The sequence below is a fragment of the Candidatus Delongbacteria bacterium genome, assembly GCA_041675285.1.
In the GTDB taxonomy this organism is placed as follows: Bacteria; CAIWAD01; CAIWAD01; order CAIWAD01; family CAIWAD01; genus CAIWAD01.
In genome coordinates this window covers 1-57,671 of sequence record JBAYTZ010000017.1, presented here as the reverse complement: position 1 = coordinate 57,671, position 57,671 = coordinate 1, and the positions used below count along the sequence as shown (strand labels likewise).

40 protein-coding genes and 1 tRNA gene (1 of these 41 running past the window's edge) are annotated in these 57,671 nt (G+C 67.3%); 24 read left to right on the top strand and 17 right to left on the bottom strand.

Annotated elements, in window-relative coordinates:
* The 3 genes from WC326_14100 to WC326_14090 form a co-directional block, all read left to right on the top strand.
* Window positions 1-101, top strand: partial view of a hypothetical protein gene (locus WC326_14100; GenBank protein MFA7332197.1) — the end only. The gene continues 349 nt to the left of window position 1, outside the view; 101 of the gene's 450 nt are visible here — the last part of the coding sequence; the start codon falls outside the window, past its left edge; it ends in the stop codon at window positions 99-101.
* 396 nt (window positions 102-497) lie between these two features.
* Window positions 498-1,451: a cysteine synthase A gene (gene cysK / locus WC326_14095; protein ID MFA7332196.1), complete on the top strand. Its 954-nt coding sequence runs from the start codon at window positions 498-500 to the stop codon at window positions 1,449-1,451.
* Window positions 1,441-2,364 (top strand): DapH/DapD/GlmU-related protein, encoded by a 924-nt coding sequence (locus WC326_14090; GenBank protein MFA7332195.1) that lies wholly within the window; start codon window positions 1,441-1,443, stop codon window positions 2,362-2,364. The genes cysK and WC326_14090 overlap by 11 nt, the downstream gene beginning before the upstream one ends.
* Before the next feature lie 30 nt (window positions 2,365-2,394).
* On the opposite strand, the gene WC326_14085 is transcribed toward WC326_14090, so the two are convergent.
* From WC326_14085 to WC326_14015, 15 genes are all read right to left on the bottom strand, one after another.
* The gene (locus tag WC326_14085) at window positions 2,395-3,675 is read right to left on the bottom strand and encodes a 4Fe-4S dicluster domain-containing protein (protein ID MFA7332194.1); all 1,281 of its coding nucleotides are present in this window, start codon (window positions 3,673-3,675) and stop codon (window positions 2,395-2,397) included.
* An 18-nt stretch (window positions 3,676-3,693) separates the two neighbouring features.
* On the bottom strand, window positions 3,694-4,332 hold the full coding sequence (locus tag WC326_14080) for a DNA-3-methyladenine glycosylase 2 family protein (GenBank protein MFA7332193.1): 639 nt from the start codon (window positions 4,330-4,332) through the stop codon (window positions 3,694-3,696).
* 33 nt (window positions 4,333-4,365) lie between these two features.
* Window positions 4,366-5,478 carry an ABC transporter permease gene (locus WC326_14075; GenBank protein ID MFA7332192.1) on the bottom strand — a complete coding sequence of 371 codons (1,113 nt, stop codon included), beginning with the start codon at window positions 5,476-5,478 and terminating at the stop codon, window positions 4,366-4,368.
* An 8-nt stretch (window positions 5,479-5,486) separates the two neighbouring features.
* Complete coding sequence (locus WC326_14070; GenBank protein MFA7332191.1) at window positions 5,487-6,596, bottom strand: ABC transporter permease; 1,110 nt, start codon at window positions 6,594-6,596, stop codon at window positions 5,487-5,489.
* 466 nt (window positions 6,597-7,062) lie between these two features.
* Complete coding sequence (locus tag WC326_14065) at window positions 7,063-7,803, bottom strand: ATP-binding cassette domain-containing protein (protein ID MFA7332190.1); 741 nt, start codon at window positions 7,801-7,803, stop codon at window positions 7,063-7,065.
* The gene (locus tag WC326_14060) at window positions 7,800-8,714 is read right to left on the bottom strand and encodes an ABC transporter ATP-binding protein (GenBank protein ID MFA7332189.1); all 915 of its coding nucleotides are present in this window, start codon (window positions 8,712-8,714) and stop codon (window positions 7,800-7,802) included. The genes WC326_14065 and WC326_14060 overlap by 4 nt, the downstream gene beginning before the upstream one ends.
* The gene (locus WC326_14055; protein MFA7332188.1) at window positions 8,711-9,646 is read right to left on the bottom strand and encodes an efflux RND transporter periplasmic adaptor subunit; all 936 of its coding nucleotides are present in this window, start codon (window positions 9,644-9,646) and stop codon (window positions 8,711-8,713) included. Before WC326_14055 ends, WC326_14060 begins: the two co-directional genes overlap by 4 nt.
* Window positions 9,647-9,667: 21 nt before the next feature.
* Window positions 9,668-10,951, bottom strand: coding sequence for a TolC family protein (locus tag WC326_14050; protein MFA7332187.1), 1,284 nt, complete (start codon window positions 10,949-10,951; stop codon window positions 9,668-9,670).
* A complete protein-coding gene (locus tag WC326_14045) occupies window positions 10,948-11,649 on the bottom strand; it encodes a TetR/AcrR family transcriptional regulator (GenBank protein MFA7332186.1) in 702 nt (233 codons plus the stop codon). Before WC326_14045 ends, WC326_14050 begins: the two co-directional genes overlap by 4 nt.
* Before the next feature lie 180 nt (window positions 11,650-11,829).
* Window positions 11,830-12,522, bottom strand: a complete 693-nt coding sequence (locus WC326_14040; GenBank protein ID MFA7332185.1) for a cohesin domain-containing protein — start codon at window positions 12,520-12,522, stop codon at window positions 11,830-11,832.
* Between the two features lie 80 nt (window positions 12,523-12,602).
* Complete coding sequence (locus WC326_14035) at window positions 12,603-19,097, bottom strand: right-handed parallel beta-helix repeat-containing protein (protein MFA7332184.1); 6,495 nt, start codon at window positions 19,095-19,097, stop codon at window positions 12,603-12,605.
* 97 nt (window positions 19,098-19,194) lie between these two features.
* Window positions 19,195-22,860 (bottom strand): T9SS type A sorting domain-containing protein, encoded by a 3,666-nt coding sequence (locus WC326_14030; protein ID MFA7332183.1) that lies wholly within the window; start codon window positions 22,858-22,860, stop codon window positions 19,195-19,197.
* Window positions 22,861-22,963: 103 nt separating this feature from the next.
* Window positions 22,964-26,104, bottom strand: a complete 3,141-nt coding sequence (locus tag WC326_14025; GenBank protein ID MFA7332182.1) for a T9SS type A sorting domain-containing protein — start codon at window positions 26,102-26,104, stop codon at window positions 22,964-22,966.
* Window positions 26,105-26,199: 95 nt separating this feature from the next.
* On the bottom strand, window positions 26,200-28,266 hold the full coding sequence (locus tag WC326_14020; protein ID MFA7332181.1) for a T9SS type A sorting domain-containing protein: 2,067 nt from the start codon (window positions 28,264-28,266) through the stop codon (window positions 26,200-26,202).
* Between the two features lie 32 nt (window positions 28,267-28,298).
* Complete coding sequence (locus tag WC326_14015) at window positions 28,299-29,003, bottom strand: hypothetical protein (protein ID MFA7332180.1); 705 nt, start codon at window positions 29,001-29,003, stop codon at window positions 28,299-28,301.
* A gap of 490 nt (window positions 29,004-29,493) precedes the next feature.
* On the opposite strand from WC326_14015, the gene WC326_14010 reads away from it, so the two are divergent.
* The 5 genes from WC326_14010 to WC326_13990 all read left to right on the top strand — a co-directional run bounded on the left by WC326_14010 (window position 29,494) and on the right by WC326_13990 (window position 36,551).
* Window positions 29,494-30,834, top strand: coding sequence for a right-handed parallel beta-helix repeat-containing protein (locus WC326_14010; GenBank protein ID MFA7332179.1), 1,341 nt, complete (start codon window positions 29,494-29,496; stop codon window positions 30,832-30,834).
* A gap of 184 nt (window positions 30,835-31,018) precedes the next feature.
* A complete protein-coding gene (locus WC326_14005; protein MFA7332178.1) occupies window positions 31,019-31,900 on the top strand; it encodes a T9SS type A sorting domain-containing protein in 882 nt (293 codons plus the stop codon).
* Window positions 31,901-32,134: 234 nt separating this feature from the next.
* Window positions 32,135-33,007 carry a T9SS type A sorting domain-containing protein gene (locus tag WC326_14000; GenBank protein MFA7332177.1) on the top strand — a complete coding sequence of 291 codons (873 nt, stop codon included), beginning with the start codon at window positions 32,135-32,137 and terminating at the stop codon, window positions 33,005-33,007.
* A 238-nt stretch (window positions 33,008-33,245) separates the two neighbouring features.
* On the top strand, window positions 33,246-34,727 hold the full coding sequence (locus tag WC326_13995) for a T9SS type A sorting domain-containing protein (GenBank protein ID MFA7332176.1): 1,482 nt from the start codon (window positions 33,246-33,248) through the stop codon (window positions 34,725-34,727).
* Window positions 34,728-35,078: 351 nt separating this feature from the next.
* Window positions 35,079-36,551: a T9SS type A sorting domain-containing protein gene (locus WC326_13990; protein MFA7332175.1), complete on the top strand. Its 1,473-nt coding sequence runs from the start codon at window positions 35,079-35,081 to the stop codon at window positions 36,549-36,551.
* A 68-nt stretch (window positions 36,552-36,619) separates the two neighbouring features.
* Here WC326_13990 and WC326_13985 read toward each other — a convergent pair whose 3' ends face one another.
* Complete coding sequence (locus tag WC326_13985; protein MFA7332174.1) at window positions 36,620-37,594, bottom strand: hypothetical protein; 975 nt, start codon at window positions 37,592-37,594, stop codon at window positions 36,620-36,622.
* Window positions 37,595-37,807: 213 nt separating this feature from the next.
* Here WC326_13985 and dnaB point away from each other — a divergent pair, with 213 nt between their 5' ends.
* From dnaB to WC326_13955, 6 genes are all read left to right on the top strand, one after another.
* Window positions 37,808-39,259: a replicative DNA helicase gene (gene dnaB / locus WC326_13980; GenBank protein ID MFA7332173.1), complete on the top strand. Its 1,452-nt coding sequence runs from the start codon at window positions 37,808-37,810 to the stop codon at window positions 39,257-39,259.
* A complete protein-coding gene (locus WC326_13975; protein ID MFA7332172.1) occupies window positions 39,259-41,472 on the top strand; it encodes a bifunctional (p)ppGpp synthetase/guanosine-3',5'-bis(diphosphate) 3'-pyrophosphohydrolase in 2,214 nt (737 codons plus the stop codon). The genes dnaB and WC326_13975 overlap by 1 nt, the downstream gene beginning before the upstream one ends.
* A 644-nt stretch (window positions 41,473-42,116) precedes the next feature.
* The gene (locus WC326_13970; protein MFA7332171.1) at window positions 42,117-42,728 is read left to right on the top strand and encodes a CoA pyrophosphatase; all 612 of its coding nucleotides are present in this window, start codon (window positions 42,117-42,119) and stop codon (window positions 42,726-42,728) included.
* Between the two features lie 65 nt (window positions 42,729-42,793).
* Complete coding sequence (locus WC326_13965; protein ID MFA7332170.1) at window positions 42,794-42,934, top strand: hypothetical protein; 141 nt, start codon at window positions 42,794-42,796, stop codon at window positions 42,932-42,934.
* 42 nt (window positions 42,935-42,976) lie between these two features.
* Window positions 42,977-44,353, top strand: coding sequence for a multiheme c-type cytochrome (locus WC326_13960; GenBank protein MFA7332169.1), 1,377 nt, complete (start codon window positions 42,977-42,979; stop codon window positions 44,351-44,353).
* A 139-nt stretch (window positions 44,354-44,492) separates the two neighbouring features.
* Window positions 44,493-45,815 (top strand): multiheme c-type cytochrome, encoded by a 1,323-nt coding sequence (locus WC326_13955; GenBank protein ID MFA7332168.1) that lies wholly within the window; start codon window positions 44,493-44,495, stop codon window positions 45,813-45,815.
* A gap of 84 nt (window positions 45,816-45,899) precedes the next feature.
* Here the strand turns inward: WC326_13955 and WC326_13950 are convergent, their stop codons facing one another.
* Entirely contained in the window at window positions 45,900-47,243 is a 1,344-nt protein-coding gene (locus WC326_13950; protein ID MFA7332167.1) for a phosphomannomutase/phosphoglucomutase, read from the bottom strand.
* A 403-nt stretch (window positions 47,244-47,646) separates the two neighbouring features.
* Between WC326_13950 and WC326_13945 the strand changes: the two genes are divergently transcribed.
* From WC326_13945 to clpX, 10 genes are all read left to right on the top strand, one after another.
* The gene (locus tag WC326_13945; GenBank protein MFA7332166.1) at window positions 47,647-48,018 is read left to right on the top strand and encodes a helix-turn-helix transcriptional regulator; all 372 of its coding nucleotides are present in this window, start codon (window positions 47,647-47,649) and stop codon (window positions 48,016-48,018) included.
* Window positions 48,019-48,247: 229 nt separating this feature from the next.
* Window positions 48,248-49,849: a PQQ-binding-like beta-propeller repeat protein gene (locus WC326_13940; GenBank protein ID MFA7332165.1), complete on the top strand. Its 1,602-nt coding sequence runs from the start codon at window positions 48,248-48,250 to the stop codon at window positions 49,847-49,849.
* 152 nt (window positions 49,850-50,001) lie between these two features.
* A complete protein-coding gene (locus WC326_13935; GenBank protein MFA7332164.1) occupies window positions 50,002-50,337 on the top strand; it encodes a EutN/CcmL family microcompartment protein in 336 nt (111 codons plus the stop codon).
* On the top strand, window positions 50,324-50,779 hold the full coding sequence (locus WC326_13930) for an ACT domain-containing protein (GenBank protein MFA7332163.1): 456 nt from the start codon (window positions 50,324-50,326) through the stop codon (window positions 50,777-50,779). The genes WC326_13935 and WC326_13930 overlap by 14 nt, the downstream gene beginning before the upstream one ends.
* A gap of 3 nt (window positions 50,780-50,782) precedes the next feature.
* Window positions 50,783-52,147, top strand: a complete 1,365-nt coding sequence (locus WC326_13925; protein MFA7332162.1) for a PFL family protein — start codon at window positions 50,783-50,785, stop codon at window positions 52,145-52,147.
* A 244-nt stretch (window positions 52,148-52,391) separates the two neighbouring features.
* On the top strand, window positions 52,392-53,264 hold the full coding sequence (locus WC326_13920; GenBank protein MFA7332161.1) for a nitrilase-related carbon-nitrogen hydrolase: 873 nt from the start codon (window positions 52,392-52,394) through the stop codon (window positions 53,262-53,264).
* A gap of 385 nt (window positions 53,265-53,649) precedes the next feature.
* Window positions 53,650-53,732 (top strand) — tRNA-Leu (locus WC326_13915).
* Between the two features lie 74 nt (window positions 53,733-53,806).
* A complete protein-coding gene (gene tig, locus WC326_13910) occupies window positions 53,807-55,102 on the top strand; it encodes a trigger factor (protein ID MFA7332160.1) in 1,296 nt (431 codons plus the stop codon).
* Window positions 55,103-55,129: 27 nt separating this feature from the next.
* Window positions 55,130-55,735: an ATP-dependent Clp endopeptidase proteolytic subunit ClpP gene (clpP, locus tag WC326_13905; GenBank protein MFA7332159.1), complete on the top strand. Its 606-nt coding sequence runs from the start codon at window positions 55,130-55,132 to the stop codon at window positions 55,733-55,735.
* 2 nt (window positions 55,736-55,737) lie between these two features.
* A complete protein-coding gene (gene clpX, locus WC326_13900) occupies window positions 55,738-57,045 on the top strand; it encodes an ATP-dependent Clp protease ATP-binding subunit ClpX (protein MFA7332158.1) in 1,308 nt (435 codons plus the stop codon).
* Window positions 57,046-57,671 lie beyond the last annotated feature (626 nt).

Here is a 57,671-nt window from a genome sequence, read left to right as displayed (position 1 = left end):
ACGAGGTGAGCCTGAATCAGACCGTGGAGCGTCTCTACGGCAAGGGCAAGGATTTTGCCTGGTTCGTGGCCAACTATGACGCCATCAAGGGCGGCAAATAGCGCCTTCGTCCCAGCAGACCGCCGCGGCCGGGGTTCCCCGAATCCCGGCCGTTTCATGTTCGGCCCGTGCGGCGCCCCATCCCAAGGATTCTGCCGCGCCGGCGAATTCGAACTTGACCAGTCCGAGATAAGAACCTAGGTTGGCCTGAGTCTCAAGGGCCGGCCACGTGCCGGGCCCATGTCTCCCGTGCGCCCAATTCATCAACTGGAACAGCAGTCATGTATCGGCAACCCACCATCAACCGAATGACCAGCAGCACGCCCTGTTGTTGTCCGTTCTGTGGGAGTCGCGCAGCGGGTTGAGGCGTCCGGCTTGTCAGGTTGATCCCACCCGCCCACCGGCGGGTTTTTTGCTTTTTGCGCCCCACCGGGGCGCCCAACTGAAAGGACCGAGGAATGGAACGCATCGCCGAGTCGATCACGGAGCTCATCGGCAACACGCCGCTGCTGCGCCTGAAGCGCCTGACCGCCGGTCTGCGCGCGGACGTGCTGGTCAAGCTGGAATCGCAGAACCCGTTGGCCAGCGTCAAGGACCGGCTGGGCCTGGGCCTGATCCGCGACGCCGAGGAGCGCGGGCTGATCCACGCCGACACCGTGCTCATCGAGCCCACCAGCGGCAACACGGGCATCGCCATGGCCTTCATCGCGGCCGCCCGCGGTTACAAACTGATCCTGGTGATGCCGGACACCATGAGCCTGGAACGCCGCAAGCTGCTGAAGATCTTCGGCGCCACCCTGGTGCTGACCCCGGGCAAGGAGGGCATGAAGGGCGCCATCGCCAAGGCGCAGGAACTGGCGGAGTCGCATCCGCACTTCCTGCTGCTGCAGCAGTTCGCCAATCCCGCCAATCCGGCCATCCACTACCAGACCACCGGTCCGGAACTGTGGCGGGACACGGCGGGCCGGGTGGACATCCTCGTCGCCGGCGTGGGCACCGGCGGCACGCTGACCGGCGTGGCCCAGTACTGCAAGGAGCGCAAGCCGGCCTTCCGGGCGGTGGGCGTCGAGCCCGTGGATTCCCCCGTGCTCTCAGGCGGCGCGCCGGGTCCGCACAAGATCCAGGGCATCGGCGCGGGCTTTGTGCCCTCCATCCTGCGCACGGAGCTCATCGACGAGCTGATCCAGGTGGACCACGCGGAAGCCGGGCGCATGGCCCGCGAGGCCGCCCTGCAGGAAGGCCTGCTGATGGGCATCTCCTCGGGCGCCGCGCTCTGGGCGGCCCTGCAGGTGGCGGGCCGGGAGGAGAATGCGGGCAAGCAGATCGTGGCCATCATCCCCGATTCGGGCGAGCGCTACCTCAGCACCTGGCTCTTCGACGACCTGTCGGTGGAGGGTGACCATGTCGCATGACGCCCTGTCCGCCGGCCAGTTCCAGGAGATCGTGCAGACCCTGACCGGCCGCGCGCCGGGGCAGGAGAAGTTCCACCTGCACGGGCGCCTGCTGCGCCTGCCCTCCCGCGGCGAAGTCCACGAACTGGTGGAAACGCTGCGCGCCCTGCTCTTTCCGGGCTACTACGGTTCCCAGCCGGCCAGCCGGCTGACCCTGCTCTACCACTCGGGCTCCCTCCTGGAGGAATTCGCCGGCCAGCTGCAGACCCTGATCGAACTCTGCCTGGCCTTCCAGCAGCACGAACCGCCGGAGGACAATGACGTCGGCGAGCGGGCCGGCGCGGTGGTGGCCGGGGTGATCCGGCTCTTGCCGCAGATCCAGCGCCAGCTCTACGAGGACGTCCAGGCCGCGGTGGACGGGGATCCCGCCTGCACGGGGGCCGACGAGGTGATCTGCTCCTACCCCGGCCTGCTGGCGCTGACCCACCACCGGCTGGCCCACGCGCTGCACGGGCTGGCCGTTCCGCTGCTGCCGCGGATGATCAGCGAGCTGGCCCACGCCGGCACGGGCATCGACATCCATCCGGGCGCCCGGGTGGAGAGCGCCCTGTTCATCGACCACGGCACGGGCGTGGTCATCGGCGAGACCTGCGTCATCGGGCGGCGCGTCAAGCTCTACCAGGGCGTCACCCTGGGGGCGCGCTCCTTCCCGCTGGACGAGCGGGGCCGGCCCATCAAGGGCATTCCACGCCACCCCATCGTGGAGGACGACGTGGTCATCTACTCCGGCGCGACCATCCTGGGACGGATCACGCTGGGCCAGGGCGCGGTGGTGGGGGGCAACGTCTGGCTCACGCGCAGCGTGCCGGCGGGCGGGCGGGTCTTTCTCAAGCCGGCCTTTGAAGATTCCTTCCAGGCGGGCGGCGGCATCTGAGAGGCTCCAATCCGCCGCCCGGACAGCGCCTCAGGAGGTCTGGCGACGGATCAGAGCCTCCAGGTAGCGGGACTTGAGCTGCTCGCTGGCCAGCGCCTGTTTGAGGGGCGGGAGCTTGAGGATCACGCCCAGCACGGCGGCCAGAGCGCGGTGGCTCCAGAGCACGCGCTGGTCGAAGATCAGGTGCTGGAGCGTGCCGCGCTCGATGGCCATCCGCACCACGCGGTGGGTGCCGTTGAGCGGCGTGATCACCCGCCGCTCCCGGGAGCGCAGCCGCAGGGCGCCTTGCGGGCAGGCCCGCACGCAGACGCCACAGCCCAGGCAGGTCTCCTCGTCGAGCTTCGCCCGGCGCCGCTTGGGCTGGTGCGGATCGTTGGCGGAGACCAGCGCCAGCGACTCCACCGGACAGGCCTGGACGCACTTGCCGCAGCCCGTGCAGTCCGCGCCGGGCTGCTCGGGGATGAAGTTCGTGGTGTGGACCGGGTGGAGGATGGCGAAGCGGCGGGCGGCGATCAGGGCCTCGCAGCAGCAGCCGCAGCAGTTGCAGATAAAGGCCACGCCCTCCCGGGCGTTCTCGCCGAACTGCACCAATCCCTGCTCGCGGGCCTGCTGGAGAAGGTCCAGCCCCTCGCCCACCTCCATCGTCCGGGCGTGGCCGTGGCGGATCAGTGACTCCGCCGCCGAGTTGAAGGTCATGCAGATGTCCAGGGGCGCGGCGCAGGCGCGGCCCAGGTGCTGCATCTTGTGCCGGCAGTAGCAGAGTCCCACTCCGCGGTGGCGGGCCGTCCGCATCACCTCGCTGGCCCGCTCGTAGTCCAGCACGTGCAGGGCGTTCTCCTCCGAGAGCGCGGGTTCGCTGACGAACACGCGCCCCAGCTGGGTCTCGCCGCGGGTGAACAACTCACGGACGAAATCCTCCTCCACGTTCAAGTATTGGTGGAAGAGTTCGCTCAGCGCCGCCTGGTCCAGATCCCCGCGCACGCGCATCAGCGAGAACTCGAAGAAGCCCGCCATGGGCGGCGGCAGGGCGTAGCGCGTGCCGCCTTCCTGCTCGAAGTCCACCAGGATCGCCCGCCCGGCCAGCTCGTCCAGCACCTTGCGGGCCTCGGCCAGCGGGAGTCTCCAGCAGCGGGCGGCCTGGGCCGCGCGGAAGGGTTTGATGGGGAGCTGCGCCATCAGCCCGGCCTCGCGCTCGCTGACCAGCAGGCGCAGGATCTGGAAGAGCCGAGCCGTGGGCGGCGCGCCCTGGGGAAAGCGATTGAGCCGCTCGGCCAGGCTGTAGTAGCCGGATTTCAGCGTGTGGTGGGCCACGGGAATCTCCTCCCTGCCTCATTCCTTCCAGTGCGCCACGCGCCAGAGCAGCAGGCTGGCCACGCTGCGCCAGGGCCGCCAAGCCGCGGCGCGGGCGGCGCACTCGGCGGGTGAGGGGTCGTCGAGCGCGTGCAGGCGCGCCACCCCCTTGCGCAGGCCCAGATCACCCGGAGAAAAGACGTCGGGGCGGCGCAGGCCGAAGATCAGGAACATCTCCGCCGTCCAGCGGCCGATGCCCTTGACCGCCGTCAGCGCCGCGATGATCTCCTCGTCGCCCCGCTTGGCGAAGGGCAGGGTCTCCAGCGGTCCGCCGCTGAATGCGTGGGCCAGGGCGTCCAGATAGCCCAGCTTCTGGGGCGACACGCCCGCGCCCCGCAGGGTCAGGCGGCCCGCCTCCGTGTCACACAGGCGGCGGATGTCCGCGGCTGCGGGGTGGACCGGATCGGCGCAGAGCGCGAAGGTGCGCCGGCAGATGGTCTCCGCGGCGGCGCCAGAGACCTGCTGGCTGAGCACGGCCTCCGCCAGACACTGGAAGGGTGGTCGGCGTGGCGGCAACACGGGGGCCTCCACCCGGGCCAGCCAGGGTTCAAAGGCCGGATCCAGGCGCGGCAGCTCGCGCAGGGCGGTGGCCAGGGTGTCGCGGGTCAGGGCTTGCATCGGCGCTCCTGTCTTGGGAACCGCCAACTTCGCTCAGGCGATTCGCTTGCGGAAGCGCCAGAGCGCCAGCCCGAACATTCCGCCGCCGTGGAGGCCCAGCATCAGCAGCTGGGTCCAGAGGTCCGCCAGGCCCGAACCCTTGAGGAAGATGCCGCGCACGATCTCGATCACGAAGCGCATGGGGTTGAGCCAGGTGAGCCAGCGCAGGGCCTGCGGCATGTTGGCCACGGGGAAGAAGAAGCCCGAGAGCAGGATGCCGAAGACCAGGAAGAACCAGACCGTGAAGATGGCCTGCTGCTGCGTGGAGGAAACGGTGGAGGCCAGCAGTCCGCCGCCCAGCGTGACCAGCAGGTAGAGGAAGACGGCCGCCGCCAGCAGCACGACGGAGCCCTCCAGCGGCAGCTTGTACCACAGGACGGCCACGGTGGCGGCCAGCAGCAGTTCTCCGAAGGCGAGCACGGCCAGAGGGATGGTCTTGCCAAGCACGAGCTGCCGGGGCGTGAGCGGACTCACCAGCAGCTGCTCCAGCGTCCCCAGCTCCTTCTCGCGCACCACCGTCATGCCAGTCAGCATGGCGGAGATCACGGTGATCAGCACCACCACGATGGCCGGGACCATTTGGTGCTTGCTGACCAGCTCCGGGTTGTAGAGGAAGAGCGTGGATACCTGGACGCCCGCGCGGGCGGGATCCGCGCCGCGGCGCTCCGCCCGGATGCGCGACTCCTCCTGGCGCAGGATGGCCTGGACCTGGGCCAGCGCCTGCCCGGCCTGGGCGGAGTTGCGGCCGTCCAGGATCACGCCCAGGCTGGCCCGCCCCCGCTCGAGATCCTGCTCCAGTCCACGCGGGAAGCGTAGCACCAGGTCTGTACGGCCCTGGACCAGCAGTTCCTCGGCCTGCCCGGGACTGCCCACGGCCGGACCGGGGCGGAAGGTCTCCGTCTCCCAGACCACGCGCGCCAGCCGCCGGGTGAGCGGACCGGGCTCCGGATCCAGCACGCTCATCCGCACGCCCTTCAGGTCCAGGCTGACGGCGTAGCCCAGCACGAAGAGCTGGATGATCGGCATGATGAGAATCAGGCGCAGCATCATGGGATCCCGGAAGATCTGCCGGAACTCCTTCTGCACCAGTCGGCCCGTGGGTCCCATGCCCTCTCCTATTCGTCCAGCCGTGAGCGGAAGCGTCGCAGGGCCAGCCCGGTCACCAGGAGGCCCATCCCGGCCAGCACGCCGGCCTCCAGGGGCCAGCTGTTCACGCCGGCCAGCATCACGCCGCGGATGATCCGCAGGTACCAAGTGGCCGGAATCAGGTGCCCCACCACCTGCAGGGGCAGGGGCATGCTGGCGTGGGAGAAGATGAAGCCCGAGAGCAGCATGGTGGGCAGCAGCGTGACCACCAGGGCCACCATCATGGCCGTCTGCTGGGTCCGGGTCACCGCGGAGATCAGCAGGCCCAGTCCCAGGGCCACCCAGAGGTAGAGCAGCGTGTAGCCGGCCAGCGCCAGCCAGGAGCCCTCCATGGGCACATGGAAGACCAGCCGGCCCACGGCGAAAATCATGACGGTGTCCAGCACGCCGATGAGCAGGTAGGGCTGGAGCTTGCCCAGGATCACCTGCAGCGGCCGCACGGGGGCTGTGAGCATCTGCTCCAGCGTGCCGGTCTCGCGCTCGCGGACGATGGAGATGCTGGTCAGCAGCGCGCAGATCATGATCAGCACGATGGCGGCCAGCCCCGGGACGATGAAGTGCGCGCTCACCCGCTGGGGGTTGAACCAGGTGCGGGGCACCACGGCCAGCGCGGCGACGGTTGGCCGGCCGCGGCTCTGGCCCGCGCGCTGGTTGTGGAGCTGGACGGCCTGTTCCAGATAGGCGGCCACGGTGGCGGCCGTCGAACCGTCCGCGCCGTCCACCACCAGCTGGACGGGAGCGGGACGGGACTGGCCCAGCTGGCGCGCGTGGCCGGCGGGAATGACCAACGCGGCCAGGAAGCGCCCCTGGCGGAAACCCGGCTCGATCTCCGCCCGCGACTCCAACTGATGTGTCACGCGGATGAAGCCGCTGGAGGTCACGTCCTCCAGCAGGGCCCGCGAAGCGGCGCCGCGGTCCTGGTCCAGCACCGCGATGGGCAGATCGCGCAGTTCCATGTCGATGGCGTAGCCGTAGAGCAGGATCATGATCAGCGGCATGGCCAGGGCCACGGCCAGGCTGCGCGGGTCGCGCAGGATGTGGAGGAACTCCTTGACGGCGACGGCCAGCACGCGCTTCATCGGTCGCCTCCGGCCCGGGGTCGCCTGGTGGGTGTGGGCGTAGCGCCCAGGTCCGCACCCGCTTCGAGCTGGAATGCTCGAAATGCGCCGGACCGGTTCCCAAGGCTGGGCTGCGCGGCCTGCCAACAACCGGGGTCGATCGGGGTGCGGGTTTCAGCGGAAATCCAGGTTCCAGCGTCGGCTGGCGGTGGTCCGGCGACCAGCGAACCAGGAGCGAACTTTGTACTGATCCAACGGTTGGACGGCGGGCCCTCCCACCACCCCCCACCCACCCGGGGCACTGCGGAAACCGGAAATAGATCCCCGTACCCCCCCCCGAACTGGGGGGTACCGGAGACGAGCGTGGCCGCAGCCTGACAAAGGGGACGGGCCGCCGTCGCACGAGCGGGCGCCGTGTCCAGCCCGGCCGTCAGCGACGGAGTTTTCCGGCGCGCCACCTCGGCGAGCGCTTGACCTGCGTGAACCCTCATGCCGACACCACCCGCAGGAAAACCTCCTGCATGTCCTTGGCGCCCCACTGGGCCTTGAGCGCCGCCGGCCGGTCCAGCGCCGCGATGCGTCCGGCCGTCATGATGGAGACCCGGCCGCAGTACTCCGCCTCGTCCATGTAGTGCGTGGTGACGAAGACCGTGGTGCCCTCGGCCGCCACGTCGTAGATCAGGTCCCAGAACGCGCGCCGGGCCACCGGATCCACGCCGCCCGTGGGCTCGTCCAGGAACAGGATCCGCGGACGGTGCAGGATGGCCACGCCCAGGGCCAGGCGCTGTTTGTAGCCCAGCGGCAGCGAGCCCGTGCGCCGATCGCGCCACTCCGCCAGATCCAGCCGCGCCAGCAGGGCCTCGCCCCGGGAACGGATCTCGGCCTGTCCGAGCCCGTAGATGCCGCCGTAGAATTCCAGGTTCTCCCGGACGCCCAGATCGTCGTAGAGGCCGAAGCGCTGGCTCATGTAGCCGATGCGCCGCTTGATCTCCTCGGACTGGGTGCGGATGGACAGCCCGTCCACCCAGGCTTCGCCGGAACTGGGGGCCAGCAGACCGCAGAACATGCGGATGGCCGTGGTCTTGCCCGCGCCATTGGCGCCCAGGAAGCCGAAGATCTCCCCCTGCTCCACGGTCAGCGAGAGGCCGTCCACGGCGGTGAAGTCGCCGAAGCGGCGGCCGAGCTGCTCCGCCTGGACGGCCCAGCCGGTGTGGGTGGACGGACTCATGCGGCCTGCTCCGCATTGGACACCAGTTCGAAGAAGGCGTCTTCCAGGCTCGGCTCCTCACGTTCCACCTCCAGGCCGGCGGAGCGGGCCCGTTCCCGCAGGGCATCCTCCTGCGCCGTGTCACACACAACGTGCAGGTCGTGGCCGAAGCGGTGCACGGTCACTCCGTCCAGGCCGGCCAGCAGCGGGCTGAGCGCCGCCGGCGCCAGGCCGGGAAAGCGCAGGATGCGGCGCGGGAAGGCGCGGGCGATCTCGGCGGGCGGCCCCTGGGCGATGACGCGGCCCAGCTGGAGGAGTTGCACCTCGTCGCAGCGCAGGGCCTCGTCCATGTAGGGCGTGCTGATCCAGAGCGCCATGCCGCCCCGGGCAAGTTCCCCCAGCAGGGCCCAGAATTCTTGCCGGCTGACCGGATCGACGCCCGTGGTGGGCTCGTCCAGGATGAGCAGGCGCGGCTCGTGGATCAGCGTGCAGGCCAGGGCCAGCTTCTGCTTCATGCCGCCGGAAAGGTGCCCGGCCCGGCGCTTGACGAAGGGCTCGAGCCGGCTGAAGGCCAGCAGCTTCTCGCGGCGTGTCCGGCGCTCAACGGCCGTGATGCCGTGCAACTCGGCGAAGAAGCGCAGGTTCTCGTCCACCGTCAGGTCGGGATAGAGGCTGAAGCGCTGGGGCATGTAGCCCAGCAGGGCGCGCATGGCCCGGGCCTGTGTGAGACAATCCAGCCCCGCCACCCGGGCCGTGCCCTCGTCGGGGGAGAGCAGGCCGCAGGCGATGCGCATGGCCGTGGTCTTGCCGGCCCCGTCGGGACCGATCAACCCCAGCGTACGGCCGGCCTCCAGCGTGAGACTGAGCTCGCGCAGGGCGGGACGGCCCTCATAGGAGCGGGCCAGGCCGGCCAGTTCGAGCAGGGGGCTCACCGGTCGCCGTCCTCCAGCAGGACCTCCGCCGGCATGCCCACCAGCAGCCGGCTGGCGGGGTTGTCCAGCGCCAGCCGGGCCGCGTAGACCAGTTGGGCGCGCGCCTCGCGGGTCTGGGTGTTCTTGGGCGTGAACTCGGCCTCGGAGGCGATCCAGACCACGCGGCCGCGGAAGGTCTCGTCCGGCCAGGCGTCCACCCGCACCTGCAGCTCCTGGCCCAGCTGGACGCGAGACAGCCCCGTCTCCGCCAGGTAGAAGCGCAGGTCCAGCTGGCGCAGGTCCGCCAGCAGCAGGGCCGGCTGGCCGGGATTGAGCCACTCGCCGGGCATGGTGTAGCGCTCCAGCACGCGGCCGGGGGAGGGCGCCAGCAGGACCGTGTCGCGCAGCAGGCGATCCTGCACGGCCAGGGCCGCCTCCAGGGACTGCCGTTCCGCCAGCAGGGCCTCGCGCTCGTGCCCCAGGCCGCCCAGCCGCGCCCGGGCCTGCTCCTGCTGGCTGCGGGACTCGTCAAGCTGCTGCTCGCTGGCGCTGCCCGCCTGGCGCAGGGCCTGCACGCGCGACAGCGTGCTCTCGCTCAGACGCAGCGCCGCCCGGCTTTCCGCGATCTGCGCCTCCACCCGTTGCCGGCGCGCTTCCAGCGTCACCAGGCCGGCGGCGCTCTGGGCGCGCTGCAGGCGCGGCAGCGAGGCGTCCAGCACCAGCAGGGTATCTCCCGCCCGCACGCTGTCGCCCTCCGTCACGCGCAGCTCCAGCACGCGTCCGGCGAGGGCCGTGGAGAGGCGGACCTCATCCGCCTCCAGCGTGCCCGAGGGATTGGCGGGCGCCCGGCGCAGCCCGCAGCCCGCAGCCGCCAGCGAGAGCACCAGCCCCAGTCCCAGCAGGATTCCGGGCCCTCCACCCAGCCGCGCTTGCGGCGTGACGGTCCTGTCCATCCGACACCTCATTTGTTTCACTCAGCGTCCCATGGCCTGCAGCAGGCGGTTCTCGGCCAGCCGCAGCCGCGCCGCGCCCAGGGCGCGATCCAGTTGGGCCTGGCGCAGGTCGTCCTGGGCGTCCAGCCAGTCCCGTTCCGTGGCCATGCCCAGGCGCCAGCGGGCCTCCACCAGCCCCTGTCGGCGCGTCTCCAGCGCTTCGCGGGCCACGGCCTCATCCCAGGCGGTCAAGGCGGCGCCCACCCACTCGCGGCAGCGCTCGAGCAGACTGCCGGTCTCGCGCTCAGCCTCGCGCAGGCGGTGCTCCAGGGCCTTCCGCTGGCTGCGCGCCTCCGCCTGGCGCAGCTGCCCCAGCCGGTTGTCCCACAGACTCCACTTCACGCGCAGGTTGGCGCTGGCGTAGCCCATCCAGTCGTTGCGGATGGGATCCACGCCGGGCCGGGCCAGATGCCAGCCGGCCCCCGCCTCAACCCGCGGCCGGCGCCAGGCGCCCAGCTGGCCCACCAGGGCCTCGCCGGCCCGCAGCCGGGCGTCCAGCGCGGCGAGCGTCGCCAGCCGGCGGGCCCCCGCCTCGACACCCTCCAGCGGCGTCTCCAGCTCTCCTTTGGGGATCACGGCGGCCCCCGGCTTGCCGATGAGCGCGCCCAGCTCCAGCCGCGCGGCGCGCGCGTCGCCGTCGCGCAGCGCGAATTCCTGGCGGGCCTGGGCCAGGCGACTTTCCACCAGCAGCATGGCCTCCTCGCCGGTGGTGCCCTCGGCCAGGCGCGTGTTCACCTCGCTCTGCAGGCGCTCCAGGCGTGACACACCCAGTTCCGCCGCCGCCCGGATGGATTCGGCGGCCAGGGCGGAGAGGAAGGCGGCCCGCAGCTCGGCGGAGAGGCGCAGGCTGTCCGCGATCTGCTCTTCACGCCGGGCCAGGGCTTCGCTGGCGGCGCGGCGCTCGCCGGCCTCCAGCGCCCCGCCGGCGTACAAGGTCCAGCCGGCCTGCAGCGCGGCGTCGACGGTGCTGCCGTCGCCGAACTCGATGCTCCGGCCGGGCATCTCCAGGGATTGGGTCCGGCTGACCCAGCCCCCCGTCACTTCCAGTCCGAGGGTTGGGCCGCGCAGGGCCCGCGCCTGGGCCTGGGCGGCCAGGGCGGCTTCCAGCTCGCTGCGCGCCGCGGCCGGCCGCTGGTTGGTTGTCCAGGCCAGTTGCAGGAAGCTGGGCAGGCTCAGGTCGTTGGGCGGCCTGTCAGCCCGGGCGTCGCCGGCGGTCGCGAGTGCCAGCGCCAGCAGGAGTCCGGCCAGGCGGATGGGGGTTCTCATGCGCTCTCCTTGGGAATCAGGCCGTGGCGCAGCAGGTGCTCCAGGCTGGCCTGCAGGCCCTTCCACTGGTTGTCGTGGCTCAGATCCAGCCTGGTGACCGTCTCCAGCAGCGGGGCGATGAGGATCATGCCGTAGCTGAGGGAGAGGATGCAGGCCAGCACGTGGTCCACCGGCAGGTCCAGGGCGCCGGCGGGCGTGTGGGCGCGCTGCATGGCGTTGGCCTGGCGCCGGATGCCCAGCGGGCCGTGGACGCCCAGTTCCTGGATGATCTCCTGCAGACCCCGGCCGCCCGCGCCGATCTCGCTGCGCAGCAGGTTGGCGACCTCCGGATGCTGGCGAAACCAGCCCACCAGGCGGCCCGGAAAGCCCACCAGCAGTTCATTCAGGGGCATGACCCCCAGCCGGCCCTCGGTCTGGTGCCGCAGGATCTGCCGGATCTCCACGCCCAGCACGCGCCGATAGAGCGCGGCTTTGCTGCCGAAGTAGTAGTGGACCAGAGCCTGGTTCACGCCTGCGGCCTCGGCGATGCCCCGGGTGGTGGCGCCCTTGAAGCCCTGCTTGGCGAAGCAGAGCCGGGCTGCCAGGTAGATGCGCCCCGCCGGACTTTCCGGGTCCGGCTGGCTCAGGTGTTCGGGCGGGGCGGGCGCCGCGGAGGGTCTGACCGGTGGTTCGGTCTTCGCGGCCGGAACGCAACTCATGTGGGCATCCGATTTAATCAACTGACTAATGCGGGTGAATAATAATGCGTGACGGGTGGAGGAGCAAGGCCGGCGGCAAAAAAGAGCCCCCGGCCGTTGCGTGCGGTCGGGGGCGGTCCTGCGGCAGTCGCCTGGACGATCCGCGCGGGCGGATCCATCCCTACGCAGCGACAGGGAGGATCAATGGTGCAGAAGGGTCAAGCGGTAGAGGCGCATTTGCGGTCCCGGCGTGCCCGGATCCACCCAGAACGTGTCCGTGGTGGTGGCCAGGTACAGCCAGGGCTGGTACCAGCGCTCGCGCGTCCAGAGGTGGTATTCGTCGACGTTGAGCCCACGATCCCAGGTCAGGCGCATGCGTCCGTCGGTCAGACGCGTGATCTGCAGCGGCGGCACCTGGCAGACCTGATGCTCCACGCCGCCGCCCAGCCCGACGGCCAGGGGTGCGTTCTCCATGTCGCGGAACAGGGCGTTGTCCACCCAGACCGTCTCGATGCCGCAGTCCTCGGCGCGCAGCACCACCGTGCAGAGCACACCGGGTCCGCTGGCACCCACGGTGCCGCCCAGGATGGCGTGGTCGATGTGGATCACGCTGTTGCCGTTGGCGCCCGAATCCTCCCAGTAGAAGAAGGTGGGCGTGTGGGCCAGCATCAGACCGCCTTCGTAGATCGAGAACACCGAAACCCGGTCGCGGTCGTAATGCAGGTCCAGCGTGTAGCCCCGCAGGTCCGCCACGGCGGTGTCCACTCTCAGCTCCAGGGTGATCAGTTCGTCAGGTTCGACCACCTGGGGCTCCACCGTCAGTTCCAGCGTCTGGGCCAGGCCGGGGCGGAGTCCCAGCAGGAGAGCCGTCAAGGAAAACAGCAGGGCGCGCATACCGGGTCTCCTTGTGCAATTCGCAGTTCATGTGAGACAAAGGGGACGGGGGCGGCGCTCCGCCCCCGTCCGCAACCACTCTACTTGACCAAGACCAGCTTCTTCTGCTCACTGAAGCGGCCGGCCTCCAGGCGATAGATGTACATGCCGCTGGCCAGGTTGCTGCCGTCCAGCCGCACCTCGTGGTAACCGGCCTCGCGGGCGCCCTGCGCCAGCACCGCCACTTCCTGTCCCAGCGCGTTGTAGACGGCCAGCTTCACGGAAGCGGCCTCGGGCAGCGCGAAGCGGATGGTCGTGGTGGGGTTGAAGGGGTTGGGGTAGTTCTGCTCGAGCGTGTACGCCGTCGGCAGCGGGCTGCCGTTGACGGCCAGCACATCCACGAACTGGTTGGAGAAGTCGCGACCCAGCACGCTGGTCAGCTCGGGCTGGGCGCCCTGGCCGAAGCGCAGGCCCACCCGGCTTCCGTCGGCCAGCTGGCCGCTCAGGGACACGGCGTCGATGACCCACTCCATGCCGTCGCGATAGAAGAAGACGGGGAAGTCCGCGCTCGCTTCCAGCAGGGAGGCCTCGCAGCTCAAACGGGCGCTGAAACCCTTCAGCGTGCCGGTCAGGACCAGCTCCTGCAGGCCTTCACCCGGCTGCAGACGCAGTTCGGGAGAGGGGCCGGCGGGGGTGGACAGGTTCGGCAGTTCGGGACCGTTGTACCCGTAGTTCATGGAGAAGATCATCAGGTCTTCGAAGTTGATCCAGTTGTCCGGACCGGGCAGACCATAGCTCGACCAGTCGTGGGTCGGCGCGATGTCCAGGTCGCGCACGGCAGCCGTGGGATGCGTGCCATAGACGCCGGCCAGGCGGGTCATGTCGGCGGACTTGACCTTGCCGTCGTAGTCGTCGGGAATGACCGGATCGGGCAGCCCCTGCTTGGCCCAGTCACCCAGATAGTAGTTGGTCGCCGAGGCCACGGCCGTGGCGGCACTGGGGTTCACGCAGTCCGAAGCCACCACCACGTAGTCGTAGATGCCACGGGTGGCCAGCATGTCATAGGTGAATTGATCCACGTATGTGACAGCGCCCGCCGCCAGCGTGGCGATGGGCGTGCCGGGGAACTGGGAGGGCCACAGGCGGGCCGACGGACGACCGCCCACGAAGGGATAGGTGCCGCGCAGCGCGCGGTAGATCTTGATCTCCGTGTTGCCCGCGGGGGTGTTCCAGTCCAGTCGCACCTGGTGATAGCCGGGATCGGCATCCAGGCCCGCGACGGCCGGAGCCACCGTGTCAATGAAGAAGTCGTCGCTGTTGTAGATCGTGCCGGCGTTGCCCACCGCGTCCACCGTGCGGAAGTAGATGGTGCGGGCGCCCTGGCCCAGGCTGGAGATGTTCAACAGCCAGGTGCCGTCATAGGAGGCGGCAGCGATGCCCGTGACGGCATCCGTCCACAGGCCGCCCGTGCCGCCGATCTGGTACTGGATCTTGCCCAGCCCGTAGCTGTCGGAGGCCGACAGGTCGTAGAGGATGTTGCCGTTCACGCAATCCTGCGCCGGCGTGGTGCCGTCGATGCCCACCGCGCTGGGCAGCGTGCCGTCCACCTGCAGGGCCAAAGCGGCGCCCGTGGTGCAGGGAAGCGGCGTGTTGAGCAGACCGCGCACCAGGGCCGAGGCCAACTCGAGCTGCGCGGTGAATTCCGTGATGGTCGGCGGGGTCTGGGGCAGACCGTTGAACTCGAGGGAGAACAGGTTCGTGGTGCTGGTCATGCCCACGGTGGCACCCATGATGGACAGGCTGAGGTGCAGCTCGCCCGGCGTGTTCTCGTAGAAGTTGAAGTAGACCATCTGCGGAATCGGGTCAGGGGATGCGGTCAGGATTTGAACGGGCGCCGCGTGGCTGAGCTGGGTGGGATCATAGGTCACCACCACGTCCATGCCGCGCACCGGAACTCCCGGGATGGGCGTGACGCTGTAGGTCACCACCGCCTTGTCCGGATAGGGCGTGCCGTTGTCGTCGAGCGAAATGCGGCTGACGTTGATCGCCTGCGCGATGAGCGCCTGGGCCTGCATCCACGGCTGGAAGGTGATGTAGTCCGTGACGGCGTTACCCGTGCCCGTCGGGTTGTTGACGGCATGATAGGGGCCGCTGATGTCACCCCACCAGTTGTTGCTGGCCTGCAGGCTGAATCCATTGCTGGGAACGCCGGCCACGGAGGCGCCCACGCCATTGCTGGCAAGAGTGTTTCCCGAGGCATTCAGGGCAGACGTGCGTCCCAGAACCGGGAGAGCCGTGCCGCCATAGTAGGCCTCGTTCAGGTCCACCGTCACGCCGCTGAGGCCATTCCCGGTGATCACGTTGCCATCCATCAGGTGGCCGCTGTTGATGGGTCCCAGATAGATGCCGTGCTTCTCGTTCCCCTGGATCTCGTTGCCCGTGATCGTCAGGTTTGCCGCGCCCATGGCGGTGGCCGATGCCTTGTCCGCGCCCATGCGAATGACCACGATGCCGCTGCCGTACTTCAGATTGGCGTCGCTGGGCCCGCCGTTGGTGCTGCTGCAGTTGGTGATCCGGTTGTCGCGGATGGTCAGGTTGCTGATACCGCCGGCCAACTCGATGCCGGCACGGTGGGAGCCGCTGATCTCATTGTTCTCGATGTACGTGCCCGTGAAGTCGGCGTTCTGGGTGGAGGCATAGGACTCGGCCGCACCCCAGATGAACACCGTGTCCCCGTTGCCGCGGGTATCGAAGATCTTGTTGCCGGCGAAGCGGCTGTTGGTGATGCCCTGCCGGTTGGCGGGATAACTGGGCGCCGCCAGGTACAGACCCATGCGGCCCTTGCTGCCGTCCTGGCTGGTCACGTTGGTGACCGGACCCAGCACGTTGTTTTCCACCACCACGTTGTTCAGGGTCGTGCCGGTGCCGCCCGGGATCTGGGCGTTGACTCGCAGCAGATGGTCGCTGTTCGTCCGCGCATTGAGAATCTGGACCACGAAGCCCCGGAAGGTCACGTCATCGCTGGCGATGTCCACCGGATAGGCGTCCACGGGGAGGCCCGTCGGATCCGGATAGTCGATGATGGACTCCACCGCAGGATTCCAAGCGTAACCGGCCGGAACGGCGTAGCCCATTTTGGTGATGGCTTCCGTCGCACCCAGCAGGGTCAGCGGTTTGGCTACCACGATGCGCTCGGAATACAAACCGGCCTGCACATCCACTTGATCGCCCGCGTCCGCCGCGTCGATGCCGCGCTGGATCGAGCCTGTGGAGGTCACGAAGACTTCGCCGGCCTTGACGCGCGCCAGGCCCAGGGCCGTGTTGTCCAGCTTGTGGGTCAGCTTGTGCTCGATGGCGTAGTTCTGGGCCAGGCTGGCCGTGGCGCCCGTCAGGCCGCCGAAGCTCACGCCCGTGGCGTCCAGATTGCCCGCGTTGTTCACCAGGGCCAGATAGTCGCCGCTCTGGCCGCTGAGGGCCAGGTTGCCCAGGCTGGTCACCGAGGCGGTGGCGTTTTCGATGGAGAGGCCCGTGGTGCCGCCCGTCACCGAGACGCCGGCACCGATGGCCAGTTGCACGGCGGCGTGGGTGGTGCTGCTGGGACTGTCCAACACGCGGATGCCCGTGGTCGCACCCGTGATGGCCGTGCCGTCCAGCGTGGCGTGCGCGCCGTCGTCGGCGTTGGAGGAATAGCCTTCGAAGTTGTTGAGGAAGATGCCCGCGGCCACGTTGGCCACGCTGCCGCCGCTGATGGTGGCCGGGCTGATGCTCTTGACGTTCCAGACCTGGATGCCAGACGAATTGGCGGGCGCACCCGTGCCGTCCACGACGTTGTTGAGAGTCGTGCTGGGAACACTCAGAGATCCCAGCGTGATGCCGCTCCACTTGGTCTCGTTGGCGTCGGTGATCGCCGTGATGGTGTTCCCCGAGAGCGTATAGGGGGACGTGGGACCATAGTGCAGGTTGTGGAAAATGCCCGTGCGACGCGTGGACATGGTGTTGGCACCGATGACCTGATAGGCAGCGGCTCCCGGATTCGCCCGGCTGAAGTTGCCGGTCTGGATGCCCGTGCGCACGTTGCTCATCACGTTGTTGGTGACAGCGGCGTATTGGCTGTTGTAAAGCAGCACACCACCGCCCCAGAAGTTGTAATCGTTGTCGGCATCATAGGTGCCCAGGTCCCGGAACAGGTTGTCCTCCACCACATGACCGCTGGTGGCAGGGGCGCTGTAACTGCCGCCGAAAATCGTCACGGCGAAGTAGACCAGATTCTGGAAGAGGTTGTGCCGAATCTGCAGGCCGTCGATGTTGTCCTCATAGGTGGTCACGCCCTCGACGGCATGCATGTCGGCGCCGCTCCAGCCCAAGCCGTTGGCGGGCAGGGAGGGGTTGTCGCCGTCAATGGTGAAGCCGTCGATGGAGACATTGTCCACGCCGGCCAGCACGTGAACCACTTCGCCCCCGCTCGTTCCGCCGCCCTCGGGGGCATTGGTGAAGGGCACGATGATGGCCTCAGCGACCCGCAAGCCCGTGTTCGGCGAAATGCCGTAATTGGGGCCGCGCAGGTCCACAGTCTTGGTGACACGAAGGTCCTCGGCGTAGGTGCCGGCGGCCACATTGATCACGTCGCCGGGCGTCGCTGCATCGATGGCGGCCTGGATGCTCATCCCCGGCAGCACCTCAAAGGCCCAATCCGAGGTGCGCTGGAAAGAGGTGTGGACCTCATGTCCAGCGAACACCACGGCGGCAAAGGCCTGGGCCGTGGCCAGGTCCGGCTGGATATGGATGAAGCTTGTCGCACCTGCGCGATAGGAGCTGTTACGCAGCCAGTACTGGTAGCCGGCGACGTTGATGTTCGTGCTCGTCAGGCCGTACTGGTTCTCGATGAAGACGTTGTCCTCGACGAAGGTGCAAGTAGAGCCGTCCACGAACACGTCGTCACAGGCCCGATCAGGATTGAGCGGCTGGGAACAGTAGATGGACAGACTGCCCCAGGTGTTGTTCGTAGTAGTGGTGTTGTCCACGGCCACATGGTGGCAGCCAGTGATTTGGATGCCATTGCCATAAGTGGCGTCGCGCGAAGTAATGTGGGACAGGACCACGTTGTCGTAGCCGTGGACATCGATGCCGGCCCGGTGCAGGGCGATGGCGCCGGACCCTTGCACGGTCACGTGGCGGATGGCCAGGCCATCCAACACGTTGGGTGTGCCACTGGCATGGATCATGTAGCCCGAGCGGGTGGTCGGGGCTGCGGTGGCCCGCTGGATGGTGAAGTTCTCCAGTGCGGCGCCACCGGCGGACACCAAAACGCAATAACCGTCCGAGCCGGTGTTCGACAGCAGAACGGTTCCTGCCTCGGACTCACCGCTGAGCGTAAGCGCCTTGTTAATGTAAAGTGTGGAACTGACGGGATAGCTTCCGTCGGCCACGGAGACCGTGCCGTCTGCAGTGGCGGCGTCGATGCCTTCCTGGATGCGGTGGACAGCGCCCGTCTGCGGACTGTCGTCATCCACCCACAGGCTGCTGAAGTCACCCTGGAAACCCAGGAGACCGGGATTCACATCCGTGCCCGTCGCCAGCCAGGGAGTGAAGTCGACTTGGCCGGCGCCAACTCCGGTGATGGACTCGCCGGTTCCGCCGGGATGTCCGGTCACGGTCGGCCCGGTGTCGCTTCCCCACCAATTGCCGCTGCAATTCAGCGGGGCCTCTAGGAGGTGGCTGAAGTCATTGGTATTGCCTTGGAAGTGGTTCCCCTCGAACAAGAACGTGCTGGGCCACCCATTGTAAATGATGACGCTCTCGGCCAGACTGTTGGTGATCCAGTTGTTGCGGACAGTCACGTCCTGCGGTCCACGTGGGCCGTTCAAGGTGTACCAGGACTCAGCCAAACAGGTGAACTCAATTCCCCACAGGTTGTGGTCCAGGATGTTGTTCTCAATGGTCAGGTTGCGGGCAGTCTCCACCCAGATGCCGTCATTGGTCACGTTGTCGTGGATGTTGTTGTTGCGGACCAGCAAATCGCTGCCGCTGGACGTGACGGACTGGATCACCAGCGCGGAGCTGGCTGTGTTGTAGATCTCGTTGTTCTCAATCACCAGGCCCACGTAATCCAGGTGGGTGGTCAGCTTGGGAATCGGGTAGTTGAATCCCTCGGATTCATAGCCCACGTAGATGCCGAAGCCCCAGTGTCCGGGCTGGATGTTGGAGACGGCGCAGTTCGTGATGTGGACGTTGGACAGGCTGCCAGGAATGCTCGCCTCATAGCCGACGATGATGCCGTCCTGGGTGTAGTTGGTCACGTCGAGATTGTTGAACGTGACGTTGCCCGATTTGATCTTCACGCCGGTGGTCCATTGGTCCGGTAGTCCGGTGCCGCTCAGGACGGCACCGTCTTGCCCATTCAAGGTCAGGGCCTTGTTGACCACAACCTGCTCCATGTAGGTGCCGGCGGCAATCTCGATGATGTCCCCGGCACTAGCGGCATTGACGGCCGCCTGAATCGTCGTGTAATCTGTCGGCACGAAGAGCGTCGCTGCCCACGCCTCGCTGGCGATCAAGGGCAGGGCCGCCCAGAGCAGACACGATAACGGTCGTTTCATGGTGTTCTCCCTGTGTCACGACGGTCGCGGGCTCCGTCGCAGATGAAGCCGGCCGACCGGCACCCATCGCGGAGCGCCGGCCGGCCGCATTCGTGTGTTACTTGACCAGAACCAGCTTCTTCTGGTCCGCGAAGCGTCCCGCCTCCAGGCGGTAGATGTAGACGCCCGAGGCCAGTTGGCTGCCGTCCAGGCGCAGCTCGTGGAAGCCGGCCTCGCGCGAACCCTGATTCAGCGTCAGCACTTCCTGTCCCAGCGCGTTGTAGAGGACCAGGCTTACCTGGGCGGCCTCGGGCAGCGCGTAGCGGATGGTGGTGGTGGGGTTGAAGGGGTTCGGGTAGTTCTGCTCGAGGGCGAACTGCGTGGGCAGCGAGCTCTGCAGGTCGTTGGCCGTCACCGCCACGGCCTGGTTGCGGTTGTCGCGGCCGTCCACCGCGGCCAGCACGGGGCTGGCCTTGCCGGCGAAGTGCAGCGTGACACAGCTGCCGTCCACCAGGTTGCCGCCGAAGGACGCGGCGTCCACGATCCAGGCGCCGCCGTCACGATAGAAGAAGACCGGGAAGTCCGCCGAGGCGCTCAGCAGGGCCGCCTCGCACTCCAAGCGGGCGCTGAAGCCCTTCAGCTGGCCGTCCAGGGTCAGGCTGTAGTCTTCGCCCGTTCGGGCCAGGGTCAGGGCCGGGGTGCCGGTGGAGAACTGGTCCACCGGGAGCTGCGGTCCCGTGGGGCCGTAGTTCATGGCGAAGATGATCAGGTCCTCGAAGTTCACCAGGGCGTTGGTCACGCCGTAAGCCGGCAGACCGTAGCTGCTGGAATTGTGCGTCGGGCCGACGTTCATCTCGCGCCCGATGCTGGTGGTGGGGATGGAGCCGTAGACCGCGGCGATCACTGTCAGGTCGTAGGATTCCACGAAGCCGTCATAGGTGCTGGGACCGGTCACGTCGCCCAGGAAGTAGTTGGTGGCCGAGAACACCGCGCTGCGCGTGCTATTGCCCGCGCAGTCCGTGGCCTTCAATACGAAGTCGTAGACACCGCGTGCGGCGTAGGTGTTGTCGGTGGAGAACCATTTGCCCAGAGAGTCAACATGCACAGCCACGCTACCGTTGTAGGAATCATCGGTGCCGTTCCAAGCGGTGGGCAAGCCCGTCGCGTAGGGATATCCCGTCCGCTTCTTCCACAAGAGCGTGTAGCCCGTCTGGTCGCCCGGGGCGATCCAGCTCAAGTTGCAGGCGTGGAAGGCCGGATCGGCGTCCAGGGTGCCGGGGGCCACAGGGGCCACGCGGTCCAGGGTGAACTGGTCGCTCACCACGGAGGAGACCTGGGCCACTCCGTCGTAGCAGCGGAAGGACACGGTAATCGTTCCGTCCAGATAGCCGGCGGGCAGGAAGGTCCAGGTGCCGTCCCAATCCGTGTCACGGATGGGGGTGGAGAGGTTGCTGACGATGGTCGTCCAGGCGTGCGCGCCGCCGACGTCCGTCACCTGGACCTGGATTTCATGCAGGCCCACGTTGTCCGTGGCGGACAGGGCATAGACCAGACTGGTCGGATTGAGGCACTCCACCAATCCGCCCGTGGGGTTGGTATCGATGAACATGACCGGCAGGCTGCCGTCTACGGTGAGAATCTCGTCGGCATCCAACCCTACTGGCGTGATGGGCTGGTTGCTCAGGTTGCGCACCAGGGCCGAGGCCAGGTGCAGGGGTGTGTCGCCCGCGGCAATGCCGTCGAAGGTGAGGCGGAAGAGATCCTCCGGCAAGGTCTGACCGGCGGTCAGTCCGGGGATGGTGATGCTGGCGTCGATGACACCCGGGGAGGATTCGGTCCAGTACATCAGCGGGCCGTCATCGTGGGTGAAAAGGAATTCGAAGGTGGTGAGGTCCAGCGCGTCGGCGTCGTAGGTCAGCGTGACATTGACGCCGCGCCAGGCAGTGCCCGTGGGCACGCAGGCCACGGTCAGCTGAGTGGTGGTCGGAGTGCCCGTCGGGTTCAGGGCAATCCAGTCGGTGCTGAGGCTCTGGGTGATGTTGTAGATGGAGGTCAGGAAATTGGCGAAGTGGACATGGTCGGTGACCGGGTCACCCGTTCCGCCGGGATTGCTGGCGTGGGTCGGGCCGCTGCTGTCTCCCCACCAATTGCCCATGGCCTGCAGGGTTTGGGTGCCGTTGTTCTCCACGGCCAGCGTGTTGCCGTCGAACATGTTGCCAGTCACGTTGACGTCCGTGATGTCGGGAAGGGGGGAACCGATCACGCGCACACGCACGCCGGCGCTCGCACAGCGGTTGAAGGCATTGCCCGTGACGGACAGGGTGCCATCAAAGCCGTCGTAAATGTTGACGGCATGGGCGCCCAGATCGGTGAAGGTGTTGTTGGAAACGACCAGGTCGTTGTTGTTTCCAGCAATGATGAAGCCGGATTGGTCGATCCACCACTCCGATCTGTCCAGGTCCGTGTCGCGCACGGTGTTGCCGCTGATGGTGCCGTGGACGTGGTTGAGATTCAGAGCCCAGCTCTGGTTGTTCTCCCAGGTGTTGTCACGAATGTCCACGTGGTTCGTGCCCGTTCCCCACAGCGAGATTCCGTTGGAGGAGGCACTGCCTGCGAAATAGTTGTCCAGCAAGTTGAAGTACAGGTCGCCCATGGTGCCCGTCAAGTACCAGTTGCCATTGATGCACTCCGGTGCATTGACAAACGCATTGTGCTCGAAGGTCCACGTGTTGTTGAGCTGGTTGATCACGTTGACGAAGCGATAATCAACGTTCGCTCCTGCCTGATTGAAGGTCAGGCCTTTCACGGTGACCGTGATGCCGGCTGCAGTGCCCTGGATGGCGTGCGTGTTACCCACCGGCGCAAGCACGGCTTCGGCAACTCGGGCGCCCATGTTGGGGCTGATGGCCGCGTTGGGACCCTGCAGCGTGAGGCTCTTGTCGATGACCAGCCCTTCGGGGTAGGTGCCAGCGGCGATGTCGATGACATCGCCCGGTGCAGCCGCGCTGATGGCTGCCTGGATGGTCGTGTAGTAGAGGCCCTGGGTCAGGTTGGCCACGGGCATTACGTCGACCGTGTAGTTGTCCACCACGAAACCTTCGCCACCGTAGATCACATAGTTGCTGGCCGTGTCGCCAAAGATCCAATTGAAGCCCCAAGCCTGATTGGTGCCCAGCACATCGGGAGCGCCGCCGCCCACGCCATTGGCCGGGTTGAGGATGTAGGCAACCGGCGGGGCCTCGATGATCAATTCGCCCACGTCTTCGAAGGTGAGCGGATGGTTGCCCACCAAGTTGTGCACCCAACTGGTGTAGGTGGAGGCGCCGGGGGTTTCGTAGACCTTGCAGACTTTGGTTTTGAGGAAGTCCCAGTTGGGCACATCCCAGCGGCTGTCCGCCCACTCCGCATCGGATGGCTCGTTGGCGATCACCGCATAGTGACCCAGGCCGTCCGTGATCCAGACATTCATGTAGGGACCGTAGAGCGATCCGGAGTTGGCCACATTGTCCAATCGGTCGATGTGCAGGGTTTGAATGCGGCTGACCGGTTGGCCACTAATCTGATCCGTGCCCAGGCCGGCCTTCTGGCCGCCCTCAAAAGGCACGAACTCCACGGCGTTCGGCACGTGGGCATTGTTGTTTTGGATGATGGGGGGTGCATTGGTGGTCGAGCCCAGTCGGATGACGAAGGCCTCCCAGCCTGCGTCCACCACAGTGGCAGACACTCCAGCCCGCAGCAGCGGCAAGGCCAGCAGCGCCAAGCCCAAGGATTGATAACGCTTCATCACATGCTCCTGTTGTCGCGCGGCCCGGCGGGGAAATGCGGCGCCGCGTGGTGACCCGGCCGGCCGGAGTCGTGACGGACTCCGGCCGGCCACCCTTCTCGGACTATTTCACCAGCATCATTTTCTGCTGCGCAGTGAAGCCCTGGGCTTCCAGGCGACAGATGTAGAGGCCGCTGGCCAGGGCCGAGCCGTCGAAGCTCAGCTCGTGGGCGCCAGCGCTCTGGGGGCCGTCCTGCAACAGGGCCACCTGCTGGCCCAGGCCGTTGAAGACGCGGATCCGCACCGGGCCGTCCGTGGCCAGGCTGTAGCGGATGGTCGTCACCGGGTTGAAGGGGTTGGGATGGTTGGGGGAGAGGGCGAACACCGCGGGCTGCGCGGGCGCCTCGTCCGTCGAACCGGTCAGCGCCAGCACGCCGTTGGACTCATTGCGGCCTTCGGCGGAAACCAGGCTGACCGCGGCGTCGCGGTCGAAGACCAGCTGGATCACGCTGTCGGAGCCCAGCAGCTCGTTCAGGCCCACCACGTCCACCGTCCAGCCCGTGGCCGTGCGGTAGAAGAGGACCGTGCCCTGGGTGCTGGTGGCGGAGAGCAACTCGGCTTCCGTCTGCAGTTGCGCGCTCAGGCCCAGCAGGCTGCCGTCGGGCAGCAGCTGGCGCAGGGCGCCCGTTCCCGCCAGGCGCAGGCCGGCGGCGTCGGCCAGGCGGCCGGCTTCCTCGCCGCGGCGGATCTGCAGCAGCGGGCTGGTGCCGCACAGGCGGTAGTTCATGGCCAGGATGATCAGGTCTTCGAAGTTCAGCCGGCCGTCGGGGCCGGGCAGGCCAAAGCGCCCCATGTTGTGGGTGGGGGCCACGTCCATCTCTTCATTGGCCGCGCTGGAGAGGTTGCCGTACTGGTTGCCCAGGACCTGCAGGTCCGGGAAGCAGACGAAGCCGTCGTAGCTGCCGTACACCGGGCTGGGGCTCCCGTCGATGGCCCAGTCGCCCAGGAAATAGTTGGTGGCGCTGGCGGGGGTGCTGGCGGCGTCCGCGTTGACGCAGTCGGTGGAGACCAGCACGTAGTCGTAGATGCCGCGGCTGGCATAGGTGTCCGTGGGGAAGTCGTCGTCGTCATAGACGGTGACGCCGGCGCCCAGCACGTCGATCTGCGTGTAGTCGGCGGGCCAGGCGGACAGGCCGGGGCGTCCGGCGGGATAGGGATAAGCGGCGGCGCGCTTGGCGCGGAACAGCTTGTAGCCGTCCAGCTCGCTGCCCGCCGTCCAGGTCAGACGGACGGAGTGGTCGCGCGGCATGGCCGTCAGGCCCGTGGCCGCCGAGGGCGCGCTGTGGTCGATGTGGAATTCAATCGGGTCGGTGGGATCGGACACGTAGCCCACCGCGTCCCAGCTCCGGAAGATGATCGAATAGTCGCCGTCGCCCATCGAGGAAACCGGCACGGTGTAGCTGGGCGTGGCCGCGGGGCCGCTCAAGCCGAGAACCGCCGGCAGCCAACTGGCGCCGCCGTTCAGCGAGTACTCGATGTAGTCCAGCGCCACGTTGTCGCCGGCGCTGAAGTCCACGTCGAAATCGTCGTTGACGCATTCCAGGGCCGCCGTGGTGGCGTCCAGCGTGGGCACGCTGTCGTCCACGTCGATCTCCACGTCCGCGCCATGGCCGCAGAAGATGTCCTGGTTCAACGGGTCGCGCATCACCACCTGGGCGATGTGCACGGCCGTGCCGGGATTGACGTCCTCGCTCAGGCCGTCCCAGGTGATGGTGAACAGGCTGGGCACCGCGCCGCTCACGCCGGGCGTCGGGCCCAGGATGGCGATGGTGATTTCCAGGTGTCCGTTGGGACTGAAGGCCAGGTTGTGCTGGAAAGTGTCGTTGCCCGGATCCGGGGACCAGACCGGGGTGATGGCCACGGGGGCCAGCACGGCGGGATCGTAGTCCACGAAGACCGTCAGCGCGCGATAGGCCAGACTGCCTGCGCCCAGACGATAGTTGGTGGTGACCTGATCGGTGTGCGGCGCGCCGTTGTCCACGGCCAGGTGGTCGTAGAGCGGCTCCTGGTGAACCATGTAGACGCTGCTCTGGGCCATGCCCGCCACGCACTGCGCCACCACGCTGGGGTAGTGGCTGTTGTCGCTGTAGAGGAAGGCCCCGCTGGCGTCCTGCTGGGAGGCCAACCAATGCGCCGCATCGGCGATCTGGTCGCCCATGCCGCTCAGCCGGGTGCCCAGGGTGGTCAGCGCGTAGCCCGTGGTCTGCCAGTCACGGTCGTCGGCCAGCGGCGTGGCGCCGTAGCAGAAGCTGAAGGCACCATCCGGGTAGATGCACTCGAGGAGGATCATCTGCAGGGTGGGCAGCATCTCCGTGTGGGTCCCGGTGGCGGCGAAGGCATCGATCAATCCCGTGATGCCCAGGGTATACCACCAGGTGCGCACTTCGGCGTAGCCGTCGTAATCCCTCCAGGTGGCGTTGGCGGGCTGGAAGAGGCCGGGGTTCAGGTTGAAGGAGTCCTGCCACATCACTTCGGCGATGGCGTCGGCGTCCGCCGCATAGCCACCCAACGCCTCGTGCAGCTTCTGCACGGCCACGGCCCAGCCCCCCAGGTCCCAACCGATGATGCCGTTGGGATAGCCTTGGGTGATGCCTCGCTCGTCGCGCAGAGCTTCGGCAAAGACTGTGGCGCTGCCGTGCGTGGTCAAGTGGTGTTGCCAAATGGCCTGGGCCGCGCTGCGGCAGGCCGCCGGATTGGCGGCGTGCGGCGCGTAATCCAGCAGGAAGATGACGTCGCTGGCGGAACGCACCACGGCCGGTCCCACGGCGATCATGTAGTCGGCCACGTCCGCCAGCGCGGTGGCGTAGGTGGGTTGCGGATCGATCTCCCAGGCCTTCAGCAAGCCCTGGGCAGTCTCGCCCATGGTGTTCTTGGGGCTGGTGGCCGCGCTGTGCTGGAACACGGGCGCCACGCCGAACCAATCCCAGCCCGCGTCGTCCGGATCGCTGTCCAGGCTGCCGTTGCCCGCGTTGTCTTCCGTGACGTCCGCCTGGGCGCGAACCAGGTAGTCGGCGCCCGCTGCCAGTGCGGCACCGAAGTCATTGGGATCGCCGAAGGCGTCGCTGGCCAGGCCGCCGCCCTTGAGCACCACGGGGGCCGGCAGCTCGTCGCCGAAGCGCGAAGCGGGTTGGGGGGCCGCCCAGCTGGTCGCACTGGCGCCCAGGCCGAGCAGGATTCCCAGAGTCAAGAGGCTACGTGTGTGCATGGGGTCCTCTCTGCGTTTGGATCCGGTTCCGTCGGGGGGAAACGGGGCCGGGTCGTGTTGGATCTGTGTCTCGTTGTGTCACGTCTCAGGCGCGCTCAGCGCACCAGCAGCGCCCGCTCCAGGCGCGTCGCGGCGCCTGCCTGCAACTCCAGCAGATAGACTCCGCTGGCCAGCCCGTCGCCGGACAGGCGCAGGGCGTGCGCGCCGGGCTCCAGCCGCCCCGCCTCCAGCCGCCGGACGGTCTGCCCCAGCGTGTTGTAGACGGTGACGCTCACCTCCGCCGTCTCCGGCAGGGTGAAGCGCAGCAGGGTCTCGGGATTGAATGGATTGGGGCAGGCCCCCTGGAAGACCAGGGCCGCCGGCCGCTCCGGACCCGCGTCGTTCTGGATGGCCAGGGGCTGATTGGCGCCGTCCCGCAGTTCGAACTCGGCCACCCGTAGTCCGGCGGGGATGCCGGCGGAGAAGTCCAGCGTCGCCAGCCGGGCCGCGCCGTCTTCGCCGGGCAGCAGGACGCGGTCCAGCAGCAGGCGTCCCGGTGTGGACTGCCGGATCACGGCCTCGCCGGCCACGTCCCTCGGCACCAGCACGGACCCGCCCTCCCAGCACAGCACCAGGTGCAGGCCCAGCCACTCGCCGGCAGGCTCCAGCCGCAGGGCCAGGCCGCCCTCCCGGGGTTCCAGCAGCAGGCGGGTCGGCGAGTCGGTTCGGGCGGCGCCTGGATCGCCGCGCCGGCAGCCCAGGGCCGGTCCGAAGGGCCCGTAGTTCATGGCGAAGATCATCAGGTCCTCGAAGCCCACGCGGTTGTCCGTGAGCGGGATGCCCTCGCGGCTGTTGTCGTCCGTGGGGCCGAAGTCGAGCTGGGGGTCGTAGGCCGGATCGCCCGCCAGCGTGCTGTAGGCGCCGGCCAGGCGCACCAGGTCCTGGACGTGCACGGTGCCGTCCCAGGGCGTGCGCGTGTCCCCCAGCAGATAGTTGGTGCTGCGATCCCGGGCCGTGGCGTCGCCGGGACCCACGTTGCCCGCCAGATCCACGCAGAAGGCCACATAGCGCTGGACGTCGCGCGGGGTCACGGGATCCAGCCAGGACTGGCCGTCGCCCTGGTAGACCAGGACGAAGCCCGCCGCCAGGGCCGCGGCCTCCGTTTCGGGATAGGTGGACATGGGGTCGATGTCGTCGTACTCGGGATAGCGCGAGAGCCCGTCGTCGGACCAGCCGCGCCGATAGAGGCGGACGGCGTGGAAGTCCGGCGCCACGGGGTTGTTCCAGGTCACAAGGCAACCCTGGTGGCGCGGGCGGGCCTGCAACTGGGTCACGTGATACAGCGGCGCCTGGGTGTCCAGGCTGATGGCGTCGCTGAGGGTCGTGCGGTTGCCGTAGCTGTCCCGCAGGAAGGCCCGCACGGTCTTGAGTCCGTCCCCGGCGGAGAGCGTCCAGCTGGTAGGTGCCGGCGGCGCCGTCCAAGCCGGGCTGGGGTTGGCCGGCAGGGTGGCGGACTCGCTCAGGATCCAGCCGGCCAGACTGCCGTCCCCCGGAACCAGGGCGCTGGCCACCAGGGGCTGGGCGCTCCAGGCCTGGTTGCCGGCGGGGTTCAGGGCCTGGATGTCGAAGGTGTAGCCCTGGGGCGCCTGCACGTCCAGGCTCAGGTTGACTTCGTCCGTGGCCAGCACGGGCACCATCTCGTTGTTCGGGCCGCGCAGGGTCGCCCCGTCCAGCTGAATCAGCCCGCTGCCGCCAGCCGGATCGATGGCGTGGAAGAGCTGGCTGAACAGCAGCACGCTCCCCGTCGGGGTCACGCCGGCGGTCTCGCCCAGCAGGGTCTGGGTCACCGTGCGAGTGGCGCCCACGTCGAAGTGGCCGAACCAGCTGTCCGGCTGGCCGGCGAACAGGTCCCCGGCGCCGGGTCCGCCCACGGGCTGCAGGCGGCCGGCGTCCCAGCTGAACTCCACGTTGTAGAGGCGCAGGGGCGTGCCGGGCCCGCCGTCGGGCTGCAGGCTCACCGTCAGCAAGTACTCGTTCACGCCGGTCTCCCAGACCGACCAGAGACCCAGGGTGGTGTCCGGTCCCAGGACCAGTGTGTGCTCGGCCCGGGCTCCGCCGGCCAACAGGAAAACCGCCAGCAGGGCGGTTCGGAACTGCGTGTCACAACCGTGCCGTGTGGTCATGCGAGGGTCCCTTTCGGTTGTGGAATCAGCGCTCAGCGTCCGTCCGTGAAGCGCGCGCGCACCTGGTACAGGCGCTCTGGAACCGTCAGCGGCTCACTCCACCCGGTGGTCGTGGTGCTGTCCAGCAGCTCCCAGGCAGCGCCCCAGTTGGGGCGGCCGTAGATGCGGTAGTCCGCCGTCCAGCCCTGGGAGTTCCAGTCCAGCACCGCACGCGAATTCTCCAGATCGTGGCTGATCTGCAGCCCCAGGTCTGTGCAGGGGGCCTGCAGCGCGGCGGGCAGTTCCAGGGAGGGCAGGACGACGGCGTTCACGTCGAAGAGCAGGTGGGTGGCGGCCTGGAGGTCCACCACGGCGGGCTGCGCCAGCTGGACCTGCACGCGGAACACCATCCCGCTGCCCGTGACGTGCAGTCCGGGGCCCAGGATGGCGGCGTTGACGATCAGCTGGTTGTCGATGATGTCCCGCCAGAAGAAGGTCGGCCCACCGGATTGGAACCAGCTTCCCTGCTGGACCTGGGCTTCCACCAGCGTGACCTGGGTGGGGTCGAAGGGGATGCGGATGTCGTAGGATTTCAAGGTCTGCCCGGGCTGCAGTTCCACCCGAACCTCGAGCCAAAGCGTGGTGTAGGGTTCGGCGCACTCGGGCATGACCAGCCGCACCAGCGCTTGGGCCCGGGCGCCGGAAGCGGCCACTAGCAGGACCAACAGGCACAGAGAAGCCCTCTGGAGAACACTCATGTCGAACCCCGTAAAATCAGTATAGATGTGAGTCAACTGCCGCAAGGGGGAGCATCGCTCGCCGAACCGGATCACGGACACCCACAAGCCAGGGGGGCTGGAAGGCGGGGCATCCGCCCATGGTGGCGAGGACACCATGGGTGTGGCCTTGGCGGCAAGCTTCATGCCAGTAGCGCGGCACTCCACCCTGTGCCAGTATTAACACGAGCTTAGATCGGAATTCCGTCTATGCTTCAGCAATTGAACCAGGGCCAAGTGTCTAGAATCGGGCCAGTGAGAGGGCCCGAGTTGCGGAATTTCAGGCAAAGTCAAGAGAAAGTGATTTATCATCAATCTGTTAGTCTGACACCAGAGCAGAGCGGTGCCGCAGTCGATTGGGTCGGATCTTGAACAGTGAGAACAGCCTCGTCACATCCCGGCTGTGAGCCCGCTCACATGCCCGGGGATTGATACGTTGGGCCGCCCCGCCCCAAACCCAGCTGGAGTGCGCATGGCGCTGGAAGCTCCCACCCCTTGGCGACTGGCCGGCCTGCTGGCGGTCTGTCCGCTCAGCGCCGCCCTGGCCCTGGTCCGCCAGGTCCCGGCGGACTGGCCCACCATCCAGGAAGCCATGCAGTCGTCCCAGGATGGCGACACCATTCTGGTGGCCGCCGGCGCGCACGCCGGCCCGGTGGATTTCCTGGGGCGCGCCGTGCGCCTGGCCAGCGTGGCCGGAGCGGAGGCCACATTTCTGACGGCTCCGGGGGCGGGCTCCATCGTGCGCTTCGTGAATGGCGAAGGTCCCGGCTCCATGTTGGAGGGCTTTACCCTGAGCGGCGGGGAGGCCACGGGCGAGGCGGGCCTCTGCGGCGGCGCGCTGCGGGTCGAGAACTCCGCGCCGCTGATCCGGGGCAACATCCTGCGGGACAACGACGCCCTGCTGGGCGGGGCGGTCTGCCTGCTGCAGAGCGGCGCCCGGCTGGAGAACAACCGCATCGCGGGCAACCAGGCGGAGATGGGCGGCGGCGTCTACGTCCAGGGCGGCGCGCCGCTCTTCCTGGACAACCAGCTGCTGGACAACAGCTGCCATGGCGCGGGCTACGGCGGCGGCCTGGCGCTGGAGAACTGCGCGGCCACGCTGCAGGGCAATCAGCTCTGGGGCAATTCGGCCCGGCTGGGCGGGGCCCTTTCGTGCCGGGGCACGGGAGCAAGCGCCGTGCAGCTGCTGCGCAACAGTCTGGCGGGCAACTCCGCCAGCGTGGGGGGCGCCCTCTACCTCCACGACTGCCAGCCCGAGCTGGAAGCCTGCATCCTGGCCTTTTCCACGGCCGGGGAAGCCCTGTTCTGCAACGGCGCCGCGCCCGCGCTGCGCTGCAACCTCGTGTTCGGCAACGCCGGCGGGGACGAGTGGTGCGGCACGGATCTGGGCGGCAACCTCACGGCCGATCCGCTCTTCTGCGACCTCGCCGCCGGCGACTTGCGTCTCCAACCCGGCTCGCCGGCCTGGAGCACGGACTGCGGGACGGCCGGCGCCCTGGCCCTGGATTGTGACGGGCTGGACCTGCCCGCACCCGCGGCGCTGCGGCCCCGCGGACTCTGGCTGGACGCCCCGCATCCCAATCCCTTCAACCCGGCCACCCAGCTGGTCCTGCACCTGGACCAACCCGCCCCCGTCCGCCTGACCATCCACGACCTGGCCGGCCGGCGTGTGGCGCTGCTGCTGGACGGCCCGTTGCCCGCGGGCGTCCACCGGGTGTCCGTCCAGGCCGCCAGCTGGGCCAGCGGCCTCTACCTGGCCGTGGCGCAGAGTCCCCACGGCACCGCCACCCGCAAGCTCCTCTTGCTGCGCTGACGCGGCTCATCCGCCCCGTTCCGGTTGATTTGCGCCAAGGTGGTTCCGCTCCCGGCCCGCCGCCCAGCCGCGAACATCACTAAAACCATTCATGGACAACAGGATCACTCGTGTTCCGTCTGGGCACGGGATTGGCTTGGGCGCAGGGCGTGAAGACAACAACCACGCCATAGAGGAGATCACCATGTCCATGAATCGAACGGCACTTCTGCTTTGCCTGTCCCTGCTCAGCCTGCTAGCCCTGGCGCCGACGCCGGCCGCCGCCCAGGAGCCGGCCTACGGCTCGGGCATCGTGGTGGACGGCAACCCAGGCGAGTGGGACCTGGACGACGATTTCTTCTCCCACATGTACAACGGCGGCCGCAACACGCCCTCCTGGCCGGGCTACGCCATCCTCTCCACGCTCTACCTGCGCTACGACTGCGACGCCCAGCTGCTCTACGCGCTGGTGCTGGACGTGGAGAACGACGGCGAACTGGTCAACGTCTCGGCGGGCGACGCCTGGCTCAAGCTCTACAACGTCGGCCTGCCGGGCAGCAAGCTCATCGACGGCAACGGCGACGGCGGCACCACGCCGCGGGCCTTCCGCTGGGTGCGCACCATGCCCAGTGATCCCAATTCCCTGGTCATCGGCTACGAGGCCGTGGCCCAACTGGACGAAGCCAGCTACGCCAGCTTCGAGGCCCACCTGAAGATCGGTGGCGCCACCTCCTCCACGGGCAAGCACGCCCAGGGCAACGCCATCCCGCTGGTGCTGAACTGCGAGGCCGAGCCCCCCACGGTGGGCGCGGTGGAGCAGCCCGTCGACCTGAGCCTGAGCCCGGCCCATCCCAACCCCTTCAACCCGGCCACCAGCTTGACGGTCACCCTGGAGCGGACCGGTCCGGCCAGCCTGCGCGTCTACGACATGGCCGGCCGCCAGGTGGCGAGTTTGTTCGACGGCCTGCGGGCGGCGGGTCCGCAGAGCGTGCTCTTCCGCGCCGACGGCCTGCCCAGCGGCGTCTATTTCGCCGTGCTGACCAGCGAACAGGGGGTCACGTCTCAGAAGCTGCTGCTGCTTAAATAGTTCGACATACATCCGGAGCTTGAAAGGCGGGCTGCGGCCCGCCTTTCGCATGCCTGGGCTGCCGGATTCCGCACAGTCCGGACAGTGGAAGACAAAGCTGGGGCGTCGAAAACTTATGCAGGCCTAAGAAAATCAATGACTTGCGAGGTCGTGAAGAAATGGCATCGGGTTTGCAGTTTGAGTCGCGCCCTGAAAACTGCACTATTCAACATCAGACCAGAAAGTGGGGACTCCATGTCCTTCAATCGACGCATCCTCCAGGTCAGCCTGCCGCTGCTTTGTCTGCTGGCGCCGTTGACCACCCCGGCCCACGCGCTGGAGCCGGCCTACGGCAGCGGCATCGTGGTGGACGGTCAGCCCGGCGAGTGGAACCTGGCCACGGACTTCTTCTCCGAGATGTACAACGCCGGCCGCTACGACATGAACTGGGGCGGCTACGCCGTGCTCTCGACCCTCTACCTGCGCTATGACTGCGACGCCAAGCTGCTCTACGCGCTGGTGCTGGACGTGGAGAACGACGGCGAACTGGTGGACGTCTCCGCCTCCGAGGCCTGGCTCAAGCTCTACGGCATCGGGCTGGCGGGCAACCTGCTGATCGACGGCAACGGCGACGGCGGCACCTTGCCGCGCGACTTCGAGTGGGTTCGCACCATGCCCAGCGATCCCAATTCCCTGGTCATCGGCTACGAGGCCGTGGCCCAGCTGGACGAGGGCGACTACGCCGACTTCGAGGCCCATTTGAACGTGGCCGGCGCCACCTCTTCCACGGGCAAGTACAGCCAGGGCAACGCCATCTCCCTGGGCCTCCGCTGCGCGCCCACCGTGGACGCGGACGCGCAGCCCGCGGCCTTCCGCCTGAGCCCGGCCCAGCCCAATCCCTTCAACCCGGCCACCACCCTGACGGTGGAGCTGGCGCAGACGGGACTGGCCAGCCTGAAGGTCTACGATCTGGCGGGCCATGAAGTGGCGAGCCTCTTCGATGGGATCCTGGCCGCCGGCACGCGCAGCGTCCCGTTCCAGGCCGGGGCCCTGCCCAGCGGCGTCTACGTCGCCGTCCTGCAGAGCGCGGCGGGCCTGCAAAGCCAGAAGCTGCTGCTGCTCAAGTAAGCGCCACCCTATCCGGTTGCAAAAGAGGCGGGCTTGGCCCGCCTCTTTTATTCTGCACAGCCCGATTTCGAACAGTTGTCTTGTACTGTTTCGACAAAGCTGACTGGGGAGAGTTATGAGTCCCTAAGAAAATCAACGACTTACGGGTTTGAGTCAACCTTGGCACTGGGTTTGCGAAGCCGTCTGCGCCCTGAAACCTGAAGAAACCATTCATCCAAATCGAAAGAAGGATACCCCCATGTCCTTGCAGCGACTTCTCGTGCGCATCAGCCTGCCCATGCTCTGGATGCTGGCGGTGCAGACCTCTCCCACCTCCGCCCAGGAACCGACCTATGGCGGCGGCATCACCGTGGACGGCGACCCCGCCGATTGGAACTTGGGCGCGGATTTCTTTTCCGAGCTCAGCAATAGCGGCGTGGTGGACCCCGCCTGGCCCGGCTACGCCGTGCTCGCGCGCTGCTACCTGCGCTATGATTGCAACCAGGACCGGCTCTCCATCCTGGTGCTGGACGAGGCGGCCGACGCCGCCCTGCCCGTGGCGGACGCGGCCCGCGCCTGGGTCAAGGTCTACGGCCAGGGCTGGGGCGACGATTTGCTGATCGATGGCACCGGCGCCGGCAACACCTCGCCCCGCGGCTTCGCCTGGGTCCACCAGACCACGGGCGATCCCCTCTCTCCGGTCATCGGCTACGAGGCGTATGCCGAACTGCCGGCCAACGCCTACGCCAGCATCGAGGCGCAGCTGGGGTACGACGGCGCGCTGGCCTCCACGGGCAAGCACGTCTCCGGCTTCGACGGCGGCACCTTCAACGCCGAACTGGAAGCCCTGAACCAGACCGGCAGCACGCGGATCCGCGTGCAGTACCCCTTCAACGGCGGCCCGGCCTATTTCCCCAGCACGGAGATCGATCTGGACGGCGACGGCACGGCGGAGCTCAACATCCCCAGCTGGTGCATCGACACGGACCACACCATCAACCAGAACACCTGGTACTGCACCGAGCTGGTCTCGTCCTACAATTATCCCAACGGCCTGGACGACACGCGTTGGGAGAACCTGGACGTGGTCAACTGGATCCTCAACCAGGCTTTCGTGGGCCAGTCCTCCGGCGGCTTCGGCACCTACACCTACGGCGACGTGCAGCTGGCCATCTGGAGCGTCATCGACAACGCCAGCGCGCCCAACCACCTGGGATCCTACGACGCCAACCGCGTCGACCAGATCCTGGCCCTGGCCGCCGTGGCCGTGGGCCTGGACGACGTCGCGGTCACCTACGAGCCGCCCTGCGACGGCGTGGTGGGCCTGATCCTGGTGCCCACGGATTGCGGCAGCTCCTTTGGCCAGTTCCTGGTGGGCCAGATGCTGGTCTCCGAGTACCCGAACATCTGCACCTCCTACGACCTGCCCCTGCTGATCCTCTGCGACGGCATCACGGTGGGCGAGGTGGACCAGCCGAACGCCTTCTCCCTGGCGCCGGCCCAGCCCAACCCCTTCAACCCTGAGACGGTGCTCACCGTCGTGCTGCCCGAGACGGGACCGGCCAGCCTGCGCGTCTTCGACGTGGCCGGGCGTGAGGTCGCCACCCTGTTCGACGGCCTGATGGCGGCCGGCGAGCAGCGCGTGCGCTTCCGGGCGGAGAACCTGCCCAGCGGCGTCTACGTGGCCGTGCTCGAGAGCGCCGGCGGATTGGCCAGCCAGAAGCTCTTGCTGATCAAATAGCCTGGACGAGTCCGTCCCCCAAGACGGAGTCATGCACCCCATCCATCCCCCGTCGGCTCGGCCGGCGGGGGATTTTCTTGTGCGCCCGGCTGGGCCCGGGGAGGCGCGGCGGCTCCCGCAGGCTGGGGCAGATCCACCAGGGGCTGGTTGGATTCCCCCAGCGGGCGCTCCATCGAGGGTCCGGCAAGCGGTAGAGGACTGGAAGTGGAACTATATGAATGGCAACAAGATCACAGGGAATACCCATCCAAGAATGGAGCACGACCAAAGCTGGCACGCGAGTTGCCGAACAGGACAAAACGAAATGCCCTGACAAGACCGGAAAATCATAAATCAAAGCTGGAGAACGCTATGTTCCGCATGAAATTCGTTGGTGTTGCCGCGTTGGTTCTGGTCACTCTCGCCCCGAACGCCGCCCAGGCCCAGGAGCCGAACTACGGCGCCGCCGTGAGCGTGGACGGCGACCCCGCCGACTGGAATCAGGTCGAGGACTTGTTCGCCCCGCTCTATCTGGCAGGCGTTCCCGATAGCAACTGGCCCGGCTACGCCGTGCTGGCGCACAGCTTCCTGCGCTACGACTGCGACGCCCAGTTGCTGTCCATCCTGGTGCTGGACGAGTCGGGCGACGACCGGCTGCCCGTGGCGGACGCGGCCCAGGCCTGGTTCAAGGTCTTCGGCCAGGGTTGGGCGGACGACCTGCTGGTGGACGGCGCCGGCGCGGGCAACACGTCTCCGCGCCAGTTCGCGTGGGTCCACCAGAGCGCGGGCGATCCCCAGTCCCCGGTCATCGGCTACGAGGCCAGCGCCCAATTGACGGAAGCCGCCCTGTCCAGCATCGAGGCCAGCCTGGGGTACGCGGAGATTCCGGCCTCCACGGGCAAGCACGTCACGGGTTTCGATCACGACAGCTTCGAGGCCGGCCTGGCCGCGGTCAACGAGCTGGGCAGCACGAAAATCCGCGTGCACTTCCCCGTCGCCGGCGGCCCGGCCTACTTTCCCTCCACCGAGATCGACCTGGACGGCAACGGCACGGCGGAACTGGACATTCCCAGCTGGTGCATCGACACGGACCACACCATCAACCAGAACACCTGGTACTGCACCGACATGATCTCGTCCTACAACTATCCCGACGGCCTGGACGACACGCGCTGGGAGAACCTGGACGTGATCAACTGGATCCTCAACCAGGGCTTCGTGGGCCAGTCCTCCGGCGTGCACGGCACCTACACCTACGGCGACGTGCAGCTGGCCATCTGGAGCCTGATCGACGACAGCAGCGCGCCCAACAGCCTGGGTGCCTACAGCCCGGACCGCGTCAACCAGATCCTGGCCACGGCCGCCATGACCGTGGGGCTGGATGATCCCGCGGTGGGCTACGAGCCGTCCTGCGACGGCGTGGTGGGCCTGATCCTGCTGCCCACCAACTGCGGCTCCACCACCGCCCAGTTCCTGGTGGCCCAGCTGCTGGTCTCCGAGCTGCCCGTGCTCTGCGAGTCCTATGACACGGCCCTGGCCCTGGAGTGCGCGCCCATCGTCGTCGGCCACGACGGCCGGACGGAGGCCTTCGCCCTGGCGCCGGCCCAGCCCAACCCCTTCAACCCCGTGACCAACCTGAGCGTCACCCTGGCCGAGACCGGTCCGGCCAGCCTGAAGGTCTACGACATGGGCGGCCGCGAAGTGGCGACCCTGTTCGACGGCATGCTGGCGGCCGGCACGCGCAGCATCCAGTTCCAGGCCGGCGGCCTGCCCAGCGGGGTCTACATCGCCGTCCTGCAGAGCGCCGGCGGCGTCCAAAGCCAGAAACTCCTGCTGCTCAAATAGTCTGGTCATCCCCCCCGGGACGACGGATCCTCCTCCCCGCAAGGCCCGGCCCCAGCGCCGGGCCTTGTCTATTCTTGGGGAGCATCGTTCCGAAACCAGGCACGACTCCAACCGAGCAGGATCAAAGCCAAGCCGGGCCGGATTGCGGCCAGCCAATTGAAGGATTCACCGGGTAGGGCAAGAGCGCCATCCGGGCCGTCGGTGATAGTCGGCAGGTGGAATTGGAAGGGGCTTGCCACCAATGTGAAGAGCATGTAGACGATGGCCCCCAGCCAGGCGGCGCGCCGGCGGCGGAGCAAACCCAGGCCCAGGATCAGGCCCAGAACCCCGGTCAGGCATTGATAGACGCGCCAGAGTCCGACGCCTTCCCAGATTCCCAGCAAACGGAAGGAGGCCGCGCCCTTGAGCAGCAGCGGGTGTTGGCTGAAGATGAAGAGCACCCCGCTGGCACTGAGGACCAACGGCAGGCCCACCAACAGCACGGTCATGGGCATGTCGGTCCACGAGGGGTGGGGATCCAGCATTTCCACGGTGGCCTTCAGTCTGGGACGCCGGATGGCCAGGAGAAACAGGGCGGGCAGGACCAGCAATAGGACGCCGGTCATGGCAGCGCTGATGCGGAGTATGCCTGCGTCGAGGTTGGGAGGCGCCAGAAGAAGGAGCGTGCTACTGGTCGACACGCCGATGACCAGCAGCATCCAGGCATGAGCCTCGGCCAGATTGCGCGCCCAGCGCCGGGCGAAAAACAGACCCCCGCCCAGGATCAGCAGGGGCGCCGCCATCAGGAAGAAGGCCAGGACCGCGAGACCCCTGGAGGGCATGGCCTGGGAGTCGGGAGTCGGCGGGAGAGGCGCCACGAAGAACAGCGCTCCAATAGAGAGCATGACCAGTGCAACGGCCAGCAGCCAGCTGCCCAGCAGAAACAGCAGGCCGCGACCGGGTGGTGGCGGGAGTTCGGACGTGGTGCTGGACAGATTGGCGGGGGACTCGAAGAATTCCGGCTCTGCCGGGGTGGACGACGAAGACTCAGGTTCAACCTGCATGACGCGCTCCGTGCTAAGAGTGGGAGCGCAAGGTATTCAAGAATCCACCAAAATGCCCCTTCAATCCTCTGTGTCTCCGTGCCTCTGTGTTGAATCCGTCCCTCGAGCCGAACGAACCGCGCGGGCCGCGCACCGAACGCGAGGCAGGCGCTATCTTGGCGACCCGGCGGCCGATGGAGTTCCCGGAAGGCGGCGGACCACAAGGAGATCCCGATGGAGCGCGTTCCGGGCGTCCTGCCCCACAGCGAAGAAGCCGAAAAATCCGTCCTCTCCGCCATCCTCATCGGACCGGCGGCGCTGGACCGCGTGGTGCAGGTGCTGCGCGGCCCGGACGACTTCCACCAACTCGCCCACCGGCTGATCTACGAGGCCATGCTCGGCCTGGCGGACACGGGCTCGCCCTGCGACATCCTGTCCGTGGAGCGCGAGCTGAACCGCATGAGCCAGCGCGGCAAGTCCAAGGGCGACTGCCTGGCCGAGGCGGGCGGGCTGGACTATCTGCAGCAACTGGCGCTGGTGGTGGAATCGGCGGCCAACGCCGAGTATCACGCCGGCATCGTGCGCGAGAAGGCCCTCCTGCGGCAGATCATCCGCACTACCGACCGGCTGATGCAGGAGGCCTGCTCGCCGGGTTCCGACCCCACCGACCTGCTCAACATGGCCGAGAGCGACTTCTTCCAGCTGCACCAGGGCATCGCGTCCCAGGATTTCGTCGGCATGCGCCAGCTGATGGGTCGTACCATCGAATTGCTCGAAAAAATGGATGAGGGCCAAGGCCTGCTGGGTGTGGACACGGGCTATCACGTGCTCAACCACATCACCAGCGGCTGGCAGCGCACGGACATGATCATCCTGGCGGCGCGGCCCTCCATGGGCAAGACGGCCCTGGCGCTGAACTTCCTGCTCAAGGCCGCCCGCGTCGGCACGCCGGTCCTGATGTTCAGCCTGGAAATGAGTTCCGAGCAGCTGGCGTATCGCTTGCTGTCAACCGTGGCGGGCGTTGACAGCCGCACCATTCGCACCAAGCGCTGGGGAACGTCGGCAGACACCCACAAGCGCATCGGCCGGGCCGTGCAGGAGCTGGGGGACATGCCCATCTTCATCGATGAAACGCCCGGCATCGGCGTGGCCGAACTGCGCTCCAAGGCCCGGCGCGCCGTCAGCCTGCACGGCGTCAAGTTCATCGTGGTCGACTACCTCCAGTTGATGAACCTGCCCCCCCGGGCGGAGAGCCATCAGCTGGGCATCGCGCAGATCTCCAAATCACTCAAGGCGCTGGCCAAGGAATTGAACGTGCCCATCATGGCGCTCTCCCAGCTCAGCCGCCAGGTGGAGCAGCGCGGCGGCGACAAGCGCCCCATGCTCTCCGATCTGCGCGACTCGGGCGCCATCGAGCAGGACGCCGACCTGGTGCTCTTCGTCTACCGGCCCGAGATGTACGAGCAGACGGATTCCCAGGGCAACCCCACCGCCGGGCGGGCGGAGGTGATCATCGGCAAGCACCGCAACGGCCCCACCGGCGCGGTCTCGCTGCATTTCAACAAGGACATCGGCCTCTTCAGCGAACTCGACCTGAGCCAGGGCGCGGCGGAGGGCGGCCGGGCCGAGGTGGAGTTCCACGTGCCCGCGCGCCGGCGCCGCGGCGGCGAGGGGGGCGAGTCCTGATGCCACGCTTGCCCCAACACGACGCCACCCCCGTGGACGGCCCGCTGGACCGCGCTTACTTCGATCGCGAATTCGAGCTCCTGCTGGCCGTCTTCCACGAGTACATGCCCGAGGCGGGCGAGGGCCGGCTGCGCGCCGCCTACGAGTACGCCTACGAGCTGCACGACGGGCAGCTGCGCAACACGGGCGTGCCCTACATCGACCATCCCCTCCAGGTGGCCCGCATCCTGGCCCACCTGAAGATGGACCCGGACACGCTGATCGCCGGCCTGCTGCACGACACGCTGGAGGACTGCGCCGAGAAAGGCGTGACGGTGGGCACGCTGACGGAGCGCTTCGGCGAGCACGTGGCCATGCTGGTGGACGGCGTCACCAAGATCGGCGACCTCAAGTTCCGCTCCTTCGAGCACCAGCAGAGCGTCAACTACCGCAAGATGCTGCTCAGCATGTCGCGGGACATCCGCGTGATCTTCGTCAAGTTCGCCGACCGCCTGCACAACATGCGCACCCTGGACGGCCTCAAGCCCGAGAAGGCCGAGCGCATCGCCCGTGAGACACTGGAGGTCTACGCCCCGCTGGCCCACCGCTTCGGCATGGGTTCCATCAAGTGGGAGCTGGAGGACCTCTGCCTGAAGATCCTCGAGCCGGAGTTCTACCGCGAACTGGTGGAGAAGATCGACTTGAAGCGCGAGGAGCGCGAGGCTGTGATCGAGGAGGCCGTGGCCCCGCTGCGCCAGCGGCTGGCCGAGTACGGGCTGAAGAACTTCCGGATTTTCGGGCGCCCCAAGCACTTCCATTCCATCTGGACGAAGATCCACAAGCGCCAGAAGACCTTCGAGGAGATCCTCGACCTGTTCGCCGTTCGCATCATCGTGGAGAAGGTGGAGGACTGCTACTTCGCCCTGGGCGTGGTCCACAACCAGTACATGCCCATCCACGAGCGCTTCAGCGACTACATCGCCACGCCCAAGACCAACGGCTACCAGAGCCTGCACACCAAGGTGGTGGGGCCGCGCGGCCGCACGCTGGAGGTGCAGATCCGCACCCAGGAGATGCACCGCGTGGCCGAGTACGGACTGGCCGCGCACTGGATCTACAAGGAAGGCGGCAACGCCGACGAGCAGCTGGACCAGTTCTTCGCCTGGATCAAGCAGGTGCTTTCGGAGGACAGCCTGGAGGAGAGCTCGAAGGAGTTCCTCGAGGGCTTCAAGATCAACCTCTACCAGGACGAGATCTTCGTCTTCAGCCCCAAGGGCGACCTCTACAAGTTGCCGCGCGGCTCCACGGCCATCGACTTCGCTTTCGCCGTGCACACCAACGTCGGGCTGACCTGCATCGGCGCCAAGGAGAACGGGCGCATCGTGCCGCTGGACCAGGCTCTCTCCAGCGGCTGCACGGTGGAGATCATCACCTCCAAGACGCCCAGCGCCAGCCTGGACTGGCTGCGCATCGTGCGCAGCACCAAGGCGCGCAGCCGGATCAAGCGCTGGCTGAAGGAAAGCCAGTGGGCGCAGTCGGTGGAGCTGGGCGAGGAGGTGCTGCGCCGCGAGCTGGACAAGGCGAACGTGCCGCTCAAGAGCCCGGAGGTGGACGCTACGCTCCAGGCCCTGGGCTACTCCACACGTGAGAAGGGGCTGGCGGCCATCGGCAGCGGGGACCTGCCCATCGCCAACCTGATCCGGCGCATCGCGCCCCAGGAGAAGCCCGTCACCGAGGGCCTGCTCACGCGGATCTTCCGCCGGGGCAGCCGGGGCACGGACAACGCCGTGCGCATCCAGGGCATGGGCAACCTGGTGATCCAGTTCGCCCGCTGCTGCCAGCCGCTGCCCGGCGACGAGATCGTGGGCTTCGTGGTCACCGGGCGCGGCGTGAAAGTCCACCGGCGCAATTGTCCCAACATCAGCCAGATGCTCGCCCAGCCCGACCGGATGGTGGAAGTGGCCTGGGACAGCCCGCGCGACCAGCAGTTCAACACGCGCGTGCGGCTGGTGGCCCGGGACCGCAAGCACCTGATCCGCGACATCACGGAGACGCTCTCCAAGCTCGAGGTCAACATCCTCCAGTTCACCATGCGCAAGCAGGACGACCTGGCCATTGGGAAGTACATCCTGGAGGTGAAGGATCTGACCCACCTGACGCAGATCCTCAAGCGCCTGCGGGCGATCCCCAAGGTGATCCTGGTGGAGCGTCACGACCAGGGCGCCGACTGGTGACCCGCCACTGATTCCTCACCACAGAGACACAGAGACACAGACGATTTGCTGGACTTGGCCTGGGTCGGGCGTGGGACTTCCGGCAATCTGCCAGAGGGCTTGATCATCAGGGCCTCACCCCCATCCCGTCCTTCCCCCACTTCGCGGGGGAAGGGGTCGCGCAAGCGGACGTGGATGGGACGCGTGAGGTGAAGGCCTTCAGGCCTGAACCAGAACCAGGTGGTGACGCCGTCAGGCGGAACCAACTACGTGGCACGAGGAATGCGTGGCAGCGGCTAGCGGAAGGCCACCGTGAGGTGGCCTGACTCTAGCCGTTGAGAAAAAGCGCCTCTTTGGCTCCACCTTTCTGGCGCAAGCAGAAAGGTGGAAAACAAGGCCTCCGGCAGTCTCCGGGAGAACCAGTGAGGGCATGGGATTCCCCGGTCAAGCCGGGGGATGACAGGCGTTGGGCCACCTTTCTGGCGCAAGCAGAAAGGTGGAAAACAAGGCATCCGACAGATGAACAAGATGCGGTGAACCCCCATCCTAACCTTCCCCCTTGCAGGGGGAAGGGAATAGTGGATTACCCAATGACTCCGGCCGATGAAAAAAGCCCGCCCCCGGCGGGAACCGGCGCGCCGCCCCCGCCGTTCAGGGGCGTCCGTTTGCTGTGTCGCGACGGCCTGACACCGGCCCGGCTGGCGCCCGTGCTGGATCCCCTGCCCGCGGGGCCGCCCGAGTGCCGGGACGGGGAGCGGCCCGCTGCCGTGCTGCTGGCCCTGCGCCCGGGCCGGCGGGGTCCCGAGGTGCTGCTGGTGCGCCGCTCCGCGCACCTGGACGAGCACGCGGGGCAGATCGCCCTGCCCGGCGGGCGGATGGATCCCGGGGACGCGGATCCCGCGGCCACGGCCCTGCGCGAGGCGCTGGAGGAGGTGCGGCTGGATCCCGGCCAGGTCCGGCTGCTGGGCGCGCTGGGGACGATCCGCGTGCCCGTCTCGCGGCATCACGTGGTGCCCGTGGTGGGCTGGCTGGACGATGGGGCCAGGGTGGCGCTGGGCAGCGCGGAGAGCAGCGAATTGTGGTTCACGCCCGTGGCGGAACTGGCCGAGCTGGCTCAGCCGGCCTGGCTGCGCGGGCAGGCGGCCTGGGAGTTTCCCCTCCCCGGCGCCCGGGTCTGGGGCATGACGGCCTGGGTGTTGGGGGATTTCCTGCGGCGCCTGGACGATCTGGACACGCGGACGGCAGACCCGAACCCGGACCGCCAGTTTGCAGGATAGCTTGGAAGGCTTTACCATTGCGCGCCGGTCGCCGGTGACCGCGCGGATTCAGGACTGGAGCGAGCATGAGACGGTTTTTTCCCGCAGCTGCATTTTTCCTGCTGCTCATGGGCTTCCTCAACGGAGGCTGTGCCACCCGTGAGAGCTACAAGCTGTCGTTGGTCTTCACCTCGGATTGTACCGGCTACCTCGAGGACTGTGGCTGACACAGCAAGAAGCTTGGCGGTCTTGCCAGGCGTCAATATGTGGTGGACAGCCTGCGCGCGCTGATCGGTGCCGAACGCATGGTGCTGGTGGACGCGGGCAACATCCATTCCTTCAAGAAGGATGACGCGGCCGTTCGTGAGGCGGGCTTCATCCTGAAGATGATGGGTCGGCAGAAGTACAACCTGGCCGTGATGGGCCCCAAGGACTACGCCCTGCCGGACAGCCTGCGTCAGGCCATGCTGGCCGCGTCGGCCTTCCCGTGGATCGGCACGAACTTCGCCGAATCGGGTCGGCCCAAGGGCGTCCAGGAAGTCTGGATCCAGAAATTTGACGGGGTGCGGGTCGGTGTCTTCAGTTACGTCGATCCCAGCTGGATCGCCAACAACATGAAGGCCGAGGAGATCGCGGACAACCTGGAAGCCACCGCCCGGGATCTGGCCAAGCGCTGCGACGTGGTGGCCATGGTGGCCTTCACCGACGTGAACAATCCCGAGCCCCTCGCCCGTCGGGTGAATGGCTTGGTGGACATGATGATCCTCGGCGGTGTGAACACGCCCTGGATGACGCCGCGCCGGGAAGGCAGCGTGACCATCGGCAACGCGGGGGACCGCGGCCGGCATATCGCGCGCTTCGACCTGCTCCTGAACAAGGAGAAGAAGCTGGTGGCCACGGACTACCAGGTGGTGGTGCTGGGCCATGACCTGCCGGTGGATCCCGTGGTGACCCAGCTGATGGACGATTTCAAGCTGGAGCAGGAGCGCGTCAAGCAGGCCGCCCTGGAGAAGCTGCGGCTGGAGAAGCTGGCCCTGCTCAACCTGAAGGCCGCGGACATGCCCGGCGCGGGCAGCCCCCTGCGCTACACCGGGGAGAAGGATTGCCGCGAGTGCCACATGGACCAGCACAATTCCTGGCGCCAGACCGTGCACGGCCGGACCTTCAGCGACCTGATCCGCAACCGCGAGAGCGAGAACGAGCAGAAGGTCAAGCGTTCGGTGACGGGCTGGCTGGAGGAGAGCGGCTTCGTGGACCGGCGCGAGAGCTCGCACCTGTACAACGTGCAGTGCGAATCCTGCCACGGGCGGGGCAGCGAGCACGTGAAGAGCAAGGGCGGCGCGCTGGAGACCCTGATCAAGCCGGAGACCACTTGCCTGCGCTGCCACGACACGACCAATTCGCCCAACTTCGATCTGCAGGCCGGGCTGAAGCTGGCGCATCCGGCGCTGGCCGCCACGCCGGTGACCGCGCCCAAGGGGCCGGAGTCCACGGCGCCCAAGGCCACGTTGACACCGGGGGACAAACTCAAGCTGGGTGACAAGGCCCCCGCCGCCACCAAGCCCAAACCCACCAGCACGGCGCTGCCGCCCACCCAGCGCGGCACCACGCCCGTCTCGCCGCCACCGGGCGACAAGAAGAACTGACGGCTCCCGGCGGGCGGTCTCACGACGAGGCCGCCCGCTTTCGCGTTGACCCGGACCCCGCCTCGCGGGCTCGGGCGATTGGTATCCTGAGCGCCGTGTAACACGGGGGTGCGGCATGCGACATCCGGGCAGGTGGGTCATGATCCTGGCGCTGGGGCTGGCGCTGACGGCGGGGCAGGGCTGTCGCGAGCGCAGCGGCCGGCTGCGCCTGGTGTTCAGCGCGGACACCCGCGGCGTCCTGGCGGATTGCGGCTGCGGCACGCCGTCCTGCGAGCTGGCCCGGCGGGCGGGCAAGCTGCGCGAGCTGCGCCAGGACGGCGGAGCGCCCCTTATACTGGTGGACGGCGGCAACCTCCACGGTCCGGAGCTGGATGAGCCCGCCCGGCGCACGGCCCTGGAACTGAGCCGCCTGCTGGGCCTCATGTGGTACGACGTGGTGGTGCTGGGTCCGGAGGACGCCCGCCTGCCCCACGAGGAGCGCAACCAGATCCAGCGCAACACCAACACGCGCTGGCTGGGTGGCGCCTGGAACGAGGCGCGCACCAAGCTCGGCGTGGACACGGCCTGGGTGGCGGAGCGCGGCGGGCTGGTGGTGGGCCTGCTGGACCACCAGGATCCTGCCGCGGCACCCGGGCGGGTGGATCCGGCCCAATTGAACGAGCGGGTGGTGGAACGCGCCCGCCGGCTGCGGCCCTGGTGCGACGTGCTGGTGGTGGTGGCGGGTTTGGGCCCGCGCGCTCCCGAAGAACTGGCGGGCCGACTCCAGGGCCTGGCCGATCTGCTGCTGGTCACCGGAGCCGCGGAGGCCTTAGAAGAGGCCCACCTGGTGGGCGACGTGCGCGTGGCCGGCGTGGGCTCCCGGGGTTGCCGATTGGGACAGCTGGACGTGGAAGTGCGGGACGGCCGACTGTTGCGGGCGGACTGGAGCCTGCTGCCGCTGGATTCCACCGTGCGCGAGGATCCCAGCGTGGCCGAGAGCCTGCGCAACCTGGTGGACCGGGAGGAGGCCATCGAGCGGGGGCGGCTGGAGGCCCTGCGCCAGCAGACCCTGGCGCGGCTGGGCATCGCGTCGGGCAGCCTGCCCGGCGAGGACGCCCCCACGCGCTATTCGGGCCAGGCCACCTGCCGGGAGTGCCACGCGGCGCAGTGGCAGGCCTGGCAGGGGTCGACCCACGCCCGCAGCTGGAGCCTGCTGCAGCGCGACAAGGCCACGGCCGACGTGGCGCGCACCCGCCGCGCGGTGACCGGCTGGCTGGAGAAGGGCGGCTGGCTCAACGACCGCGAAACCGGCGAACTCTCCGGCGTGCAGTGCGAAGCCTGCCACGGCCGCGGCAGCTCCCACGTCTTCACCCGGGGCGCTTCCTTCAAGAGTATGAACGAGGATCCCGCCGGCGCCTGCGCCGCGTGTCACGAGACCCCGCCCGCCGTGGACCCGCACAGCCTGGTCCCGCTCACGCCCTGAGGCGGAGGGCTGGCCGCGCGACGGATCAACGATAAGCAAAGAGGGCCCGACGGGCCCTCTTCATGATGACGATTGGGCGAAGCCTCAGGCCTCCTGGCCGCCTTCCGCCCGCACCACGGCCAGCACTTTGTCGCGCATCGCTTCCATCTGATCCTGGGAGGAGGCCTCCAGGTTGAGGCGCAACAGCGGCTCCGTGTTGGAGGGACGCAGGTTGAACCACCAGGAGTCGTACTCCACGGTCAGGCCGTCGATCTGGCTGAAGCGCGCGTCCTGGAACCCGGCCTTGACGCGCGCCAGCGTGTCCGCCACGGAGAGCACGCGGCTGTTGATCTCGCCGGACTGCGGGTATTTGGCCAGCGGGCGCCAGAGTTCCGCCAGGCTGGCCTTGCGCGCCTCCATCATGGCCAGGATGGTGAACAGCGCCAGGTCCGTGCTCTCCGTGTAGTGGCTCTCCTGGAAGTAGTAGTGCCCGGAGAGTTCCCCGCCGCAGAGGCTTTTCTGCTTGCGCATCAGGGTCTTGATGAAAGTGTGGCCCACCCGGCTCTTGGTGACGGACAGGCCGTGGGCGCGCAGGGTCTCCTCCACCACGCGGCTGGCGCGGCAGTCGATCACCACGTCGAAGTTGCGGTGGCCGGTCTCCACCAGGCCCAGCGCGATCAGCAGCGTGGTGAGGTCGCCCTGCAGGAAGTCTCCGGCCTCGTCCACTAGCATCATCCGGTCGCCGTCGCCGTCCAGCGCGATGCCCAGGTCGGCGCCGCTGGCCACCACCCGGCGCCGCAATTCGCGCGTGTTCTCCTCCAGCAGCGGATTGGGTTCGTGGTTGGGGAAGCTGGGGTCGGATTCAAAGTAGAGCGGCTCCACGCGCAGGGGCGTCAGAGCCAGATTCTCCCCCACGAACAGCCCGCAGACCGCGTTGCCCGCGTCCACCACCACCTGGTAGGGCGTGTGGAAGTTGATCCGCCGGCGCAGGAATTCGCGGTAGGCGGGGAAGGGGTCCAGCTGCTCCGCCGGACCCACCCGGGCCGGGACGGACTGGAAGTCCGCGCTCTCCACCCGGCGCCGCAGTTCCTGGAGTTGCTCCTCGGGCACCGGGGCGGCGTCCCGTCGGCAGAACTTGAAGCCGTTGTACTGGCCGGGATTGTGCGAGGCCGTGATCATCACGCCCGCGTCGTAGTCCAGTTCCGCGGCCGTGAAATAGAGGATCGGCGTGGAGACCTTGCCGATGCTCACCACCTGCACGCCCTGGGCGCGCAGCCCGCGGGCGAAGGCCTCGAAGAGGCTGTCCCGGCTGGCGCGGTCGTCCGTGCCCACCAGAAAGCGCCGGGCACCGAAGTAGTCGCCCGCCGCCCGGCCGATGAGAAAGGCCGTCTCTTCATTCAGTTCTTCCGGAACCAAGCCGCGGATGTCGTAGGCTTTGAAGATGGACATGGATGCTCCTGGAATGTTGGGCCAAACCTACCAAAAAACGGCCGCTGGGAATGAACCCGTTCCGCCGTCGCCTGCCGGGATTCCGCCCGGCGGACCCGCCCGGCGTCGAAGCGCGGGTCCTGAATCTTCAGGAATGAGAGGGGATTAAAGATGAACTCACGAGCTGATTCAAGATGAAAATGAACAAAAAGACCAGAGAAGAATCGTGGATTCAAATGAACCAGATTTCAAGGGAGACCGACTGTCCTGTTCTTTTTTATGGACGACAGATGAAATTCAAACCACGTCCGGTTGCTCCTTTCCACGCTCCTTCCTATGTTCAGAGGTGCCGACCCGACACCACACGTGGCGGGATTGGTCGGATTCAACGGATTTTCTGCGAGAACTAAAAGGAAAATAGTCAATGGAAACGGCAGTTTTCATCGAAAACCTGAAGTACATCTTCGCAAACTTGGGCATCACAAAAGCCCATGTGGCGAAAATGTGCGGTGTCTCCAAAGCCACGGTATCCATGTGGTTGGCGGGCCGCAAGCCATACCGCCAGAGTATCGAGACGATCTCCGATCTGATCAGCAGTCTTCTGTACCTTTCCGTGAGCCCCGAGCAATTGCTCTCGGAGGATCTGCAGGGTCTGTTGCGCAAGAATGAAGTCAAGCGCGTGATCATCAAGAAGCTGCTCAAGGACCTCTCGGCCATGCCCATCGACGACCTGATCGTGATCAACGATTACGTCCACCGGATCGCCGAGCAGCAGCAGACCGGCGAAGCCGCCTGACCCGCGGCCTTCCGTCACAGCCCCCCCCGCGGATGTGACTCCCCCAGCCCGGTACCCGCCGGGCTTTTTTCTGGCCCTGCGCCAGCCCGCTGGACTGCTTTGATCCGGGTTCGGGACGCGCAAGACCGCAACACCTGTTAATCCTGCTTATTGGATTTGCGGGTGCCCGCATCCGATACTTTCCTCCGAGCGATTCACGTCACACAATGGGAAACAGGAGGAGCGTCACATGCGACGAATTGCCGGAACGGTTTTGGCGGGTTTGCTGCTGAGCGCGGGACTGGCCCTGGCCGGCGACCTGCAGCCGGAATGGGTGAAGAACTTCGATCGCGAGATCCAGTGGCAGAAGCTGAGCGATTCGGGTTTCCTGATTCTGGGTACCGAGGAAGCCCTGTTCGCGCTGGACCCCGCCAGCGGCGAGACGGCCTGGTCGCTGGACCAGTTCAAGAAGATGCCCGAGGATTTCATCGAAATGCTGCCGGGCACGCAGTTCGCGGCGGTGACCTACAAGGGCGGCCTGTTGGGCTTCGGCAACACCACCTACCTGCTGGACGTGACCACGGGCGAGATCAAGTGGGATTCAGCCAAGCTCGAACTGGGCAACTCCCCGGGCCAGTTTTATCTGCCGGAGGCGGGCGGCCTCCTGCTCTACGGCATGAGCAAGAAGGGCAAGATGACCGTCAAGCTCGTGGATCTGGCCACGGGCAATGAGATGTGGGCCAACGACGGCCTCTACAAGAAATTCCCGGCGGTCTTCCCCATCTCGGAAAAGAAGAAGCTGCGGATGGGCATCCGCGGCAACCAGAACCCGCTGGTCGTGGAGGGCAAGGGCATCCTCGAGTTGGTCTCGCCCATGGGCCTGCGCATGCTGGATCCCAAGACCGGCCAGGTCAAGTGGACCTCCAAGCTCAAGGTGAAGAACGTGCCCGCCGTGAAGGGCGGTTTCGCCCAGATGACCCTGAGCGCGGACGGCCAGACCGTGTTCGTCCCCTTGGACCAGACCCTGGCCGCGGTGAAGGTCTCCGACGGCAGCCTGGCCTGGGCCAAACCGGCCAAGCTCAAGGGCATCGTCTATCAGCTGGAAGCCACCAACCAGGGCCTGGTGGTGCGCGGCGGCCCCGGCGGCATCAAGGGCAAGGGCAAGCCCTTCATCACGGTGCTGGATCCCGCCACGGGCCTGCAGACCTGGAAGAAGCCCTTCAAGGATCTGGAGAACGCCAGCAGCTTCGTGGTGAAGGACGGCAAGATCCTCATCTACGCGGACCGGGCCATCCATGAGATCGACCTCAAGGACGGTTCCAACCACGAACTGGTGGACAAGATCAAGCTGGGCGACGGCGAGATCCCCCACACCTTGGCCCTGCGCAAGGACGGCCTGCTGCTTCAGTCCAGCCAGAACCTGGCCCTCTATGAGTTCGGGGGCAAGCAGATCTTCCACACTTACAACCGCGCGCCCCAGGCCGGTCTGCTGGCCAAAGTGGCCTCCACGGCCCTGATCGTGGCCGCCAACGCCGCCAGCGCCTCCGCCGCCTACGGCCGCGCCCAATCCACGGGCATGAGCCAGCAGTACACGCTGATCACCAGCAACCCGGTGATGAAGCAGCGCTTCCAGCAGTCCGAGTCCTCGGACAACTACGTCTACATGCTGGCCGACGTGGGTCCGGGCGGGCAGAAGTCCGGCGCCGGGATCATCCAGGTGAACAAGACCACGGGCGCCAACGAGAAGTCCGTCGTGCTGGGCACCAAGGAGCCCGAGTACGAAGTGGACGAGCTGGGCGGCCGGCTCTTCTTCAAGTCCGGCAACAAGGAGATCACCTGCTACAAGTTCTAGCCGGTGGATCCATCCCGCTTCACGAGAACGGCGCCCCGGGGCGCCGTTTTCCTTGCCCGCCCGGCTGAGCGCGCCGCCCTCTTTGCTACTTTGGGCGCGCCCTTCCGTCGGCCGGCTGGAGTCGGTCCGCTGAGAAGGAAAGAGGACAGCCCATGTTTCTCGGCAAAGTCGTCGGGACCGTCTGGTCCACCAAGCGGGTCGCCAATCTGGGCAGCCTGCGCATGCTCCTCATCCACCCCGTCGATCTGAGCGTGGCCACCAACGAGAACCTGGTGGTCTGCGCGGACGTGATCGGCGCCGGCGTGGGCGAGCTGGTCATCTGCGCCTACGGCCACGCCGCGCGCATGGCCCTGGGCTCCAATCCGGACATCAGCGTGGAGGCCGCAGTGATCGGCATCGTGGACGAGCTGGAGACCTCCGCGGAATTCAAGAGCCAAGTGCCGCCCGCCTTCCCGGGCGCAAAGGAGCCGGACCATGGCGATCAGTGAGGCCACCATTCGGGAACTGACCCGCAAGGCCATCGACGAGCTGGGCCCCCTGGCCAGCCCGGACAACGTGCGGCAGGTGGTGCGCGACGCCTTGGCCCGCATGCAGGAGGAAGTCTCGGGCCTGGAGGGCACGCCGGGCTTCAGCGCCTCGCACTTGAACCTGGGCTCGGGCACGCAGGTCATCGTCACCGTCTTCGGCAAGAACAAGGCCGGCGTGCTGGCGGAGGTGGCCCGCTGTCTGGCGGACTTCAACGGCAACGTCATCGACATCAGCCAGAAGATCCTCCAGGACTGGTTCACCATGATCCTCATCGTGGACATCTCGGAGCTGACGGCCTCCTTCGCCGCGCTGAAGAAGGCCCTGGGCCAGGTGGGGGAGAAGCTGGGCGTGCGGGTGCTGGCCCAGCACGAGGACGTGTTCGTCAGCATGCACAGGGTGTAAGCCATGGCTTGGTCCTTCGAGGAAATCCTCCAGACCGTCCAGATGACGGAGCGCGAGCACTTCGACGTGCGCACCGTGACCCTGGGCATCAGCCTGCGCGACTGCGCCTCCGACAGCCTGGAGACCATGAAGCGCAAGATCTACGACAAGATCACGCGGCTGGCCTCGCGCCACGTGGCGGCCGCCCGCCAGGTGGAGGAGCGCTGGGGCATCACCATCGCCAACAAGCGCATCTCCATCACGCCGCTCTCCATCCCCGGCGAGCAGATGAAGCTCGCGGGCTTCCTCGAGCTGGCGCTCACGCTGGACAAGGCCGCCGAGGAGTGCGGCGTGGACTACCTGGGCGGCTACAGCGCGCTGGTCTCCAAGGGCATGACCCCGGGCGAGCAGGAGCTGATCCTCAGCATCCCCGAGGCGCTGGCCTCCACCAAGCACGTCTGCAGCAGCGTGAACATCGGCTCCTCCAAGGCCGGCATCAACATGGACGCCGTGCGCCTGATGGGCGAGATCATCCTGCGCACGGCCGAACTGACCAAGGACGTCAAGAGCATCGGCTGCGCCAAGCTCGTGGCCTTCTGCAACGCCGTGGAGGACAATCCCTTCATCGCCGGCGCCTTCCACGGGATCAGCGAGCCCGACCTGACGCTGAACGTGGGCATCTCGGGACCGGGCGTGGTGCTCAGCGCCGTGCGCGAGGTGGGCCAGCAGGCGGATTTCGTGGACGTGGCCGAGGCCATCAAGCGCATGGCCTTCAAGATCACGCGGGCCGGCGAGATGATGGGCCGCCAGGTGGCCAAGCTGGAGGGCGTGCCTTTCGGCGTGGTGGACATCAGTCTGGCCCCCACCCCGGCCGAGGGCGACAGCGTGGGCGCGATCCTCGAGGAAATGGGCCTGGAGCGCATCGGCGCCCACGGCTCCACGGCGGCCCTGGCCCTGCTCAACGACGCGGTGAAGAAGGGCGGGATGATGGCCTCATCCTACGTGGGCGGCATGAGCGGCGCCTTCATCCCGGTCAGCGAGGACGCCAACATGATCCGCGCGGCGGCGGAGGGCGTGCTTTCCATTGAGAAGCTCGAGGCCATGACCTGCGTCTGCAGCGTGGGCCTGGACATGATCGCCGTCCCCGGCGACACGCCGGCCACCACGCTCTCGGCCATCCTGGCGGACGAGGCGGCCATCGGCATGGTGAACAACAAGACCACGGCCCTGCGGATCATCCCCGTCCACGGCATGCGCGTGGGCGACGTGGTGGACTGGGGCGGCCTGCTGGGCGCGGCGCCCATCATGCCCGTCCGGCCCCAGGACAGCAGCATCTTCATCCGCCGCGGCGGCCGCATCCCGGCCCCCACCACGGCGCTCAGGAACTGACACGCTCACCACGAAGAGCGGGAAGAAGAAAGAAGAGCACGAAGCTCAGGCGCTGTAAGGGACCTTCGTTGAGGCGATAGCCAAGTCCCTTCCCCCGCCATTGGCGGACCCGCCCCCGGCGGGGGAAGAAATCGGCTTCGCCTCCCAGCGCCAATGATCCTTCATCTGTCTCTTCGTGGTCTTCTTTGGTCTTCGTGTTCTTCGTGGTGAGATTGGAACAGAGCGCGCAACAGGTGAGATCGCAATGCAAGTAGCAGCCGCGCAATTCAACCCCCTCCTGGGCGACCTGGCGGCCAATTTGGCGGCACACCTGGTTGTGGCCGAGGAGGCGGCGCGGGCCGGCGTCCAGCTGCTGCTCTTCCCGGAACTCTCCCTGACCGGCTACGCCCTGCGCGATCTGGTGGCCGAAGTGGCGCTGGCCCCGGAGGATCCCTTCTTCGCGCCGCTGCTGGAGGCCAGCCGGCAACTGGCGCTCTGCGTCGGCTTCGCCGAGCGTGACCGCCGCGGCCTGTTGTACAACTCCCAGGCCTTCCTGGCCGAAGGGAAGCTGATCCACGTGCAGCGCAAGGTCTTTCTGCCCACTTACGGGCTCTTCGAAGAAGGCCGCTTCTTCGCCCGGGGCGAGCGCATCCGCGCCTTCGACACGCCGCTGGGCCGGCTGGGCCTGCTGATCTGCAACGATTGGTGGCACGCGGCCGCGCCGCTGCTATTGGCCCAGGACGGCGCCGAGCTCTTTCTGGCCCCCGCCGCCAGCCCGCTGCGCGGCCTGACACCGCGCCCCGCCTCCGCCCCCGGCTGGATGGAGAGCCCGGGCGGTGAAAACGGCCGTGTCTGGTACGGCCTGCTGGCGGCCCACGCGAAAATGCAGTCCACGCCCATCCTGTTCTGCAACCGCTGCGGCTTCGACGACGGCGTGGGCTTCTGGGGTGGCAGCAGCTACTGGTCCCCTGCCGGCCTGCGCCTGGCCGGCCTGGACCACGCCGACCCCGGCCTGCTGCAGGCGGACTGGGATCCGGCCCAGACCCGCCGCGAGCGTGCCTATTCGCCGCTGCTCCGCGACGAGAATCTCAGCCTCTTGGCCGACGAACTGGCCCGCCTGCGCTCCGCCCGAGACTAGCGGACCACCAGCCACTCCTCGCTGTATACAAAGGATCCGGCCTTCGAGCACGTCCCGGCCGTGATCCAGGACAACTCCGGCGCCCGTCCCAACTGGCACTCTGGTCCCGTTCCTGGCGGAGGAGCCCGGGACGATTCGCCTTGCTCTGGGGATGTTGGGCGCGGCGCACCCGGAAATCGGGCACGCCAACCGGATGCCGTCTCCTCCGGCGGCAGCCGTCGACCCGGCCGGAGTTCCCTCCAGGCGCGCTGCGGCGGCGCCGGAGCGGAGCGGGGGAAAGTGACCGGCCGGCGTCTTGTGGGCGGGTCGCGCGGGTCGTGACCCGCCCACAGCTTTCATTGCCAGCGGCCTCTTTCTATCTTCATCCCTCCGAAGAAGTCCAATTGCGGGAATGGCGGAACTGGCAGACGCGCAAGATTTAGGTTCTTGTGTCCTTCGGGCGTGGGGGTTCAAGTCCCCCTTCCCGCATTCGTGGAGTGAATCCCAGGAATGCCGGCGCCCTCTAGTCCGGCCGGCCGCTGAAACGTGTGTAAGGAGCCAGGGTGCAGATCACGATCCAGGAACTTGAGCCGACCAAGGTCGAGATGACGGTGACCATTCCCTCCTCCCAAGTGGAAGAGCGGATGGAGAAGAAACTGCGCGAGCTGGGCGCCAAGGCCCACGTCAAGGGCTTCCGTCCGGGCAAGGTGCCCGCCGGCCTGCTCAAGGGCATGCTGGGCGAGCGCGCCCTGAGCGAGACCCTCAGCGCCCTGCTGAACGAGACCTACCCGCGCGCCCTTTCCTCGGAGCGTCTGCAGCCGCTGGACCAGGGCATCATCGAGAAGATGGACCACGAGCCCGGCGGGGACTTCACCTACGTGGCCGTCGTGGAAGTGGCGCCCCGGGTGCAGGTCAAGGACTACACGGGCCTGGAGGTCAAGCGCCCGCGCCGCGAGGTCACCGCCGAGGATCTGGACAAGGCCCTGGAGCAGCTGCGCAAGCAGTACGCCAACTGGGCGCCGCTGGAGAACGAGGGCGCGGCCCCCGGCGACCAGCTGGTCTGCGACATCCAGGAGACGGACGAAGAGGGCGTGGATCTGCCCAACCGCCTCTACCGCAACATCCGCGTCGAACTGGGGCGCAACCAGTACGGCCCGGACTTCGACGTGAAGATGCAGGGCGCCCTGTCGGGCGAGTCCCGCTCTTTCGACATCGTCAACCCCGAGGACGACCCGGACCCCGCCACCGCCGGCAAGACCGAGTACTATCGCGTGCTGGTGCACGAACTGAAGCGCCCGCAGCTGGCCGAGTTGGACGACGACTTCGCCAAGGAGGTCCCTCCCGGTTTCGACACGCTGGAGGAGTTGAAGGACCGCGTCCGCCAGGACCTGGCCCTGCAGTTGGAGCGCTCGCTGGAGACGGCCGTGAACAACCGGCTGATCGCCGCCGTGATGGCCAACAACCCCGTCCAGGTGCCGGAGAAGATGATCCACCAGCAGCTGGATTCGATCATCGAGCAGGCGCGCAAGGGCACGGACAACCCCATCGACGACGAGATCGTACGCCGCAGCTACCACGACGAGGTGGAGCGCAACCTGGGCTGGAGTCTGGTGAGCCAGGCGATCATCCAGGCCGAGAAGCTCGAGGTCAGCGAGCAGGACCTCGAGGAGGAGATCGTCCGCTACGCGGCCTCCACGGGCCAGGAACCAAAGGCCGCCCGCCTGCAGTTGAAGCGGGCCAGTGCGCTGGAGCGCATGGCCATCGAGCTGCAGGAGCGCAAGTTGCTGGGCTTCCTGCGCGGATCCGCCACGCTGAGCGACGAGACCGAGGCCGAAGGGTCCGAAGACAGCGCGTCCTAAGCGGAGGCGCAAACTGGAGGATCAGCGGTGCTGATTCCGACCGTCATCGAGAAAGTGGCCCACGGCGAACGGGCCTATGACATCTACAGCCGCCTGCTCAAGGAACGCATCGTCTTCCTGGGCACGGCCGTGAACGACCACGTGGCCAACTTGGTGGTGGCCCAGCTCCTCTTCCTGGCCGCCGACGACTCGGAGAAGGACATCAACCTCTACATCAACAGCCCGGGCGGCAGCGTCAGCGCGGGCCTGGCCATCTACGACACCATGCAGTACATCAAGCCCAAGGTGTCCACTATCTGCATCGGCATGGCGGCCTCCATGGGCGCCCTGCTGCTGGCGGCGGGGACGGCGGGCAAGCGCTATTCCCTGCCCAACAGCCGGATCATGATCCATCAGCCCTCCGGCGGCGCCTATGGGCAGGCCTCCGAGGTGGAGATCCACGCCAAGGAAATCCTGCTCATGCGCGAGCGCCTGAACGAGATCCTGGCCAAGCACACGGGCAAGCCCCTGGAGCAGATCGCCAAGGACACGGACCGCGACTTCTTCATGTCCGCCAACGAGGCGATGGAGTACGGCCTGGTGGACCAGGTCTACGAGTCCCACTCCAGCATCATGCGCAAGGACAAGGAATAGCCATGGCCGACGAGCGGCGTCGCAAGGACCCCATCGCCATCTGTTCCTTCTGTGGCCGCACCAGCCACGAAGTGCAGATCATGATCCAGGGGCCCAACGTCAACATCTGCAACGAGTGCGTCGAGGCCTCGGTGCAGATCGTCCGGCGCAACATCAACCGCGGCAAGCGCCCCGTGTTGGAGAATTTCGGCACGCCCCGGGAGATCAAATCCCGGCTGGACGAATACGTCATCGGGCAGGACGACGCCAAGCGCGCGCTCTCCGTGGCGGTCTACAACCACTACAAGCGGGTGCGCAGCCAGGACGTCGCCGACGACGTGGAGCTGCAGAAGACCAACATCCTGATGATTGGCCCCACGGGCACGGGCAAGACCCTCTTGGCCCAGACCTTGGCGCACTTCCTCCAGGTGCCCTTTACCATCGCCGACGCCACGGTCCTGACCGAGGCCGGCTACGTGGGCGAGGACGTGGAGAACATCCTGGTGCGCCTGCTGCACGCGGCCAACTACGACGTGCAGGCGGCGGAGATGGGCATCGTCTACATCGACGAGATCGACAAGATCGCCCGCAAGGAAGGCAGCGCGTCCATCACCAGGGACGTCTCAGGGGAAGGCGTGCAGCAGGCTCTGCTCAAGATGCTCGAGGGCACCGTGGCCTCCGTTCCGCCGGAAGGCGGGCGCAAACATCCCGAGCAGAAGCTGATCAACATCAACACCAAGAACATCCTCTTCATCTGCGGCGGCGCCTTCGACGGGCTGGAAGCCATGATCCGCGAGCGGCTGGGCCACAAGCAGATCGGTTTCGGCGCCGCCCAGGGGGCCCTGGAAGACAAGACCATGGGCGACACCCTGCGCCAGGTGGAGTTCGAGGACCTGCTCAAGTTCGGCCTGATTCCCGAGCTCATCGGCCGCCTGCCGGTGGTGACGGCGCTGGACGAACTGTCCGAGGAAGCCCTGTTGCAGATCCTGACGGAGCCGCGCAACGCCATCGTGCGCCAGTACGAGCGCCTCTTCGACATGGAGGGCCAAAAGCTGACCTTCTCCAAGGAGGCCCTGCGCGAGGTGGTCAAGCTGGCCCAGAAGCGCCGCACGGGCGCGCGCGCGCTGCGCGGTATCGTGGAGCAGGCGCTGCTGGACACCATGTTCGAACTTCCCGGCCGCGAGGACGTGGAGGAGGTCTTGCTGACCCCCGCCACCGTGCGCCGCGAGCGCCGCCCGCGCCTGGTGCTGCGCGAGGTCGCCGAGGCCGCCACGCCGCAGCTAAGCTCCACGGCCACCCTGCCTGCCCGCCAGGAGCGCAAGCGGGCCTGAGGCCACCACAACATGATCTCAAGAACCCGACACGTGTCGGGTTTTTTCTTGGGACAAGGCAATCAACACAGAGGCACAGGGACACAGAGGACATAGATGGGCTTGGTCTTTGCCTCGGCTGTGGCAGCATCACCCTCAAGACCCAGTGCGCACGAAGACACGAAGGCTCGAAGACGGGCTGACAGTGGGATGAGCACGCCCCCATCCCGCCGTGGGGCGCGAGGGAAGGGATGCGGCTTCGTCTCGCCCAAGCCATGGGATCCCCCGGTCAAGCCGGGGGATGACGAGTAGGATGCGTGAGGTGAAGCCCGCAGGGCTGAACCTGAATCAGGTGGTGACGGCGTCAGCCGGAACCAACTACGAGGTTGCAGGAAGCCCAAACGTCGGCCAGCGGAAGGCCACCGCGAGGTGGCCTGACTCTGGCCGCTGAGAAGAGCGCGTCTTTGGCGCCACCTTTCTGCGCACAAGCAGAAAGGTGGCAAACAAGGGTCCCGGCCAAGCCGGTGCCAAGCCGGTGCCAGGTCGGTGCCAGGTCGGTGCCAGGTCGGTGCCAGGTCGGTGCCAGGTCGGTGCCAGGTCGGTGCCAGGTCGGTGCCAGGTCGGTGCCAGGTCGGTGCCAGGCCGGT

Bases quoted from the DNA above. Each gene is read 5' to 3' on its own strand.
- cysK (MFA7332196.1), top strand. From the start codon at position 498: ATGGAACGCATCGCCGAGTCGATCACGGAGCTCATCGGCAACACGCCG.
- WC326_14090 (MFA7332195.1), top strand. From the start codon at position 1,441: ATGTCGCATGACGCCCTGTCCGCCGGCCAGTTCCAGGAGATCGTGCAG.
- WC326_14080 (MFA7332193.1), bottom strand. From the start codon at position 4,332: ATGCAAGCCCTGACCCGCGACACCCTGGCCACCGCCCTGCGCGAGCTG.
- WC326_14075 (MFA7332192.1), bottom strand. From the start codon at position 5,478: ATGGGACCCACGGGCCGACTGGTGCAGAAGGAGTTCCGGCAGATCTTC.
- WC326_14070 (MFA7332191.1), bottom strand. From the start codon at position 6,596: ATGAAGCGCGTGCTGGCCGTCGCCGTCAAGGAGTTCCTCCACATCCTG.
- WC326_14065 (MFA7332190.1), bottom strand. From the start codon at position 7,803: ATGAGTCCGTCCACCCACACCGGCTGGGCCGTCCAGGCGGAGCAGCTC.
- WC326_14055 (MFA7332188.1), bottom strand. From the start codon at position 9,646: ATGGACAGGACCGTCACGCCGCAAGCGCGGCTGGGTGGAGGGCCCGGA.
- WC326_14050 (MFA7332187.1), bottom strand. From the start codon at position 10,951: ATGAGAACCCCCATCCGCCTGGCCGGACTCCTGCTGGCGCTGGCACTC.
- WC326_14045 (MFA7332186.1), bottom strand. From the start codon at position 11,649: ATGAGTTGCGTTCCGGCCGCGAAGACCGAACCACCGGTCAGACCCTCC.
- WC326_14040 (MFA7332185.1), bottom strand. From the start codon at position 12,522: ATGCGCGCCCTGCTGTTTTCCTTGACGGCTCTCCTGCTGGGACTCCGC.
- WC326_14035 (MFA7332184.1), bottom strand. From the start codon at position 19,097: ATGAAACGACCGTTATCGTGTCTGCTCTGGGCGGCCCTGCCCTTGATC.
- WC326_14030 (MFA7332183.1), bottom strand. From the start codon at position 22,860: ATGAAGCGTTATCAATCCTTGGGCTTGGCGCTGCTGGCCTTGCCGCTG.
- WC326_14025 (MFA7332182.1), bottom strand. From the start codon at position 26,104: ATGCACACACGTAGCCTCTTGACTCTGGGAATCCTGCTCGGCCTGGGC.
- WC326_14020 (MFA7332181.1), bottom strand. From the start codon at position 28,266: ATGACCACACGGCACGGTTGTGACACGCAGTTCCGAACCGCCCTGCTG.
- WC326_14015 (MFA7332180.1), bottom strand. From the start codon at position 29,003: ATGAGTGTTCTCCAGAGGGCTTCTCTGTGCCTGTTGGTCCTGCTAGTG.
- WC326_14010 (MFA7332179.1), top strand. From the start codon at position 29,494: ATGGCGCTGGAAGCTCCCACCCCTTGGCGACTGGCCGGCCTGCTGGCG.
- WC326_14005 (MFA7332178.1), top strand. From the start codon at position 31,019: ATGTCCATGAATCGAACGGCACTTCTGCTTTGCCTGTCCCTGCTCAGC.
- WC326_14000 (MFA7332177.1), top strand. From the start codon at position 32,135: ATGTCCTTCAATCGACGCATCCTCCAGGTCAGCCTGCCGCTGCTTTGT.
- WC326_13995 (MFA7332176.1), top strand. From the start codon at position 33,246: ATGTCCTTGCAGCGACTTCTCGTGCGCATCAGCCTGCCCATGCTCTGG.
- WC326_13990 (MFA7332175.1), top strand. From the start codon at position 35,079: ATGTTCCGCATGAAATTCGTTGGTGTTGCCGCGTTGGTTCTGGTCACT.
- WC326_13985 (MFA7332174.1), bottom strand. From the start codon at position 37,594: ATGCAGGTTGAACCTGAGTCTTCGTCGTCCACCCCGGCAGAGCCGGAA.
- dnaB (MFA7332173.1), top strand. From the start codon at position 37,808: ATGGAGCGCGTTCCGGGCGTCCTGCCCCACAGCGAAGAAGCCGAAAAA.
- WC326_13975 (MFA7332172.1), top strand. From the start codon at position 39,259: ATGCCACGCTTGCCCCAACACGACGCCACCCCCGTGGACGGCCCGCTG.
- WC326_13965 (MFA7332170.1), top strand. From the start codon at position 42,794: ATGAGACGGTTTTTTCCCGCAGCTGCATTTTTCCTGCTGCTCATGGGC.
- WC326_13955 (MFA7332168.1), top strand. From the start codon at position 44,493: ATGATCCTGGCGCTGGGGCTGGCGCTGACGGCGGGGCAGGGCTGTCGC.
- WC326_13950 (MFA7332167.1), bottom strand. From the start codon at position 47,243: ATGTCCATCTTCAAAGCCTACGACATCCGCGGCTTGGTTCCGGAAGAA.
- WC326_13945 (MFA7332166.1), top strand. From the start codon at position 47,647: ATGGAAACGGCAGTTTTCATCGAAAACCTGAAGTACATCTTCGCAAAC.
- WC326_13940 (MFA7332165.1), top strand. From the start codon at position 48,248: ATGCGACGAATTGCCGGAACGGTTTTGGCGGGTTTGCTGCTGAGCGCG.
- WC326_13935 (MFA7332164.1), top strand. From the start codon at position 50,002: ATGTTTCTCGGCAAAGTCGTCGGGACCGTCTGGTCCACCAAGCGGGTC.
- WC326_13930 (MFA7332163.1), top strand. From the start codon at position 50,324: ATGGCGATCAGTGAGGCCACCATTCGGGAACTGACCCGCAAGGCCATC.
- WC326_13925 (MFA7332162.1), top strand. From the start codon at position 50,783: ATGGCTTGGTCCTTCGAGGAAATCCTCCAGACCGTCCAGATGACGGAG.
- WC326_13920 (MFA7332161.1), top strand. From the start codon at position 52,392: ATGCAAGTAGCAGCCGCGCAATTCAACCCCCTCCTGGGCGACCTGGCG.
- clpX (MFA7332158.1), top strand. From the start codon at position 55,738: ATGGCCGACGAGCGGCGTCGCAAGGACCCCATCGCCATCTGTTCCTTC.